At 39.4% G+C, this 57,671-nt stretch carries 46 protein-coding genes, 1 tRNA gene and 1 other RNA gene (2 of these 48 cut by a window edge); 44 read left to right on the plus strand and 4 right to left on the minus strand.

The window, feature by feature from the left end; translation table 11 throughout:
* The 3 genes from BLP54_RS10380 to BLP54_RS10390 form a co-directional block, all read left to right on the plus strand.
* Window positions 1-1,250, plus strand: the 3' portion of a protein-coding gene (locus BLP54_RS10380; protein WP_090169401.1) for a hypothetical protein. Its footprint begins 808 nt before the window's first position; only the last 1,250 of its 2,058 coding nucleotides appear in the window; its start codon lies beyond the left edge, outside the window; the stop codon is at window positions 1,248-1,250.
* A gap of 103 nt (window positions 1,251-1,353) precedes the next feature.
* Window positions 1,354-2,148: a Cof-type HAD-IIB family hydrolase gene (locus tag BLP54_RS10385; RefSeq protein WP_090169402.1), complete on the plus strand. Its 795-nt coding sequence runs from the start codon at window positions 1,354-1,356 to the stop codon at window positions 2,146-2,148.
* Between the two features lie 25 nt (window positions 2,149-2,173).
* The gene (locus tag BLP54_RS10390; protein ID WP_090169403.1) at window positions 2,174-2,920 is read left to right on the plus strand and encodes a metallophosphoesterase; all 747 of its coding nucleotides are present in this window, start codon (window positions 2,174-2,176) and stop codon (window positions 2,918-2,920) included.
* 162 nt (window positions 2,921-3,082) lie between these two features.
* On the opposite strand, the gene BLP54_RS10395 is transcribed toward BLP54_RS10390, so the two are convergent.
* Window positions 3,083-3,841, minus strand: coding sequence for a Uma2 family endonuclease (locus BLP54_RS10395; RefSeq protein WP_090169462.1), 759 nt, complete (start codon window positions 3,839-3,841; stop codon window positions 3,083-3,085).
* 151 nt (window positions 3,842-3,992) lie between these two features.
* Here BLP54_RS10395 and pgeF point away from each other — a divergent pair, with 151 nt between their 5' ends.
* From pgeF to BLP54_RS10520, 25 genes are all read left to right on the plus strand, one after another.
* A complete protein-coding gene (gene pgeF, locus BLP54_RS10400) occupies window positions 3,993-4,814 on the plus strand; it encodes a peptidoglycan editing factor PgeF (protein ID WP_090169404.1) in 822 nt (273 codons plus the stop codon).
* A 30-nt stretch (window positions 4,815-4,844) separates the two neighbouring features.
* Complete coding sequence (locus tag BLP54_RS10405) at window positions 4,845-5,672, plus strand: Cof-type HAD-IIB family hydrolase (RefSeq protein ID WP_090169405.1); 828 nt, start codon at window positions 4,845-4,847, stop codon at window positions 5,670-5,672.
* Between the two features lie 15 nt (window positions 5,673-5,687).
* On the plus strand, window positions 5,688-6,566 hold the full coding sequence (locus BLP54_RS10410) for an SPL family radical SAM protein (protein ID WP_090169406.1): 879 nt from the start codon (window positions 5,688-5,690) through the stop codon (window positions 6,564-6,566).
* A 66-nt stretch (window positions 6,567-6,632) separates the two neighbouring features.
* Entirely contained in the window at window positions 6,633-7,403 is a 771-nt protein-coding gene (locus BLP54_RS10415; protein ID WP_090169407.1) for a class I SAM-dependent methyltransferase, read from the plus strand.
* A 75-nt stretch (window positions 7,404-7,478) separates the two neighbouring features.
* Window positions 7,479-8,633 carry an NAD(P)H-dependent oxidoreductase gene (locus tag BLP54_RS10420; RefSeq protein ID WP_090169408.1) on the plus strand — a complete coding sequence of 385 codons (1,155 nt, stop codon included), beginning with the start codon at window positions 7,479-7,481 and terminating at the stop codon, window positions 8,631-8,633.
* Window positions 8,634-9,226: 593 nt separating this feature from the next.
* Window positions 9,227-10,294 (plus strand): haloacid dehalogenase-like hydrolase, encoded by a 1,068-nt coding sequence (locus tag BLP54_RS10425; RefSeq protein ID WP_176754529.1) that lies wholly within the window; start codon window positions 9,227-9,229, stop codon window positions 10,292-10,294.
* A 64-nt stretch (window positions 10,295-10,358) separates the two neighbouring features.
* Window positions 10,359-10,442, plus strand: a tRNA-Leu gene (locus tag BLP54_RS10430).
* A 118-nt stretch (window positions 10,443-10,560) separates the two neighbouring features.
* Window positions 10,561-11,577: a deoxyguanosinetriphosphate triphosphohydrolase gene (locus BLP54_RS10435; RefSeq protein ID WP_090169410.1), complete on the plus strand. Its 1,017-nt coding sequence runs from the start codon at window positions 10,561-10,563 to the stop codon at window positions 11,575-11,577.
* A 30-nt stretch (window positions 11,578-11,607) separates the two neighbouring features.
* Window positions 11,608-13,380 (plus strand): DNA primase, encoded by a 1,773-nt coding sequence (dnaG, locus tag BLP54_RS10440; RefSeq protein WP_090169411.1) that lies wholly within the window; start codon window positions 11,608-11,610, stop codon window positions 13,378-13,380.
* A gap of 288 nt (window positions 13,381-13,668) precedes the next feature.
* Window positions 13,669-14,796 (plus strand): RNA polymerase sigma factor RpoD, encoded by a 1,128-nt coding sequence (rpoD, locus tag BLP54_RS10445; protein ID WP_090169464.1) that lies wholly within the window; start codon window positions 13,669-13,671, stop codon window positions 14,794-14,796.
* Window positions 14,797-14,820: 24 nt separating this feature from the next.
* A complete protein-coding gene (locus BLP54_RS10450; protein ID WP_090169412.1) occupies window positions 14,821-15,528 on the plus strand; it encodes a tRNA (adenine(22)-N(1))-methyltransferase in 708 nt (235 codons plus the stop codon).
* Window positions 15,529-15,542: 14 nt separating this feature from the next.
* Window positions 15,543-17,207 carry a nucleoside kinase gene (locus tag BLP54_RS10455; RefSeq protein WP_090169413.1) on the plus strand — a complete coding sequence of 555 codons (1,665 nt, stop codon included), beginning with the start codon at window positions 15,543-15,545 and terminating at the stop codon, window positions 17,205-17,207.
* Window positions 17,208-17,230: 23 nt separating this feature from the next.
* Window positions 17,231-17,574: RNase P RNA component class A (gene rnpB, locus BLP54_RS10460), an RNA gene on the plus strand.
* A gap of 196 nt (window positions 17,575-17,770) precedes the next feature.
* Window positions 17,771-18,304: a CarD family transcriptional regulator gene (locus tag BLP54_RS10465; RefSeq protein WP_090169414.1), complete on the plus strand. Its 534-nt coding sequence runs from the start codon at window positions 17,771-17,773 to the stop codon at window positions 18,302-18,304.
* A 5-nt stretch (window positions 18,305-18,309) separates the two neighbouring features.
* The gene (locus BLP54_RS10470; RefSeq protein WP_090169415.1) at window positions 18,310-18,846 is read left to right on the plus strand and encodes a phosphatase PAP2 family protein; all 537 of its coding nucleotides are present in this window, start codon (window positions 18,310-18,312) and stop codon (window positions 18,844-18,846) included.
* Between the two features lie 26 nt (window positions 18,847-18,872).
* Window positions 18,873-19,133, plus strand: a complete 261-nt coding sequence (locus tag BLP54_RS10475) for a hypothetical protein (protein ID WP_090169416.1) — start codon at window positions 18,873-18,875, stop codon at window positions 19,131-19,133.
* Between the two features lie 102 nt (window positions 19,134-19,235).
* On the plus strand, window positions 19,236-20,480 hold the full coding sequence (locus BLP54_RS10480; protein WP_090169417.1) for a 6-phosphofructokinase: 1,245 nt from the start codon (window positions 19,236-19,238) through the stop codon (window positions 20,478-20,480).
* A 33-nt stretch (window positions 20,481-20,513) separates the two neighbouring features.
* A complete protein-coding gene (locus tag BLP54_RS10485; protein WP_090169418.1) occupies window positions 20,514-22,061 on the plus strand; it encodes an amidohydrolase in 1,548 nt (515 codons plus the stop codon).
* A gap of 141 nt (window positions 22,062-22,202) precedes the next feature.
* A complete protein-coding gene (locus BLP54_RS10490) occupies window positions 22,203-25,640 on the plus strand; it encodes a PD-(D/E)XK nuclease family protein (RefSeq protein WP_090169419.1) in 3,438 nt (1,145 codons plus the stop codon).
* A 6-nt stretch (window positions 25,641-25,646) separates the two neighbouring features.
* Entirely contained in the window at window positions 25,647-29,261 is a 3,615-nt protein-coding gene (addA, locus tag BLP54_RS10495; protein WP_090169420.1) for a helicase-exonuclease AddAB subunit AddA, read from the plus strand.
* Entirely contained in the window at window positions 29,246-29,500 is a 255-nt protein-coding gene (locus tag BLP54_RS10500; protein WP_072917419.1) for a glyoxalase, read from the plus strand. Before addA ends, BLP54_RS10500 begins: the two co-directional genes overlap by 16 nt.
* 2 nt (window positions 29,501-29,502) lie before the next feature.
* Entirely contained in the window at window positions 29,503-30,489 is a 987-nt protein-coding gene (locus tag BLP54_RS10505; RefSeq protein ID WP_090169421.1) for a peptidylprolyl isomerase, read from the plus strand.
* Between the two features lie 161 nt (window positions 30,490-30,650).
* On the plus strand, window positions 30,651-31,106 hold the full coding sequence (locus BLP54_RS10510) for a DUF6465 family protein (RefSeq protein ID WP_090169422.1): 456 nt from the start codon (window positions 30,651-30,653) through the stop codon (window positions 31,104-31,106).
* Between the two features lie 267 nt (window positions 31,107-31,373).
* The gene (htpG, locus tag BLP54_RS10515) at window positions 31,374-33,326 is read left to right on the plus strand and encodes a molecular chaperone HtpG (protein WP_090169423.1); all 1,953 of its coding nucleotides are present in this window, start codon (window positions 31,374-31,376) and stop codon (window positions 33,324-33,326) included.
* A 196-nt stretch (window positions 33,327-33,522) separates the two neighbouring features.
* Complete coding sequence (locus tag BLP54_RS10520; protein ID WP_176754530.1) at window positions 33,523-35,184, plus strand: glycoside hydrolase family 13 protein; 1,662 nt, start codon at window positions 33,523-33,525, stop codon at window positions 35,182-35,184.
* A gap of 37 nt (window positions 35,185-35,221) precedes the next feature.
* Here the strand turns inward: BLP54_RS10520 and BLP54_RS10525 are convergent, their stop codons facing one another.
* Entirely contained in the window at window positions 35,222-39,478 is a 4,257-nt protein-coding gene (locus BLP54_RS10525) for a 2-hydroxyacyl-CoA dehydratase (protein ID WP_090169466.1), read from the minus strand.
* A gap of 459 nt (window positions 39,479-39,937) precedes the next feature.
* Between BLP54_RS10525 and BLP54_RS10530 the strand changes: the two genes are divergently transcribed.
* Window positions 39,938-41,530, plus strand: a complete 1,593-nt coding sequence (locus BLP54_RS10530) for a CTP synthase (protein WP_090169426.1) — start codon at window positions 39,938-39,940, stop codon at window positions 41,528-41,530.
* 21 nt (window positions 41,531-41,551) lie between these two features.
* The gene (locus BLP54_RS10535; RefSeq protein ID WP_090169428.1) at window positions 41,552-42,979 is read left to right on the plus strand and encodes an NCS2 family permease; all 1,428 of its coding nucleotides are present in this window, start codon (window positions 41,552-41,554) and stop codon (window positions 42,977-42,979) included.
* Window positions 42,980-43,212: 233 nt separating this feature from the next.
* On the opposite strand, the gene BLP54_RS15855 is transcribed toward BLP54_RS10535, so the two are convergent.
* Window positions 43,213-43,389, minus strand: coding sequence for a YlcI/YnfO family protein (locus tag BLP54_RS15855; RefSeq protein WP_090169429.1), 177 nt, complete (start codon window positions 43,387-43,389; stop codon window positions 43,213-43,215).
* 158 nt (window positions 43,390-43,547) lie between these two features.
* Here BLP54_RS15855 and BLP54_RS10545 point away from each other — a divergent pair, with 158 nt between their 5' ends.
* From BLP54_RS10545 to BLP54_RS10570, 8 genes are all read left to right on the plus strand, one after another.
* Window positions 43,548-45,668: an Ig-like domain-containing protein gene (locus BLP54_RS10545; protein WP_090169430.1), complete on the plus strand. Its 2,121-nt coding sequence runs from the start codon at window positions 43,548-43,550 to the stop codon at window positions 45,666-45,668.
* Window positions 45,669-46,449: 781 nt separating this feature from the next.
* Window positions 46,450-46,803, plus strand: coding sequence for a type II toxin-antitoxin system RelE/ParE family toxin (locus BLP54_RS10550; protein WP_090169432.1), 354 nt, complete (start codon window positions 46,450-46,452; stop codon window positions 46,801-46,803).
* A 1-nt stretch (window position 46,804) separates the two neighbouring features.
* On the plus strand, window positions 46,805-47,098 hold the full coding sequence (locus BLP54_RS10555; RefSeq protein ID WP_090169435.1) for a helix-turn-helix domain-containing protein: 294 nt from the start codon (window positions 46,805-46,807) through the stop codon (window positions 47,096-47,098).
* A gap of 81 nt (window positions 47,099-47,179) precedes the next feature.
* Window positions 47,180-47,458, plus strand: a complete 279-nt coding sequence (locus tag BLP54_RS10560) for a hypothetical protein (protein WP_090169436.1) — start codon at window positions 47,180-47,182, stop codon at window positions 47,456-47,458.
* Window positions 47,459-47,465: 7 nt separating this feature from the next.
* On the plus strand, window positions 47,466-47,654 hold the full coding sequence (locus BLP54_RS15860; RefSeq protein ID WP_176754531.1) for a hypothetical protein: 189 nt from the start codon (window positions 47,466-47,468) through the stop codon (window positions 47,652-47,654).
* Window positions 47,655-47,657: 3 nt separating this feature from the next.
* Complete coding sequence (locus BLP54_RS15865; RefSeq protein WP_176754532.1) at window positions 47,658-47,807, plus strand: hypothetical protein; 150 nt, start codon at window positions 47,658-47,660, stop codon at window positions 47,805-47,807.
* Between the two features lie 244 nt (window positions 47,808-48,051).
* A complete protein-coding gene (locus tag BLP54_RS10565; protein WP_090169438.1) occupies window positions 48,052-48,879 on the plus strand; it encodes an Rpn family recombination-promoting nuclease/putative transposase in 828 nt (275 codons plus the stop codon).
* Window positions 48,880-49,053: 174 nt separating this feature from the next.
* Entirely contained in the window at window positions 49,054-49,887 is an 834-nt protein-coding gene (locus BLP54_RS10570; protein ID WP_090169440.1) for a hypothetical protein, read from the plus strand.
* Between the two features lie 44 nt (window positions 49,888-49,931).
* On the opposite strand, the gene BLP54_RS10575 is transcribed toward BLP54_RS10570, so the two are convergent.
* Window positions 49,932-50,801, minus strand: a complete 870-nt coding sequence (locus BLP54_RS10575; protein WP_090169442.1) for a hypothetical protein — start codon at window positions 50,799-50,801, stop codon at window positions 49,932-49,934.
* A 348-nt stretch (window positions 50,802-51,149) separates the two neighbouring features.
* Here BLP54_RS10575 and BLP54_RS10580 point away from each other — a divergent pair, with 348 nt between their 5' ends.
* The 6 genes from BLP54_RS10580 to radA form a co-directional block, all read left to right on the plus strand.
* Complete coding sequence (locus tag BLP54_RS10580; protein WP_176754533.1) at window positions 51,150-52,499, plus strand: right-handed parallel beta-helix repeat-containing protein; 1,350 nt, start codon at window positions 51,150-51,152, stop codon at window positions 52,497-52,499.
* A 170-nt stretch (window positions 52,500-52,669) separates the two neighbouring features.
* The gene (locus tag BLP54_RS10585) at window positions 52,670-52,861 is read left to right on the plus strand and encodes a hypothetical protein (protein ID WP_090169446.1); all 192 of its coding nucleotides are present in this window, start codon (window positions 52,670-52,672) and stop codon (window positions 52,859-52,861) included.
* A 115-nt stretch (window positions 52,862-52,976) separates the two neighbouring features.
* Complete coding sequence (locus BLP54_RS10590) at window positions 52,977-54,413, plus strand: hypothetical protein (RefSeq protein WP_090169449.1); 1,437 nt, start codon at window positions 52,977-52,979, stop codon at window positions 54,411-54,413.
* Between the two features lie 14 nt (window positions 54,414-54,427).
* Entirely contained in the window at window positions 54,428-56,866 is a 2,439-nt protein-coding gene (locus BLP54_RS10595) for an ATP-dependent Clp protease ATP-binding subunit (RefSeq protein ID WP_090169451.1), read from the plus strand.
* 97 nt (window positions 56,867-56,963) lie between these two features.
* A complete protein-coding gene (locus BLP54_RS10600; protein ID WP_090169453.1) occupies window positions 56,964-57,377 on the plus strand; it encodes an endosialidase in 414 nt (137 codons plus the stop codon).
* Between the two features lie 77 nt (window positions 57,378-57,454).
* Window positions 57,455-57,671, plus strand: partial view of a DNA repair protein RadA gene (gene radA, locus BLP54_RS10605; protein ID WP_090169454.1) — the 5' end (the start) only. It continues 1,169 nt past the right edge of the window; 217 of the gene's 1,386 nt are visible here — the first part of the coding sequence; the start codon lies at window positions 57,455-57,457; its stop codon lies beyond the right edge, outside the window.

Raw genomic sequence — 57,671 nt, forward strand, 5'->3', positions numbered from 1 at the left:
TTACAGATACAGAAAATCGTGTAGCTATCAGTAATGCAGTAGACTTCACAGTTTATGAGCTTAATGGAAAACTTGTTGAAGTACTTAATTATGATAATGCTACTCAGACTAGTGATGGCAAATATATTTACGATCAAAAGCCATGGTATATAAGAGATTTAGGTGCTGATGTTGTTACAGTTCCAAAGGATATTAAGGCATGGTATGGTAGCCATACCACAGGAACATATGCAGAACTTGGTTCGGTAATATCCCTTACAAATGGAGAGGTGCCACTACAAACTCTTGTTATTCCTAGAGGATGTAATCTTACAATGCTTAACACTCGCGTTCACAGTGGTGTGAAAATTGTTGTTGAGAATGGTGGTAAGTTATCTTTAAGACAGTCTACTATTGAAGGTATCTTAGAGGTTCGTAGAGGTGGAACACTTTCTGTAGATTATATTGACTATGGTGAGGATGCAGGATTCACTCATGGCTCGGTAATCAATGGTCAGATTAGAATGATGAACGGTTCAACATTGGAAAATGCCAGAATCGTTTCTCATACAAATTATTCAGCAAGAGATGATATCAATCGAAATAACAGCAATCCGGTTGTCGTTACGGATGGAACTGTTTACGTTAAAGGTAATGTATATATAAAAGGCGACGAAGCTGCTGACTATGGTGTTGGTCAGAAGGGATTGGCAGTTAAAGGAAAGCTTATTGTTCCGGATGGGTCTGTTTTAGCTGTTTTTGGCGGTGGAGAGTCTCAGCTTTCTTCTATGGGAGGAGATGCTATCACTCTCAACAATGGCACGATTTATGGCGATGGAAAGGTGATTGCTGTAGGTGGATTTGGAATGAATCTTACAGGCAATCGTGACATTCTCGGAGGTGGAGCAGCTGTTTCTGGAAGAGGAACAATCGACACAGACAGAGCATACCTTGAGGGCGGTTATAGTTTTGAAAAAGAGACCCAGCCAATCAATGGAAACATCACTTTGTCATATAGAACAGACCGTAACCTTGTTACTGGTAAATGCATTATGGGCACAGGAGAAACTACCAGTCCTAATTATTGGCATGGAACAGGTGATTCAGATGGAATCTGCCCAGACTTAAGTAAGTATGTTGTGGAGGATAATGCTCCAATAAGAAGACATTCATACCGCAATTCATACTGGTATCCAACATATGCCAGCAGCTATTACAATTGGTATTCGAACTATTTATTCAATACTATAATGTGGTATTGGTTCTTCTAAATTCTAATAAGTATAAAATGGGCGTGGTTACTAGATGTAGCCACGTCTTTTTTATGTTACTATATGATGTAGTTCAAGAAATGAGAAAAAAGAAGGTATTTATATGATTAAACTTATTGCAACAGATGTAGACGGAACCTTAGTAAAGGATGCGTCTCCTGATATTTATCCAGAGATTATCGAGATGGTAAAGGAGCTCAGAAAAAGAGATATTATTGTTTGTATTGCCAGTGGCAGACAGTATTCCAGCATTGAAAAATTATTCAAGGAAGTTAAGGATGATTTGATTTTCATTGCTGATAATGGTGCTCATGTTAAGTGCCGCGGCAAGGATTTAAATATCGTAAATATGAATCCAGAATATCTTGATGAGCTTATAAAAGAGCTTAGAACTTTTGAAGACTGTGAGATGATTTGCGAGGGACCAGGAATTACTTATATCGAGTCAGAAAATCCAGAGTTCATTAATTTCATCGAGACACAGTATAAGTGTGACTACAAGCAGGTAGATGACGTTTTGACAGAAGGTTCAAATATTATCAAAGCCTCTATTTTCAAAAGACCATCTATCAGATCAATCGGTGATGAGATTCTTATTCCAGAGTGGAAGGATCGCCTGAAGGTCACTATGGCTGGTGAAGACTGGGTAGATTTTATGGATAAGTCTGTGGATAAGGGAAATGCTCTTAAGTTTATCCAGAAGTTTTATGGTATTTCACCAGATGAAACTATGGTATTTGGTGACAACAATAATGATATTGGTATGCTTAAGTGCGCTACAGAAAGCTATGCTGTTGAGACAGCACCTGACGTGGTTAAGGATGTTGCAAATCACATTTGTCCTTCATGGAAAGAAAAGGGAGTATACCAGGTATTAGCTGCTAATTTTTCGGAATAGTTATCGTATATACGGAGAGATAGTCATGAGTTTGTTTGCTATCGGAGATTTACATTTACATTTTCAGTCAGAACTGAAAGCCAGAAATCAAATTGAAGATAAGATATGGCAGAATCACGAGGTGATTTTCCAAGAAAACTGCCTTAAGGCAATGAAACCAGATGACACCCTTGTACTTGTTGGTGATCACAGCTGGGGCAAGAATCTGGATGAATGTCAGATGGATTTGGAATATATCGAGAATCTTCCAGGAAGAAAAATTTTACTTCGCGGAAATCACGACATGTTTTGGGATGCCAAGAAAACTAATAAGTTAAATGAAATGTTTAAGGGCAGACTGGAATTTTTGCAGAACAATTATTTCACTTATGAAGATTATGCTCTGGTGGGCACAAAGGGCTACACTTTTGAAGGACCATTTTATGTGGATAGCTATGGAAATATTCAGGGCTGGGATGAAAAGGAAGCTGAGCATGCTGAGAAGCTAGTTAAGAGAGAGTCAGAAAGATTAGTGGCTTCTTTCGAGGCAGCAAAGGCAGATGGATACAAGAAATTCATTATGTTTTTACATTATCCACCTACCAACATTATACAGACAAACAGCATCTTCACTAAGCTTGCTGAGCAGTATGGTGTATCGCAGGTGATTTATGGACATTGTCATGGCGAAACCAGATTCCACGACAGTATCACGGGAAAGAAAAGAAGAATCAGATATTCACTTGTGTCCGGTGACGCTTTGAGATGGAAGCCACTTAAGGTTTTGGACTAGCCCATACAGCTAGTCTATATATGCAATTCAATAAAAGCAAATGCAAATGGAGTAGATTGGCACAGCAAATCCAGTTCCAATATCTCAGTTCAGCGGAATCTATGCAAAGAATTTGCCTGTTTGGCCAATTGTGGCTGCAACGTATTCGTTAACTAATTGATATTAATATCTCTGTATTTCAGATAAATCCAGTATTAAATCATCGTAGATTCCAACTGGAACTGGCTCAGAAAAGCCATAGATTTTAACTTCCATATTTTCAGAATCATCAAGGTGCGAGTACACAGTTACTCGCTCTTGTTTTCTGTCGATAATCCAATATTCCCTAACACCTGCATTCTGATATTTTCCAAGCTTAACTATGTAGTCTTTGGTCTTTGAACTAGGAGAGACAACCTCAAGAACCCAGTCTGGTGCACCATAAATAACCCTGTCTTTTACTTTATCAGGGTCACAGACTATAACTACATCTGGCTCCACAACAGTTTTGTCATCCTTGTCTAGCTGGACTCCAACTGGCGCGATTAGAGGCAGGCAATTTCCACCTTTTTCTCTGACATATTTAATGGCTTCAAAATAGACAAGACCTGCTACACGCTGGTGCCAAATAGTTGGCTCAGCCATATCATAGAAAACACCATCAATAAGCTCAGCCCTTCTATCATCGGGAAGGTTTAGCCAATCTTCTACAGTATTATATTTTTTCTTTGCAAAGACACTTAAATCCAATGCACCGGATTCATCATTTATAAAATCCCTAATGGCATTTTCGATGGCCAATAGTTTATCTGCACGAGGTCGTTTTGTGGCACCGCTGAAAATCTTAGTAATAGTACTATATGAGACGCCTGAAAGCTCGGAAAGCTTTTCATTTGTAATTTGTTTTTCTTCCTTTAATTTTTTTAATTCTAAAATTTCCATATATTTCCAAACGCCTTTCCATTTCTTTCTTGATTTTACCATCTGAATTTTGCTATGTCAATAAATCGTATAATCATATACAATATAAGTCATTAGTGTAAAATCGAAATAGGTAAGATATAAGAGAGTAAATGAAAAATGGAGAAATGCTATGAATAAAGAAGAAAAAAATGGTGTCACTTATATGACATTTAATTCACTTAAAAATGCTGGAGTTAAACATGCATTTTCTACTAGGCTAGGAGGTGTAAGCAAGGGCGTTTTTGAATCCCTTAACCTGCACACTAACAGTGAAGATAATGTTGATAATATACATGAGAATTATAAGATAATGTGCAAAGCAATTGATATGAATTATGATCGCATGTGTTTTTCAATGCAGACTCATACAGCAAATGTAATTGTGGTAGATGAAAAGGATGCAGGCAATGGAATTACAAAGCCTCTTCCATATAAGGATGTGGATGGAATTGTCACCAATGTTAAGGACATGCCATTAGTTACAGCCCATGCGGATTGCGTACCGCTGTTTTTTTATGACCCAGTTAAGCAGGTTGTGGGGCTGTCACATTCTGGCTGGAAAGGAACCGTTGGAAAAATCGGTAAAGTCACTGTAGAAAAAATGACAGAAGCTTTTGGCTCAAAGCCAGAGGATATCTTGTGCGGAATTGGACCAAGCATATGCAAAAACTGCTATGAAGTTAGTGCTGATGTGGCAGAGGCAATTGTTGGTGCATTTGGAGAAGCTCACAAGCCACAAATTCTTAGTAAGTCTTTATTTAATCCAACAGACAATAATAAATACATGCTTGATTTATGGGTAGCTTGCAAAATCGCACTTTTAGAGGCAGGTGTTATAGAGGAGCACATAGAAGTTACCGATTATTGCACCAGATGTCATCCAGATTTATTCTTTTCACACAGAGTGATGGGAGCAAACCGTGGAGGACAAGCAGCTTTTATTTCGTTGTAACTTTAATAATTTTTTTGGAGAATATTAATTATGAAAAAAGTTATTTTTATAGATGTTGATGGTACTTTGGTAGACTATGAAAATAATCTGCCAGAGAGTGCTGTTTCTGCCATAAGGAAAGCTAGAGAGAATGGGCACAAGGTATATATCTGCACAGGAAGAAGTGAGGCAGAGGTATATCAGAATATTTGGGATATTGGATTAGATGGAATGATTGGCGGAAATGGTTCCTATGTCAAAGATGGAAGCACAGTAGTTATGCATCAGCTGATAACAGCAGAACAGTGTAAACATATTGTTGACTGGTGTAATTCAAGAAATTTGGATTTTTATCTTGAAAGTAATAACGGACTTTTTGGCAGTGAGCATTTTGAAGAGAATTCCTTGCCAGTTTTACAGGAGTATTCATCACGTAAAGGAAGAGGTACAAACATAACTGTCCGTCAGATTTTTCCAGATATGATTTTTGATGGCGAGTTGTATCGCGGGGATGTAAATAAAGTATCTTTTGTTCTAAATAGTTATCAGGATCATTTAGATTCAATTGAAGAATTCCCTGATTTGACTGCAGGCACCTGGGGCGGTGCAGGTGAGAAAGCACTCTTTGGAGATTTAGGTGTAAAAGGAATATCTAAAAAGCACGCGGTAGATGTTTTGTTGGAGCATCTTGGTGTATCAAAAGAAGATACCATAGCCTTTGGCGATGCTAAGGTTGACATTCCAATGTTTGAGGCTTGCGGTTATTCTGTAGCCATGGGCTCAGGCGGAGAGGAATGTAAAGATGCCGCAGATTATATTACAGATGACGTGGATAAGGATGGATTGTATAAAGCCTTTGAATATTTGGGACTGATATAAATCGGGGAGGTAACTATGCACTTTGTGGATGCAAAAGGAATATTAACAAATAGTGGTGGACACTGCGGTATGAATATTTACCGTGGCTGTTCTCATGGTTGTATATATTGTGATAGTAGAAGCAAGTGCTATCAGTTTACTCATCCTTTTGAGGATATTGAGGTGAAGCAGAATGCACCTGAGCTTTTGGAGAAGGCACTAAAATCTAAAAGGCAAAAGTGCATGATAGGTACAGGCTCCATGTCAGATCCATATATGCACTGCGAGAAAGAACTGGAGCTGACAAAACGATGCCTGGATGTGATTCGTAAATACGAATTCGGAGTCACCATAATTACTAAGTCAGATTTAATTCTAAGAGATATAGATTTATTGGATGAAATAAATCAAACGGCGAAGTGTGTAGTTCAGATGACACTCACTACCTATGATGATGACCTATGCAAAATTCTTGAACCAAATGTTTGCAACACAAAACGCAGAATAGAAGTTCTGGAGGAAATGCAGAAGCGTGGAATTCCTACAGTTGTATGGCTTACTCCTATATTGCCATTTATAAATGATACTGAAGAAAACATCTCAGCTATCTTACAAGAATGTGCTCGAGTTGGAGTAAAGGGAATTATAGATTTTGGAATGGGACTTACTCTTAGAGAAGGTGACAGGGAATATTATTATGATGCTCTCGATAAGTATTTTCCAGGCTTAAAAGAGAGATACATTAAAACTTATGGAAATGCATACGAATTGCCAAGCGCTAATGCAAAGGTGCTGAGCAAGTACTTTAAAACTTTTTGCAAAGAACATGGAATAATGTCAAAATCAGATGAGTGCTTTGAATACTTGGGAGAATTCCCTGAAAAATATTCCCAGTTAAGTATATTTGATTTTTAATTGTCACATATACTGCGCCGAATCAATTAACTAGATTACAATTACTAAATACATAAGGAGCATAATATGAACACAGAAAGAATAAATGAATTAAGAAAAGAATGGGAAGCTGAGGAGAAGATAGCTCATATCCATGGATGGGATTTTTCACATATCCACGGTCGCTATGAAGAGGAGGAAGACCTCCCTTGGGATTATGAAAGAATAATCGCTGAGTACCGCACTGATGACAAAAAGATGCTTGATTTTGACACAGGCGGCGGTGAGTTTTTATTATCTCTTAAGCACCCATATGAAAATACAGCAGCTACAGAAGGTTTCCCACCAAATGTGGAATTGTGCAGGGAAACACTTTTACCACTTGGCATTGATTTCAGGGCGTGCGATGATGCTGCAAACATTCCATTTGAGGATGATTCTTTTGATTTAGTCATTAACCGACATGGTGATTTTGATCCAGAGGAGACACACAGAATCCTAAAGCAAGGTGGTTTGTTTATCACTGAGCAGGTTGGTGCAGATAATGACAGAGACTTGGCAGAGATGGTATTACCGGAAGTAGAAGCACCATTTCCTGAACTTAAATTATCTATCCAGAAGGAGAAATTTGAGAAGGCAGGATTTGAGATTGTCAGAGCCGAGGAAGCATATCGACCAATTCGTTTTTACGATATAGGTGCTTTTGTTTGGTTTGCACACATCATTGAATGGGAGTTCCCAGGCTTCTCTGTAGACAAATGTTTTGACAAGCTTTTAGAGATGCAGGAAATAATAGATAAAAATGGAGTTTTAGAAGGAACAATCCATAGATATCTTATTGTTGCTAAGAAGAAGTAATAATATATAATAGATATAAAAATACTAGGCAGGGCAATTAGCTCTGCCTAGACGTATATTAAGGGGGAATAATATATGAAGCTAGTAATCCATGATATGTCGGAAGAAGAATGGGAGAAGATATCAGACGACTATTTTCATTGGAAGGTATTATCACAAAGGAGAACTATACAGCCATGTGTAGGCTGTTTTGGTTGTTGGGTTAAGACTCCCGGGCAGTGTGTTCTTAATGATGATTATGCGAATATGGGCTCGCTTATTCATGAGGCAGAGGAGATTGTAGTTATCTCCAAATACACCTATGGCGGCTTTAGTAGCTATGTGAAAAATGTGTTTGATAGATGTATAGGCTGGCTGTTGCCATATTTTGAAGTGGTAAATGGCGAGACCCATCATAAGAAGCGCTACCCTGAGAAGAAGCCTATGACCTTCATTTTCAGAGGTAATGGTCTTACAGAAGAGGATAAGGAAAAAGCTAGAAGATATGTAGAGGCGGTTTGCCTTAATTTCCGTGGAATCATCAAAGATATTCGTTTTGAAGAATGTGAAGACGAAATAATCACAAAACAAAGCGAAAGCAATCCAGTCGCTCAAAGCCACAAGGTAATCTTACTTAATGGTAGTGTGAGAGGTAATGAAGCCAACTCTAAGAAATTTTTAGACAGAGTAGCCAAGGAGATAGAAGGGGCTGTGGAGTCTATAAACTTAGCTTCATACAACAACAATTATGATAAGCTTCTGGAAAAGCTGTCTACTGCAGATAGATTAGTCCTTGGTCTCCCAATGTATGTTGACGGAATCCCATCAGCCCTTCTTAGGGTGATGGAAAGGATAGAGAAGACTGATATAGGCTCGGGCAAAAAGATTTATGCTGTTGTAAACATGGGATTTTATGAAAGTTCGCAGATTAAAAATGTTCTTAGTTCAGTTAAAGACTGGAGCGATAAATGTGGCTTTGAATATTGTGGCGGTTTGGCAATCGGTGCAGGGGGAATGATGGGCACGATGTCAACAGTACCAAGTTACGTAAAATGTCCTGCGCAAAATGTTGTTAACGGTTTGGAAGCCATTGGAATGTTAGTTAACACCTCACAGAAAACAGATGATATTTATGCTGATGCTTTTAAGTACCCAAGATTTCTATATATTAAGGCTGCTAATGCAGGTTGGCATAAATATGCTGAACAGTACGGACTTAAAAAGAAGGATTTAAAGAAGCGCCTAGGGTAGATAAGCGCAAAAAACGGGCGACACCAACTCGAAATCTCTTGATTCCTAGCTGATGCCGCCCCTGAAATTCGATCCCAATGGACTGTACCTCTCATTCAGCTTTATTTTTCATTGTTGCTGTCCATTTGAAAACTTTTAATCATTGATGGACCTCATAATGAAATTGTCGCGTGTGTTAAATCTTAAATCTCTGGTGGACTTTACCCCCATTCTCTAGATTTTAACAAATAACTTTGGTTTTAAAATTAATCCTCTGGTGGACCATACCTCCAATCACTAGATTTTAATAAAACCATTTCAATAACTACTTAATGTTTTGGTGGACCGTACCTCCCTTTCTCTTTTTTTTCTATAACATCTTTTGTACTTATTATTATAACGCGCACTCTTTAAATTGCAAGATAAAAATAGTGTATACAAGAGAATTGTCAGATAGCTCAATGTTCGAGAGAATGTTTTGTGAAAATTAACGATTGCATTTTCTGAAATGCCCATATATCAAGTAATGTAGTTGTGTGACACTATTATGACACTTTGTGTCGTATAGTTTTCCGTAGGAACTAAAAACTACAATGGAAAATATGGGGGTAACTATGAGAGCTATTGAAAAAGGTTTTAAAGGTTTAAAAATTGCAATTCTTTGCACAGTGATTGCTATATCTACATTATTATCAGTAGTGCCAGTTAGTGCAGCGGAGGCAAATCCACTTTCACTTTGGACAGAGGGGGCTACCTCAAAGGCAGCACTTGTGAATTACATGAATGATATCACTAACGAAGCAAGTCCTAATTATATTCCAGTTCAGGACAGAGTAGCTGTTTTTGATTTGGATGGTACACTTTTCTGTGAGACAGATCCAGTATACTTCGACCACATGTTATTGCAACATCGTGTCCTTGAGGACCCAACCTATAAGAATAAGGCTACAGATTTTGAAAAGGAAGTAGCCAACAAGGTAATCGAGTTTGCCGAAACAGGAACATATCCAAAGGGTATGGATAACGACCATGGCAAAGCTGTGGCATCAGCCTTTTCAGGAATGACTGTAGATGAGTTTACTTCATATGTAATTAAATATAGAGAGACTCCAGCTAATGGCTACAATGGTATGACAAAGGGTGATGCCTTCTATAAGCCAATGGTAGAGGTTATTCAGTATCTTCAGGCAAATGGATTTACTACCTATATTGTTAGCGGCACAGACAGACTTATTGTTCGTGGCTTAGTTGCAGGTAAACTACCAATTCTTCCAAGAAACATTATTGGCTCAGATGAGACAATAGTTTCGAATAATCAGGCAGATGCAGATGGTCTCGAGTATGTATTTACAGAAAAGGATAAGCTTGTACTTGGTGGCAATTTTGTAATCAAGAATCTTAAGATGAATAAGGTGGCAGTCATTGCACAGGAAATCGGACAGCAGCCAGTGCTTTCCTTTGGAAATAGTACAGGGGATGCCAGCATGGCAGAGTATGTAACTAGCAACAATAAGTACAAGAGCCTAGCATTTATGCTTTGCTGTGATGATACTGTACGTGAAAATGGAAAGCTTTCTTCTGCTGAGAAGATGTATAAGCTTTGCGAAGAATTCGACTGGATTCCAATTTCCATGAAGAATGATTGGACTACAATTTATGGAGATGGAGTGACCAGAAAATAATCTTAATAAATGGCTTGAACTCACTTGACATAAGGGTGTCAATTCCTTAGAATACTAAATGTTCGCAGGAATGGCGGAATTGGCAGACGCGCAGGCTTCAGGTGCCTGTGGTAGCAATATCGTGTGGGTTCAAGTCCCATTTCCTGCACACATAACCTAGACACAAAAAAGTGCCTAGGTTTTTTTATGCAAAAAAAAGGATATCCTTTTTTTCTGTGTAATTTGTTTTATAGAAGTGTCGTGTAATGCATATTTGGGAGGCTAAAATGGGCACAATTCGAGAGATGATTGAGCAGATGGAAAGGGAGACTTTGAGCCCTTATGCCACACTCAATGAAAATTCACGTGGCCGCGAAAAAGATGAGCCACAATGTGATATCCGCCCTCTATTTCAGAGGGATCGAGACAGAATTCTTCATAGCAAGGCGTTTCGCCGTTTGAAGAACAAGACTCAGGTTTTTCTCACTCCTCAGGGAGATCATTACAGAACCAGATTATCTCACACATTGGAAGTTTCACAGAATGCCAGAACCATTGCAAAGGCTTTGAGACTTAACGAGGATTTGGTAGAGGCAATTGCTTTAGGGCACGATTTGGGTCACACCCCATTTGGACATGCAGGTGAGGCGCAGCTTAATGCTATGTGCTCCACTGGCTTTGTGCACTCTGAACAGAGTGTCCGCATTGTAGAAAAGCTTGAGAAGGGCGGTCAGGGCCTTAATCTTACATGGGAGGTTCGCGATGGTATTCGCAATCACCAGACAGAAGGTCATCCAGCCACTCCTGAGGGGCAGATTGTTCGCCTATCCGATAAGATTGCCTATGTAAACAGCGATGTGGATGATGCTATCCGCGCGCAGATTCTTACCGAGGAATCTATTCCTATGAGCGTAAGAAAGACTCTTGGAATGACTTCTGCAGTTCGTCTGGATACACTTATCCACGACGTTATCATCAGCAGTCAGAACAGCCCAGAGATTAAAATGTCACCTGAAATTGCCGAGGCCATGAAAGAACTCAGGGATTTCATGTTTGCAAATGTCTATAAGGATTCTATTGCAAAGGTGGAAGAGGTCAAGGCAAAGCGTATGATTCGTGAGCTTTTCGAGTATTATCAGGTTCACTTTGATGAGTTGCCTGACAGATATCGTGCCATGGAGGACGATGGAGAGACTCAGGAGCGTATTATCTGTGATTACATTTCAGGTATGACAGATCAATATTGCATCACAAAATTCAACGAATATTTTATGCCAAAGGCTTGGATTGTAGATGGATTTTAAAAATATAAATATAGTAAGTTAGGAAGAATAATGGCGATTTATCCAGAAGAAGTTGTTGAGGAGGTGCGTAATCGCACCAACATCGTTGATGTAATCTCACAATATGTTAACTTACAAAAAAAGGGCAGCCAGTATTTTGGTTTATGTCCCTTTCATAATGAAAAGACAGGTTCGTTTTCCGTAAGCCCTCAGAAGCAGATGTATTATTGTTTCGGTTGTGGCAAGGGAGGAAATGTTTTCAGCTTTTTGATGGATTATGAAAACATGACCTTCAAGGAAGCTGTGGAGGAGTTGGCACCGAAGTGTGGCGTCACCCTTCCTCAACGAGAAATGACTGCTCAGGATCGACAGCGAGCCGACAGGCGCAGCCGCCTATTTGAAATTAATAAGGAAGCGGCGGCCTACTATTATAAGATGCTTCGTTCAGATGCTGGAAAGCAGGCTATGGAGTATTTCACCAAGCGTGAGCTGACACCAGATACCATGCATAAGTTTGGTTTGGGTTGCACCAGCAAATATTCTGATTCCCTATATAAATATCTCAGGGACAAAGGCTACGATGACAATATTTTAAAGGACTGCGGTCTTATCACTATTGATGAGAAGCGAGGCGGTCATGATAAGTTTTGGAATCGAGCGATGTTTCCTATATTTGATGCCAACGGCAAAGTAGTTGCCTTCGGTGGTCGAGTAATGGGAGATGGAGAGCCTAAATATTTGAATTCTCCAGAGACGGAGATTTTCAACAAATCAAAGACACTTTTTGGATTGTATTTTGCCAGAAAGACAAGGCGCGAACAGTTTATACTGTGCGAAGGCTACATGGATGTCATTTCCCTGCATCAGGCAGGTTTTGATAACGCAGTTGCATCTCTTGGCACTGCCCTTACAGCAGGCCATGCCAGCATGCTCAAAAGATATGTTAAGGATGTTTACCTTAGCTACGATTCAGATGGCGCAGGTCAAAAGGCAGCACTTCGCGCAATACCAATTCTTAAGAATGCAGGTATTTCATGTCGCATCATCAACATGAGCCCTTACAAGGATCCTGATGAATTTATTAAGAATCTAGGGGCTGAAGAATATGAGAAGCGCATTCAGAATGCTGAAAACAGCTTCATGTATCAGGTGCGCATGCTTCAGAACAATTACGACATGACCGATCCGGAGAAGAAATCAGACTTCCAAAAGGAAGCGGCACGTATGATTGTCACAGAATTCCCTACTCAGCTTGAGCGGGAAAACTACACAGAGTCTGTAGCAGCTAAATTCAACATCCCTAAGGATGCCTTGGCTAAATATATATTGGAGCTTGGACAGTCAGGCATTACAGCCAGAAGAGACACAGGCTCAGGTGAGGACTATCAGAAAAAGTCCTTAAAGCCTAAGGATGATGGCATGAAAATGTCACAAAGGCTATTACTTACATGGCTTGTTGAGACCCCAGATGTTTACCCAAAGATTTCACTTTATGTGAATCCGGAGGATTTCGAATCTGGTGTATACCGGACAGTAGCAGAGGAAGTTTTCAAATACTGTGATGAAGGAAATCCAGTGGACACCGCAAGAATCGTGGATTTGTTCATGGAGGACGAGGAGCGCAAGACAGTTGCAGCCCTTTTCAATACCACAGTTGGAGAGCTTACCGATAACAGTGATCTTAGCAAGGCTCTTAAAGAGACCCTGCTTAGAATAAAGAAGAACTCCCTTGAGCTGGCTCAGAAAAATGGAGCCGATTTAAAAAGCCTCGTGGAGGGAAAAAAGACACTACAACGCCTTGAGCGTTTAGACATTTCACTTTAGAAAGGAATAAAAATGGCAAAGAAGAAAGTAGATGAGTTAATCGAAAACGGAGATTTAAATGCTGCTGCTGAGGCATTCTTAGCTGAAGCAGAGGCAGATGCTGAAGACGCAGAGGACATCGATGATGCTGAATCAGATGATAAAGATGTAGACTTTGGCGATCTCGAAGAAATTTCAGCTGAGGACCTTGAGTTCGATGAGCATGATTTCGACAACATCGATGAGACAGAGGATGACGATGATGTAGATGAGTTCCTTGCATCAGTAGGTGCAAAGACATCTATGGATATGGATGATGAGGACGAGGATGATGATATTGATTCCTTCGGTAACGATGAGCTTGACTCAAAGGTTACTGAGCTTATCAAAATCGCAAAGTCTCAGAAGAACATCCTTGAGGACTATGAGATTTCTGAGTTCTTAAAGGATTACAAAATTGACGCAAAGCAGATGGAGCGCATCCTTACTTACCTTGATAAGAAGGGTATCGATGTAAACTTCTCATCTGGCCCTTCAGATGCACTTTTACTTGCAAGTGATGATGAGGATTTAGAAGACATCGATATGTCAGTGCCTGATTCTGTCAGCATTGAGGATCCTGTACGTATGTACCTTAAGGAAATCGGTAAGGTACCACTTCTTTCAGCAGAGGAAGAGGTTGAGCTTGCTCAGCGTATGGAGGAAGGTGATCAGGAAGCAAAGAATAAGCTTGCTGAGGCAAACCTTCGTCTTGTAGTTTCTATCGCTAAGCGTTATGTAGGTCGTGGTATGCTTTTCCTTGATCTTATTCAGGAAGGTAACCTTGGTCTTATGAAGGCTGTAGAAAAGTTCGATTATCACAAGGGATACAAGTTCTCTACATATGCTACATGGTGGATTCGTCAGGCTATCACACGTGCTATCGCTGATCAGGCCCGTACAATTCGTATTCCTGTACATATGGTTGAGACTATCAACAAACTTATCAGAGTTTCTAGACAGTTACTCCAGGAGTACGGCCGTGAACCGACTCCAGAGGAAATCGCTGCAGCAATGGGTATTACTGTAGACAGAGTACACGAGATTCTTAAGATTTCTCAGGAGCCAGTTTCTCTTGAGACACCTATCGGTGAGGAGGAAGATAGCCACCTTGGAGATTTCCTTCCAGATGAGAACGTACCAGTTCCAGCTGAGGCAGCTACTTTCACACTTTTAAAGGAGCAGCTTCACGAGGTTCTCGATACACTTACAGAGCGTGAGCAGCGCGTACTTATCCTTAGATTCGGTCTTGAGGATGGCAAGGCTCGCACCCTTGAAGAGGTAGGTAAGGAGTTCAACGTTACACGTGAGCGTATCCGTCAGATTGAGGCAAAGGCACTTAGAAAGCTTCGTCACCCAAGCCGCAGCCGCAAGCTTAAGGATTATCTCGATCAGTAAAATAAACATTTTGGACATAGTTAAATGATAAAATTGTCACCAAGATTACAAATTGTATATGACATGATTCCTGCCTGTGACACTGTTGCAGATGTGGGCTGTGACCACGGATATCTCAGCATCGCACTCCTTGAAAACGGTGTTGCAAAAAAGGTGATTCCAATGGATGTAAACAAGGGGCCTCTCAGTAAGGCCTCAGAAAACCTTCAGGCAGCAGGCTTTATGGCTCAGGCAGACCTTAGATTGTCAGATGGTCTTGCAAAGCTTTCGCCAGAGGAAGCAGATGTCATATGCATTTGTGGCATGGGCGGCGCTCTTATCCAGAGAATAATAGGAGCGGGTATTACTGTTGCCAAATCAGCCAAGCTAATGATTATCGAGCCACAGTCAGAATACCTTGAGCTTAGAACCTTCCTTATGGAACATGGCTTTGTTATTGATGACGAAGACCTTACCTGTGAGGAAAACAAAATTTATCCTATTATTAAGCTTCATTATGAAGCTGATGAGAGCAAACGTATTGCCTATAACACCGCTCAGCTAGAATATGGACCTAAGGTTATTGAAAAAGCACCAGAGCTTTTAATTAAGCTTTTGGATAAAAACGAAAGTGAATATAGCTCAATTATTAACAAGCTTGAGCAAGGGGGCGCTTCTGAAGCTGCAGCTGCAAGATGTCGGGAGCTTAGAGCCGAGCTTGAAATAATAAACCAGATTAAAAATTCACTGTAGGAGGAGAAGGGACTATGGCGAAAGTAATCATAGGCGGTAAGGAAGAAACTTACGAGGAAGGCACACGCTTAGTTGACATTGCAGAAAAGCACCAGTCTGAATACAAGGATGATATTGTGCTTGCAAAGTACAAGGGCAGCCTTACTGAGCTTAGCAAAGCTGTTACAGGTGTAGCGGAGTTACAGTTCCTTACCACAGCTGATAAGGATGGACGCAGAGCCTATAGACGAAGTGTAGTATTTCTTCTTCAGCGTGCCCTTATGGATGTTTATCCATTGCCAGCAAATCCATATCTTAGAGTTGAACATTCTCTTGGACAGGGCGATTTCTGTACTTTAGAGGGTGTTGGCGAGATTACAGAAGAGGATTTGCAGGAGCTGAAAAAGGTAATGCTTGATTTGGTCGAGAAGGACGTACCTCTTAAGAAGTATTCCATCAAGACTACGCAGGCCAAGGAGATGTTCCACAGCTTCAATATGAAGGACAAGGAACAGCTTTTAAAGTACCGTACCAGCTCAAATATTAATGTATATGATTTAGATGGCTGTATAGACTATTTCTATGGATATATGGTCCCATCTACCAGATATCTTAAGTATTTTGATTTACTTAAATTCGAGCATGGCTTCATGCTTATGTATCCAGACGGAAGTCTTCCTGGCATAGACACCAGAGTAGTTGCAGAGTTTAAAAAGCCTATGAAGCTTTTCAGCGTTCAGCAGGCTGCCTCTGATTTTGGTCAGATAATGGGAGTGCCTACAGTGGGTGCTTTAAATGAGGTTATTGCCAAAGGAAAGATTAGGGATTTAGTTCTTTCCCAGGAGGCCATTTTTGAGAGAAATATCGGTGAGCTCGCTGGTATTATCGCTTCTAATAAGGATGTTAAGTTTGTTATGATGGCAGGTCCTTCATCATCAGGTAAGACCACATTTTCTCACAAGCTTTCAGCTCAGCTTAGAGCTTTAGGCTGCGTGCCTCATCCGCTTCCACTGGATGATTTCTATTTAAACAGAGATCAGATGCCAATTGATGAGTATGGCGAGAAGGATTTTGAGGCTATAGAAGGTCTTGATATTCCTTATTTCAATGAATGCATGGTCAAGCTCCTCAAGGGAGAGCGTGTTCTTTTACCAAATTTCAATTTCAAAATTGGTAAAAGAGAGTATAATGACCATTATATGCAGCTTGGCAAGAATGATATTCTTGTTATCGAGGGTATTCATGGTCTTAACGACAGAATGAGCTCATCGCTTCCAGCAGAATCTAAGTATAAGATTTATCTTTCAGCGTTGACACAGCTTTCTATTGATGAGCACAATCCACTGTCTACAGCAGACGGTAGATTGATTCGTCGAATTGTCAGAGATGCTAGAACCAGAGCCACAACAGCAGCTGAAACTATTGCTATGTGGGATTCAGTTCGCCGCGGAGAGGAGAAGAATATCTTCCCATTCCAGGAAAAGGCTGATTATATATTTAATACAGCTTTAATTTATGAGATGGCTGTGTTAAAATTGTATGTCGATCCGATGCTTTACGCTATTGAGCCTGATCATCCTATGTATGCTGAGGCAAAGCGTCTTATAAAGCTTTTGGATTATTTCCTTCCAATGGCACCAGATGTTATTCCTAACAATTCACTGGTTCGCGAGTTTATTGGAGGTTCATGTATTCTATAAGAGTACACCTAAAAAAGTTCATAAAGGTCCGATGAGTAGTCGCTGCATAGTCGTAATAGCTATGGAGAGGAAAGTCCGGGCTTCACAGGGCAAGGATGCCGGCTAACGGCCGGTGGAGGTAACTCCAAGGATAGTGCAACAGAGATATACCGCCCGCTTTTGCGGGTAAGGGTGGAAAGGCGGTGTAAGAGACCACCGTGCTGCTGGTAACAGCGGTAGCCATGTAAACCCCATCCGAAGCAAGTTCTAAACGGTGCGTACGCGGCCCGCCAGCACCAGGTTGAACGCTTGAGGCTGTTGGCAACAGCAGTCCTAGATAGATGACTACTTTAAATGACATAACCCGGCTCACAGTCGGGCCTTTTTTTATCCGAATGAATTGTCTGACTATAGTTCATTTCTACCAATAGAGTATAGAGTTTCGTTAGTTTTCGTGTGAATTATTAACGAATGTGAATTTTCTGTGTCCTGATGACTAAAATCGTGCTATAATTACATTAAGTAATGGGAGAAAACGAGTTATGGAGGTACATATTGTTTATGCTTTAGAAGGATGGTGAAAAATGAATTATCAGGTAGGCGATTTTTTAGTTCATGAGGGAAGTGGTGTTTGTAAAATTGAGGACATCGATGATATGGAGCTTATGGGCAAGGGTTCAAAAAAGACCTACTACTGCATGGCACCTGTATTCAAAGCTGGAGCAAAAGTATTCACTCCAATTACTGGTTCTACAATCAGATTACGTCCGGTAGCAGAGGAAACTACATTTACTAAAATTCTTGATAATATTGATGATATCGAATGTATCAATGAGCCAAACGACAGAATGCTTCAGGAGAAGTTCAAAGAGGTTATGGCTGAGTTTACACCAGAGTCTCTTGCACGTGTGGTAAAGACGGTTCTTATCAGAAAATGGCAGCGTATTGAGTCAGGCAAGAAGGTTATGGCCTTAGATGAGAAGATTCTCAGTGTGGCAGGTCGTAAGCTTTACGAGGAAATGGCTTTTTCAATGGGAAAGGATATCCCTTATGCACAGCATTTGTTTGAAGATGCCGTTAAGATACATTTCTCAAATAAATTACTCATAGGTGCATAAATTTAATGAAGATTTCATATTCTGATTTATCAGCTTCAATAAAAAATAATAGTGGTCTTGTTACAGCGCTAAATGTGCTGGACAAGGCCATTACTTATATTACGATTTTATTTTATCTTGGGCTGCTAGTATACGCAGCTATCTCTATTCCTAAAATGGGGGCTACCCTTTTGTACAGAAGTATTGTCATTCCAGGTGTTTCCTTTATTATCGTGAGCCTTTTTAGAAAGGTTGCCAGCACACCTCGCCCATACGAGGTTTATGGCTTCACACCAGCTCTCAATAAGGACACTAAAGGGAAAAGCTTTCCAAGCAGACATGTTTTCTCTATTTTCATGGTAGCAATCACATTTTTCCAGGTTTCCATTCCCGTAGGAGTATTTTTATTAGTGCTTGGCGTAGTTCTTGCAGTAATAAGAGTGGTAGGAGGAGTTCATTTTATAAGGGATGTCATAGCCGGAGCCATCATAGCCATAATAATTGGTGTGACCTGCTTTTGGTTTTTTTGTGGCGTTTTTGGACTCATTATGCTACCATTTTAATAGATACAATTTTACGGAGATTATATATGAAGAAGAATGCAAAGAGGGCGTTAGCTGTGCTGTTTAGCATTCTTGGCACAGTTTTAGGGTTGTACATAGGCGGATATCTTTTATTCGTACGCTCTGTTTATTGGCTTATTATTGGATTTACAGGAGGCACTCTCACAGCGGGGATGATTCTTGTAAATGTTATTAAGATTTTTATAGCATCGACAGTTGGAGGAGCTATTTGGTGCTTGTGCGACATCATTGCAGGACATTTTCGCGATATTCCAGAGGATGATTAGCATATCAGCGGGTCTTTATCCTTTAATGGGGATTTGGGATAAGGGCATATGATTATTGGTCTTAATATTTTATGACAATAAATGATTGGGAGGTAATATGTAATGACTGGAAACGTAATTGTGGGACAATCAGGCGGACCGACCGCCGCAATTAACTCTTCTTTAGCAGGAGTTTACAGGACAGCAAAGGACCGTGGCGCTGGAAAAGTTTACGGTATGCTGCATGGTATCAAGGGCTTGATGGATGAGCAATACATCGACCTTTCTGATTACATCAAGAACGACTTGGATGTAGAGCTCTTGAAACGTACCCCAGCAGCTTATTTAGGTTCTTGCCGTTTCAAGCTTCCAGAAATCCACGAGGATATGGAAACTTACGAGAAAATCTTCGCTATTCTCAAAAAGCTGGAAATCGAAGCTTTGATCTACATTGGTGGAAATGATTCCATGGACACCATCAAAAAGCTTTCCGACTATGCTATTCTTACAGGTTCTGACATCAGGTTCATTGGTTGTCCAAAGACAATCGACAACGACCTGGCTCTTACAGATCACACACCAGGCTATGGCAGTGCCGCTAAATACATCGGTACATCTGTCAAGGAAATCATCCGTGATAGCTATTGCTTAGAGTATGACAAGGGACTTGTTACAATCGTTGAGATTATGGGACGTAACGCAGGTTGGCTTACCGGAGCTTCCATCCTTGCAAAGGGAGAAGATTGTGAAGGTCCTGATTTGATTTATTTGCCAGAGGTTCCATTTGATATTGAAAAATTCAAAGAGAGAGTTCTCAAGCTTTTAAAGACACAGTCATCTGTTGTAATTTGTATTTCTGAAGGTATCCATACAAAGGACGGAAAATATGTATGCGAGCTCGGAAATAACGTAGAGTTTGTCGATGCTTTTAATCATAAGCAGCTTACAGGTACAGCAGCATATCTTTGCAATTACATTGCAGCTGAGGTTGGCTGTAAGACCAGAGCTATCGAGCTTTCTACCTTACAGCGTGCAGGCTCACACCTTGCATCACGTGTAGATATCCTTGAGGCTTATCAGGTTGGTGGTGCCGCAGTTCTTGCCGCAGACGAAGGCGATACAGGTAAGATGGTTACACTTACCCGTCATTCAGATGATCCTTATCAGTGTGGAACAGAGGTTAAGGATGTACACAAGATTGCTAACGACGAGAAGCTCGTACCTCGTAACTGGATCACACATGATGGCACATATGTCACAGAGGCATTTATTACATATGTAAGACCACTCATTCAGGGTGATGTTTCACCAATTATGGTTGATGGTATTCCACGTCACATCTACAGACCAACAACCACAAAGAAATAATTTTTTAGATTTATTATTTTTTGGAGGGGACAAATGCAGGTATTTCATGGAACAATTTTAACTTGTGATGAAAACAATACCATTGCTAATTATTTGGTAGAGCGCGAGGGTCGTATTGCATACATAGGAACAAAGCTTCCTACTCAGTACGAGGTGGTTCCACCTATCGAGTTGGGAAATAGTGTTTTGGTTCCTGCCTTCGCTGATACCCACATGCATTATTCGGGCTTTTCCGTTTTGCATAAAATGTTTCCTATCAACGATACGGATTCCAACGCTAAGATTTTGGATCAGCTGAGAGAATACGCTACTCGTACCAGAGAAAATATAATTGTCGGCTTTGGCGCTACAGAGTTTGCCGTATCTGAAGGGCACCTTATTTTAAAGGAGCAGATGGATGTGGCATGCCCTGATAAGCCAGCCTTCATTATCAAGCATGACGCTCATTCTGGCGTAGCCAATAGCCTGTTTCTTGATGCAATCAAATCCAAGGTTTCAAATCTCAGAGGCTACAATGCCACCACAGGTGAGTTAAAGCAGGAGGCTTTCTTAGCAGCCTGTGAATTTATTACTCATGGTATGTCTACAAAGAAGGTAATCGATTCCATGGTTGAGACTTCTGATTTTCTTGCCAGCAAAGGTATTGGCTTGATTTGTTCTGCCAGTGGAATGGGATTTATTCGTGATTATGATTTCGATATGGAGCGTTCAGTTGCCAAAGGTCTTGATAATGGAATGCAGGTAAGGGTTGCTTATCAGTGTTCTAATATCGACAAGCTTGCCAAGAAGGATATGACCAGAGTCGTATTCGGCAACCTTGATGGAACCCTCGCTAATAAGGATGCAGCATTAAATGACAACTATGTAACTATAAATAATAAGGGTGTTTCCTACTTCAGCGATGCTGATGTGCAGGAGTTCTGTATCAATGCCAACAGAGCAGGCTATCAAATTGCTCTTCATGCAGTTGGTGATGCTGCATTTGAACAGGCTGTCAATGCTATTTCAATGGCCTTGGAGGATTATCCAAGATACGACCATAGACACATAATTCTTCATGGTACGTTGCCTACTGAAAAGGCATTGAGAATTTGCGCTAAATACAACATTATGATTTCTGTACAGCCATCGTTGCTTTCGCATATTGATGGCGTTAAGGAATTTGTTGATGGAATACTTTCGGAGGATAGAGCAAAGGGAATTAATCCTCTGAAGACTATCACTGATATGGGTATCAAGGTTTGCTTCAATTCTGATGCACCAGCCTCTGATCCAGACCCAATCATGTGGATTCATGACGCATGTAATAATCCAAATCCAGAGGAGTCAGTATCCGTCTATGAGGCTCTTAGAATGGCCACCATTAACGGTGCGCTTTCTTGCTTCGATGAAAAGGAGCGTGGTACTCTCGAAATGGGAAAGAGCTGCGATTTGGCAGTTCTTGATAAGAATCCATATGAGATTCCGGTAGATGAGCTAAAGACTATAAATGTGTCCGAGCTTTATCTTAAAGGAAAACCATATAAACGTTCTCGAACCGGCTCAATGGCCACAATGCTTCGAGGAATGTTTCCACAATAGCGTAAATACGCACTAATTACAAATAAGAGAGCACCCGTAGCTATCAAGCTCTAAGTGTTGCTGAAAGGAACATCTAGTGACTGAAAGCAATATCTTAGGCTTGAGAGCGTGACGAGGTGCTTTTGTGTTTAGGAGAATTAAATGTCATTATCTTTAATAGTCGGTAGCTCCGGCAGTGGCAAATCTACAAATATATACAGCAGGATAATTCAGGAATCCATGGAGCATAAGGATAAGAATTATCTTGTTATTGTTCCGGAGCAGTACACCATGTCCACACAGCGTCTGCTTGTATCCATGCATCCCAACAAATGCATTATGAATATAGATGTCCTTTCCTTCAATCGTCTGGCCTACAGAGTTTTTGAGGAGCTTGGCACTGCGGTGCAGTCTGTTTTGGATGATACGGGAAAGTCCCTTGTAATCCGTAAGTTGGTAAATAATAAGCTAAACGATATCAAGGCCCTTAGGAACAATATCACCAGAGTCAGCTATATCACTCAGATAAAATCTCTTATATCAGAAATGACTCAGTATAATATCACCCCTGAAAAGCTTCAGGAGATGATGAGCTCGCCGGTGATGTCAGAAAGCTTCAGAAGAAAAGCCTCCGATTTGCTGGTAATCTATCAGGCATTTCTGGATTTTATCGAGGGCAGATATGTCACCACAGAATCCATTTTATCTACTTTAAATGAGATGCTGGACAGCTCTGATATTGTCACAGGCTCTACCGTAGTTTTAGATGGATTTACAGGTTTTACACCTATCCAGTATCAGCTTGTGGAGCACTTGCTTCAGATTTGCGATGAGGTAGCAGTGACAATTACTGCAGATGAACATACTGCGTTATTCGAGATGAAGTCTGAGGATGATGTTTTTGCCATGTCTTCAGAATTTGCTGTAAAGCTAAATCAGATTGCTAAAAGAATTGGAAAAGAGATTAATGAGCCAGTTTTCATTTCAGATGAAAATGGGTGGCTTTCTCAAAATCCTGCACTCCAGTTTTTAGAGAGAAATATTTTTAGAAATGACCTTCAGTTTCAGGGTGATAATGCTCCTGAAGCTATTAAGCTCACCAGTCTTCGCAGTCCAAGAGATGAGCTGAAATTTGTGGCAATCACCATCAACAAACTTGTCCGAAACGGAATGCGTTACAAGGACATTGCCGTGGTTGCACCTAACATGGAAAATTACAGATATCTATTGCCAGGAATTTGGTCTGATTACCAGATACCTTTCTTTATTGACGCCAAAACCGAGATTTTATTCCACCCTATGTCTGAGGCAATAGATTCTTTATTTGATATTTTCGACAATGATTTTAGAAAAGAAGATGTCTTTAGATTTTTAAGAACAGATCTTACAGTTTTAGAAACCGATGAAATCGATTATCTTGAAAACTATATTCTTGCAACGGGCATCCGTGGAAAAAAGAAATATTTTCATCCTTTTGCCATTCGTTCAAATCAGTTCAAAAGCGATGAAGATTTAATTCGTGTAAACGAAATCAGAAGTAAATTCATTCAGCCATTTATCGATTTTGATAATGCCGTAGGCAAGACAGATACTGTTCGAAACATTGCCACAGCCCTTTATAAATTTCTTCTATATTTTGATGTGGAAGGAAAGATTAATGAACGTGGAAATCGCTATCAGGATAGTAATGCGGTAAAGGCTAAGGAATACAGTCAGATTTATCCAATCATCATGGATATTTTGGACAAGATGGTTAACATTCTTGATCAGGAGACTATGAAGCTGGATGAGTTCCACGACATCTATGAGGCGGGGCTTTCAGCTGCATCCATAGGTGTTATTCCGCCTGCAAATGACAGCGTAATTTTAGGAGACATTGAGCGAACCAGACTTTCAAATATCAAGGTTCTTTTCTGCCTTGGAGCATCAGATGACGCCATCCCAAAGAAGGTGGAAAATGGTGGTATTCTTTCTCAGCTGGAGAGAGAACAGCTATTGGAGCAGGGCTTCGAGTTGGCACCTTCTGACAGACAAAAATCCTTCAGACAGCGATTTTATTTATATTTGATGCTGACAAAGCCAAATCAGAAATTGTATATTACAATGCCACGAGTGGATGGAACTGGAAAATCTGTAAATCCTTCTTATCTTGTGGAGGTAATCACAAAGCTGTTTCCTCAGGTGGCGCTTACTGAAATAGAAGAGTTTGAAACCTCTGACAGACTTTTGTCTAAAAAGAGTGCTTTGAATTATCTTATAGAGTTGATTAATCAGGCTTCGGCGGAAGGTGTTGAGTGCCTGTCTCCTGAGGAATTAAATACCTTTAAGGGGCTTATTGAGTGGGCAAAGGCAGAGGACAGTCTGTCCCTTGATACTATCCTTTCTGGAGCATTCTATCAGCATCAGCCAGAGTCAGTTTCAAAGGATATCATGTTGGCAGTTAATGAGGCCTTTAATTCAGATGAAACGGTATCTGGCTCAGTATCTCGTTTTGAGCTTTACAACGAGTGTGCTTATAAGTATTTCCTTACGTATATTATGAGGCTTCAGGAAAGAGAAAAATTCGAGTTATCCAGCATGGATATGGGTAACTTTTACCATGAGGCTATCCAGCGTTATTCTGATAATCTAAAAGCAGATGGAAAGAAATGGAAGAATGTATCAAAGGAAGAAAGAGATGCATATTTAGATACTGCTTTCAATCAGACCTTTGAGGCAATGTCAAAGGTTTCTACCCTGGAGGATTACACTCAGAAATATATTGTGGAATCCATGAGAGAGACCTTGCGTCATACTGTGGAAATCATTACCACACAGGTTTCCAGAGGTGAATTTGAACCTGCATTTTTCGAGGAAAAAATATCCGCTGAAATTAGAGATAGAGAAAGTGATGAGCTGGTTGCAAACCTAAAAGGTAAGGTAGATAGAATTGACCTGACAGACTCAGCTGACATGGCAGTTCGTATCATAGATTATAAATCCAGCGGTCATAAGCTGGATTTGGAGGAGTGTTATTACGGTCTTTCTATGCAGCTTCCTATCTACATGAGTGTAGTTCTTGATAAGCTGAAAGAGAAATATCCAAATGCTACACTTCATCCATCCGCCATGCTTTACTATGAAATGGCAAATAAATATGTTGAACGTACAGGCACCCTTGCAGGCACGAATGAAGAGCGCTTAAAGCTCAGTCGAATGGAAGGTCTGCTGTCCGCAGAAGAGAGCGATTTACTTGCTAATGATTCCACAGTTGGTACTGAGGATGGACAGACATCTAAATCATCTATCGTACCTTACGGTGTGAAAAAAGATGGTGAGGTAGATGCAAATACCAATGCCGTCAGTCTTGAGGGCATTAATACTGTTTTAGAGTATTCTAAATATTCGGCAGCTGAAACTGCCAAGCACATAATTGATGGTGATTTTGATTGTGCACCAGCCAGATTAGGTAATATCGATGCATGTCAATATTGTAGCTTTAAGAGCGTCTGTCATTTCAATGAAAATGAGGAAGGCTTTAAGGCTCGCAACCTTGAAAAGCTTGGTAAAAAAGATGCAGTAATAGAACTTATGAAAGAATCAATGGATTCAAAGGAGTAAATTAACGTGGGTCTTACTAAAGAACAGGAAAAGGTAAGGGATACCAGAAATAAAAATATGTTGGTCAGCGCTGCCGCAGGTAGTGGTAAAACCTTCGTCCTTGTACAGCGAATTATTTCAGAAATTTTGGACGAGAAAAATCCTATCGATGTAGACAGGATTTTGGTGGTTACCTTCACCAACGCTGCCGCAGCAGAGATGAAGGACAGAATTCGTCAGGCCATCGATAAGGCTGTTTCTGAAAAGGGTGTGGATAAGCGAATCAAAGCTCAGGCCACACTGATTCATAGCGCCCATATTCGTACCATAGACAGTTTTTGTAGCTGGATTGTTAAGAATTATTTCTATGAAATTGACCAGGAGCCATCCTTCAGAATTGGCACCACAGGAGAGCTGAAAATGCTTTCTGATGAGGTGTTTGATGACCTTCTTAGCAAGTATCTTCAATCAGATGATAAGGAGTTCAGACTTCTGGCAGATGCATATATAACAGGTCGCAGAACAGATGAATTAAAGAAGATGGTATTTGAGCTTCATGCGAAGGCAGCAAGCTATCCATGGCCTCATGAATGGTATCAGGAGGCACTTCGTTTATACGATATTAATTCTGTGGATGAGCTGGAAGAAAGCGAATTTGTTCAAAGTATAATCAGAGTCACTGATTTGGTTTTGGCAGATTTATTAAAGCGTTTAGAACCTTTAATGAAGTTATATAATGGCGATTATTCTACAAAGGATGGAACAATTATTTCTGAGGAATATTCCTATATTCAGGCAATTATAAATGCAAAAACTTATCGTGAAAAAGTTGTCTTATATGCTGGCTTTGCACCAGTAAGATGGGATGCAAAAAAGACACCTTTAAATCCTGATGAGATACAGCGAGTAAAATCTCTTAGAGATTTATATAAGGATGTTATTTCAGGCTATGCAGAAAAGTTTTTTGCAATGAATCCAGAGGAATTATTTGACTGTATTTCCTTTGTCAAAAAGCAGGCTACAGCTTTGATTCGATTCACTCAGGATTACACTGATACGCTCTTAAAAATGAAGTCGAAGAAAAATATTTATGACTTCAACGACATAGAACACATGGCCCTTGAAATCCTCAGGAACAAGGATTCAAAAGAGCATGAAAGACGACCAGTTGCTATCGAGCTTGCCAACCATTTTAAGGAAGTAATGGTGGATGAGTATCAGGATTCCAATGAGCTTCAGGAGCAGATTCTTACAGCCATCACATCGGGAAATAATTACTTCACAGTAGGAGATGTAAAGCAATCTATTTATGCATTCAGACAGGCCAACCCAAAGCTTTTTATTGAAAAGCTTGATTCTTATCCTATGGATGACACGGCAGATTCTATACGAATAGATCTTGATTATAATTTCCGAAGCCGTGGTCAGGTTCTGAATTTCTGCAACTACATTTTTGCACCACTCATGCAGGCTGATATGGGAGGTGTAATTTACGATGAAAGAGCAGCTCTTAAGGTGGGAGATAAGACCTTTAAGGGTGATACGAGCGCCTACGAGTCCGAAATAATTGTAGCCTCTCAGGATAGCGAGGCTATGAAAGAGCTTGATATTGAGGATGGAGATTCTCTTGAGGCTCTTGTGGTTGCAAAGCGAATTAAGGAGCTTAAGGAAGAAGATTTTCAGGTAAGTTACAAGGATGGAGACGAGCGTGCTCTTCGTCCTATGAAATATTCTGACGTAGTGATTCTTATGTCAGCTGTAAGTGGTCACGCTGAAAAGTTCATTAGCGTTTTGAAAGAAAAAGGAATTCCTGCCTATGTTTCTGAGGAGACAGGATTCTTTGAACGCGAGGAAATAGAGACGGTTTTATCAATGCTTACCTGTATTGATAATCCCTTCAATGACATCCCATTGGCGGCAGTTTTACATTCGCCAATGTTTGGTTTTTCCTCAAACAGACTTGCTCAGATTCGTGCAACAGACGGTGATGGCTTTTTATATAATTGCTTGCTTTCATATCAGGAAAAACATCCTTCTAAGGATATAGAAAAGTTTTTAGATATGTTAAATCGCTTCCGTGATATAGCAATCGACACACCTATCCATGAGGTTATTGAAATGCTTTTGGAGGAGACTGGTTACGGTTTATATGTACGTTCTCTTCCTATGGGAAAGATGGCTTATGCTAATCTTGAAAAGCTTGTGGATGAGGCTGTAAGCTTTGAAGGAACTAGCTTTAAGGGCTTGTCGCGCTTCGTAGAATACATTGAGGGACTTCGTACTTACGAAGAAGACTTGGGTCTTGCAAAGTCCGTGGGAGAGAATGACGATGCAGTAAAAATTATGACCATTCATAAAAGTAAAGGTTTGGAATTCCCAGTTGTTTTTGTCAGTGGATGTGGTCGTGGCGCAAGAGATGAGGGTGGAAAATTCTGCTATGATGACACCCTTGGTCTCGCTCTTAATTATCGCAATCCAGAAACAAGAATCAGCTGCACCACACCTTTTTACTCTATCGTAAAAACGAAGCTAAATGACAGTGCAAAGGGCGAGTTCTTTAGAAAGTATTATGTAGCACTTACCCGTCCTGTTGATAAGCTTATTATCACTGCCACAATCAAGCCTACCAAGGATAAATCTGTAGCAGATATTATAGAGGGATATACAGCCTCATCATCGGTAATTGACTATCTTACTAAGGCACGTGCTCAGTCTGCAATTGAGCTTATGATTCGAGGTTTAAATGCCTCCGCAGTGCCTTATAAAAAAAGAATTGTTGATTGCGGTGAGCTTTTTGTGGATGAGGTTGAACGAGCAGTTCTTCGAGAGGATGCAAAAAAGGTAATTGAGAAATTAGTGGATGAGGCTACGCTGTCATCAGATAACGAAATCGTAAATACGTTGTCCTTTAAATATGACGAAATCGAAGACAGCAAATATAAAAGTAAGTATTCTGTTTCTGAGATTAAGCATAATGCAATGGAGTCTATTTACGAGCAAAATTTAGATGCAGCACCAGCCTTCATCCACCATGAAGAGGAAAGATATATTCCTGAATTCATGCGCACAGAAATCTCTGAGGAACAGGATGAAAAATCTGGTTCAGCTATTCCAACAGGTGCTCTTTATGGAACAGCCATGCACCGCTTTATGGAATGTTTTGATTTCGCCAGAAGTGATTTTGAACAGTCCTTTGATGAGCAGCTTTCTTACATGAAAAATGTTCATATGCTTTCAGATGATGAGCAGTCCAGAATCAGTCCATATAAGCTTAAAAAATTCCTGTCAGATGACATAGCAAAGCGTATGTCTCTTGCCGCAGAAAAGGGTCTGTTATTCAAAGAAAAACCATTTGTTTTCGGAAGCAATGGAAGAGATTTATTTGATGATAAAGATGCCTCTGACGAGCTGATTTTAGTTCAGGGAATCATCGACGTTTTCTTCCAGGAGGAAGACGGAATTGTACTTTTAGATTATAAGACGGATAGAGTAGACTCGGATGAAGCTTTAGTGGTAAGATATGAAAAGCAGTTACAGTTATATAAGTCTGCTATCGAAAAAGCATACAACACCCCAGTGAAGGAAACTTTGCTATATTCCTTCGCGCTAGAGAAAGGAGTTACCATATGTACGACAAATTAACAATCAAGGCTTTCCTTGACAACCAATTAAAGTTATTCCCAGAAAAGGTAGCTGAAGATGAGCAGGAGGCTGCAGAGTTTTTAGAGGACGTTTGTGCCACTGTTTGCAAAAATAAAAAAGAAGTAATGGAATATCTCGAAGATGCAATGGATATCTCAGGAATGTCTGAGGAGGAGATTCTTTCCTCTGAGGAAGTTTTTGCCATTGGCGATGGAAGATATCTTATTGTAGAGGGATAGAAATGAAGTTTATAAAAAGAATCTGCGCAGCATGTCTTGTGGCATCACTTTCTTTGTCATTTTCGGCATGCACCTTTCAGGATAAGACAGTGTATTTTGACACCTCCAGCAGACGAAATACAGTGTTCAAAATTGGTGATATGAAGTGCTCAAAAAAGGAGGCGCTTCTTTACCTTTTAAATGAAAAAAATATCTATGGTTCAGTTGATGGAGTTAACCTTTGGACAGATGATTTTGACACCGACACCATGACTGGTTCAATTAAGGATCTGACCATAGAACATCTCACTCGTGTATACGTTTTAAATTTATATGCTGAGGAGCAGGAAATCACTCTTACTGAAAAAGAAGAAAAGGCATGTGAAGATGCAGCAAAGGAATATTATTCTTCACTTAATTCTGCTGAGAAATCTTTCACAGGTGCGAAGAAAAAAGATGTGCTTAAAGCATACAAAAAATATGCTTTAGCAACAAAGGTTTATGACGAGCTTATGAACTCAGTTGATGAAGAAGTTTCTGAGGATGAAGCACGTGTTATGGAAGCATTCGTTTTGTTTGTTTCTGACAAAGCAAAGGCAGATGAAATCCAGGGAATGATTGATTATGGATATACCTTTGAGCGTCTTGCATCCACATATACAGAGCTTGATTCATATCAGGTTACCTTTGCTCGTGGAGAGTATTCAAAAGAGATTGATGAAGTCGTTTTTAATCTTGATACAGATGAAGTTTCTACTGCGATTTCTGCTGATGGTGGCTATTATTTTTTCCAGTGCTTGGATAAGTACAATGAGGAATTATCAGAGGCAAATAAAGAGGTCATTATTGAGAAAAGAAGACAGCAAGTTTTGGAAGATATTGTGAAAGATTTAGAGGAGAAAAATTTCTCAAATATGAATACAAATCTTTGGGACAATATCGTATTTACGGATGACGTTTCTGAACTTACAAGTGCAACTTTTTTTGAAACATTAAATAAATATTTATAAATTATAAGTGCAATTTGTATTAAATCCATTTTATAATTTGTTTTTTATTGTTAAATTGGTAGAAAATTTTCATAATAGACTAGCATTTAAATAGAAGAATGACTATAATACTAACTAAATAAAAAACAAAAACTTTTATTGCTCAAATAGGAGGGTGAAAAATGGTAACAAATGCAAAGGTTACAGTTGATGATGTAAAGAAGTCTGCAGCATCTGCAGCTACAACTGTTAAGACTGCAGTAGCTAGTGCACCAGCGACAACAAAGAAGGTCGTTGACGAAGTTAAGAAAGAAGTAGCAACAAAGAAAGCAGCAGCCGCTAAGAAGGCTCCTGCAAAGAAGACAGCTGCAAAGAAAACAACAGCTAAAAAGACAACCGCAAAAAAGGCAACAGCTAAGAAAGCTACAACAAAGAAAAAAGCAGTTGCAACAACAGCAGTTGTTCAGTATCAGGATCGTGAGTTTACAGAGGCTGAGTGCTTAAAGAAAGCACAGGCACAGTTCAAGAAGGATTACAAGGGTAAGACTCTTGAAGAGTTAAACATTTATATCAAACCAGAAGAGCGCAAAATTTATTACGTAGCTAATAAAGATAGCGTGGGATCAGTAGAGCTTTAAGATTTTGTTTTATTTATTTGTGACGTAGCGTAGAGCTGTATCGTATATACGATACAGCTCTTTTTTTACGCGTTGCACACGTTATTAGCACTCTTATCCGTAGAGTGCTAATTTTTTATTGACTTCTCGTATACGTAGTATTATCATAATTTCTAGCGAATAGCTGTAGCGAACAAGCTCTTAGGTTTTTGAATGAGACATGTTAGTCGAATGAAAAAACACTAAGGCTTGTTGGCGTAACAGCGGATTAGAGAAGGAGTGAGGATAATGAGTAATAAAAAAGGTAGTTTATCAATTACAAGTGAGAATATTTTTCCAGTAATTAAGAAGTGGTTATACTCAGATCACGACATTTTTTATAGAGAGCTTATTTCAAATGGCTGTGATGCAATCACAAAATTAAAGAAGTTAGATATGATGGGAGAGTATTCTCTTCCACTTGATTACAAAGCAAAGATTCAGGTCATCGTTAGCCCTGAGGACAAGACACTTACCTTCATCGATAATGGTCTTGGTATGACATCAGAAGAGGTAGATGAGTACATCAATCAGATTGCATTTTCAGGTGCTACAGACTTCCTTGAGAAGTACAAAGATAAGGCAGATTCAGATCAGATTATTGGTCACTTTGGTCTCGGTTTTTATTCTGCATTTATGGTTGCTGATGAGGTTCACATCGATACACTTTCATACAAGGAAGGTGCTACTCCAGTTCACTGGGAATGTGATGGCGGCACAGAGTTCGAGATGGGCGATGGTGAATGGGATCAGGTAGGAACAAAGATTACTTTATTCTTAAATGAAGATTGCCTCGAGTTTGCAAATGAATACAGAGCAAGAGAAGTTATCACAAAGTACTGTTCATTCATGCCTACAGAGATTTATCTTTCAAAGAAGGGCGAGGAGCCAAAGAAGGATGATGACGGAAATGTAATCGAGCCTACACCTCTTAACGAGACACAGCCACTTTGGACAAAGTCTCCATCAGAGTGTACAGATGATGATTACAAGGCATTCTATAGAGACGTCTTCCATGACTATAAGGAGCCACTTTTCTGGATTCACCTTAACATGGATTATCCATTCAATCTCAAGGGTATTTTATACTTCCCTAAGATTAATACAGAGTACGATTCTATCGAAGGAACAATCAAGCTTTACAACAATCAGGTATTCATCGCTGATAACATTAAGGAAGTTATTCCAGAGTTCTTAATGCTTCTTAAGGGTGTTATCGATTGTCCAGATCTTCCACTTAACGTATCACGTTCTGCTCTTCAGAATGATGGTTTCGTTACAAAGATTTCTGAGTACATCACAAAGAAGGTTGCAGACAAGCTCACAGGTATGTGCAAGACTGATAAGGAATCTTATGAGAAGTATTGGGACGATATCGCTCCATTCATTAAGTTTGGTTGCTTAAAGGATACAAAGTTCTGCGATAAGATGAACGACTACATCTTATTCAAGGACATCAACGATAAATACACTACACTTCCAGAGCTTCTAGTTAAGGAAGATGAAGAGAAGGCTACAGATGAAAATGGTGAGACTGTAGAGGCAGAAGTTGTAGAGGATAATAAAGACGCAGACGAGACTAAGGAGCCAGAGGATACAAGAAAGACTGTTTATTATGTAACTGATCTTCAGCAGCAGTCTCAGTATGTAAATATGTTCAAGGAGCAGGGAATGAATGCAGTCATTCTCGACCACGCTATTGATACCTCATTCATCACACAGCTTGAGCAGCGCAATGAGAACTACAAGTTCTGTCGTATCGATGCTGATGTTACTGACACTATGGTTGAGGAGACATCAGAGGACGAACTTAAGACTGAGACAGAGACACTTACAGATGTATTCCGCAAGGCACTTAACAATGAAGGTCTCGAGGTTAAGGTTGAGAAGTTTAAGAACAAGGATCTTTCTTCTATGCTTACAGTATCAGAGGAGAGTCGTCGTATGCAGGATATGATGAGAATGTACGCTATGGGTGGCATGGATATGAACATGTTCGGTTCTGCATCAGAGACACTTGTACTTAATGCAAACAACGACCTTGTTCAGTACATTCTTAATAACAAGGATTCTGAGAATGTTCCTACCTTTGCAGCTCAGCTTTATGATCTTGCTAAGCTTGCTAACGCACCTCTTTCACCAGAGGCTATGACAGAGTTTGTAGCTCGTTCTAATAAGATTATGATGCTACTCACAAAGTAAAAAACGTTACAAAAATTAGAGATTTTGCACTTGCAAAAAACTATAACGGCAGACGGATATGTCTGCCGTTTTTTTACTATTATTACGAAAACACGCTATTTGTCGCAATAATTAATCACTAATGTGATGATTGTGTGATGAAATTGTTGAAAAACTATGTACTTTACTTTATTATAAATCTATGGGGAGAGCGCAGATGGGATTTATACTGCGCATGAGTATATGGGGGAACGATATGGCCGCAGCTGGTACAAAAAAATGGTGGAAGAACGCCATCGTATATCAAATATATCCGCGTTCATTCTGCGACAGCAATGGTGATGGTATTGGCGATATACCAGGCATCATTTCTAAACTTAATTATCTAAAGAATTTGGGAGTTGACGTCATATGGCTCAGCCCTGTCTATCCAAGCCCAGGCTATGATAATGGCTACGATATTTCTGAATATAAGGGCATAAATCCAGAATTTGGTACAATGGAAGATATGGAACGACTCATTAGTCGTGCTAAGCGTCTAGGCATAAGAATTATTATGGACCTTGTTATAAACCATACCAGTGATGAGCACGAATGGTTTAAGAAGGCCCTTGCGGGAGACCCTAAGTATAGGAAGTACTATTTATTCAGCGACAAGCCTAACAACTGGGGTTCTTTCTTCGGTAATCGCACATGGACTAAAACAGAAAATGGAGATTATTATCTACATCTGTTTAGCGAAAAACAGCCAGATTTAAATTGGCAGAATCCAGATGTTTATGATGAGATTGCAGATGTGATGCGCTTCTGGCTTGATAAAGGAATATCTGGGTTCAGATGTGATGTAATTAACATCATATATAAGAATTCTCTTAGTAACGGTAGGCGAAGATTAATTCTCACAGGTCGAGAGCATTATCTTAATACAGAAGGCTGTCACGAACTGCTACAGAGATTTAATAAGGAAATATGGTCAAATTACAAGACCTTTATAGTTGGGGAGACAATCCTTGTTACTCCAAATGAAGCAAAGCTTCTCTGTGATGAAAACAGAGGAGAGCTGGATGCTATCTTTTTCTTTGAACACATGGATGTTGATAGCAGGGGCGGTGTTAAGTGGCTCAAGAAACGATATAAACCTGATAAACTGATAAGGATTTTAGATAAATGGCAGAACGCTCTTGAGATTCCTGCCAACTATTTAGAGAACCATGATCAGGTTCGTTCTGTAAATCACTTCGGAAATACGAAGGAATATTGGGAGAAGAGTGCAAAGCTATTATGTGGTTTGAACCTTTCTCTAAAGGGAATACCATTTATTTTTGAAGGGGAAGAAATCGGAATGACCAACGGTGATTTCCGAGGACTTAGAGATATAAAGGATATTGAATCCTATAACATTAATCAGGCCATGAAGCGTATGCTTCTGACCCATAAGCTTAGAAGAAAGTTAATCCTTAGAACCTCAAGGGATAATGCCAGAACTCCGGTACAGTGGGATTCCTCTGAAAATGCGGGATTCACTTCAGGAGAACCTTGGCTTAGGATTAATGAAAATAAGTCATATATCAATGTGGAAACTGAGACTGAAGATGAGAACAGTATCCTGAATTTCTACAAACAGATGATAGACTTCAGAAAGAATTCCAAGGCGTTGAGCGAGGGTACCTATAGAAAGGTTGCAGCCCCAAGTGATGTGTATATTTTCACCAGAGAAGCAAAGGATGAACGCTTATACATTTACTGTAATCTTTCATCTTCGAACCGTTCTGTAGAATTCTACGGAGACAGAATAATCTTTGGAAACTATCCATCCGTTGAAAGAGATAATCAGTATCTCAAACCATACGAGTTCCGTATAATAGCATCGAACATATAACGAAAAAGCCAGCTCATGATGAGCTGGCTTTTACTATTTATGCCTCTTTTTTATCTAAGTTTTTATTTGCTGTAGAAAGCATAAGCTTAATTCTATTGAGCTGATTTACCTCTGATGCACCTGGATCGTAATCGATGGCTACAATATTTGCATCTGGATGCTCATGACGAATTCTCTTGATTACACCCTTACCTACAACGTGGTTTGGTAAGCATCCGAATGGCTGAATACATACGATATTGCTTGCACCATTTTCAATGAGCTCAAGCATCTCACCTGTAAGGAACCATCCCTCACCAGTCTGATTTCCGATTGATACAATATCCTTAGCCTGATCTGCAGTATCTTTAATGTAAGCTGGAGCTGTAAATCTCTTTGATTTATTAAACTCATCTCTAGCAGCACTTCTGAGCCACTCGAAGAATTTAATTCCAAGGTTTCCAATGTGCTTTGACATCTTGCTTGCTCCAAGATTATCAGCCTTGAAGGTTGAATCGTAGAAGCAGTAGAGTAAGAAGTCTGTAAGATCAGGTACAACTGCCTCAGCACCTTCCTGCTCAAGTAAGTCAGCAAGATGATTGTTTGCTGCTGGAAGGAACTTAACAAGAATCTCACCTACGATACCAACTCTTGGCTTAACAAGTCCTTCTATAATAGGAAGATTATCGAAATCACGAATTATCTCACGGCACATCTTCTTGTACTTTCTATGAGAAAGCATCTTTGGAGTACCAACGAATTCTACAATCTTCTTTTTCCACTTTTCATGAAGCTCATCTGTTGAACCAGGAACTGCTTCGTATGGGCGAACTCTGTAAACACAACGAAGAAGAATATCTCCGAAGGTAAGAGCGTAAAGACCATGCTGGATAAGGCTTGGTGTAAGCTTAAATCCAGGGTTTGGCTCAAGTCCGCTAAGGTTAAGTGAAATAACTGGTACATCTGGATATCCAGCCTTAGCAAGTGCACGGCGAATAAATCCGATGTAGTTTGAAGCACGACATCCACCGCCAGTCTGAGAAATCAAAAGAGCTGTACGGCTCATATCAAACTCACCTGTGTCGATGGCAGCCATAAGCTGACCAATAACCATAAGTGAAGGATAGCAAGCATCGTTGTTTACATATTTAAGACCAACATCTACACATGTACGTGTAGGGATGTCTGGTACCACAAGATTGTAGCCGGCAGCATTAAAGGCAGGCTCAATCAAATCAAAGTGGATAGGTGACATCTGAGGACAAAGAATTGTGTAATTCTTCTTCATATCCTCTGTAAACATTACACGGTTATAGTTAGCTGGAACGATAGTGCGCTCCTGCTTCTTCTTTTTCTTTACACGAAGTGCTGCAAGTAATGAACGAACACGGATACGTGCAGCACCAAGGTTATTAACCTCATCAATCTTAAGGCATGTATAAATCTTGCCAGAATGAGTAAGGATATCAGCAACCTGATCTGTAGTAACAGCATCAAGACCGCAACCAAATGAGTTAAGCTGAATCAAATCAAGGTTATCATGCTTCTTAACATAGTTTGCAGCTGCGTACATACGAGAGTGGAACATCCACTGATCCATAACGATAAGAGGACGCTCAACCTCACCGAGGTTTGAAATAGAATCCTCTGTAAGAACTGCAATACCGTAGCTGTTAATAAGCTCTGGAATACCGTGGTTAATCTCAGGGTCTACGTGGTAAGGACGACCTGCAAGAACGATACCGTGCTTTCCAGTCTCCTCCAAATACTTAAGAATCTCGGCACCCTTAGCATACATATCATTTCTGAAATGCTCCTGCTCAAGCCAAGCAGCATGGGCAGCGGCACGAACTTCACCTTCAGAAATATCAAACTCTTCCTTAAATACCTTTGCAAGCTGAGAAGCTAAAATCTCTTCGCTTGTAAATGCCATGAATGGATTAAGGAAGCGAACCTTTCCACTTGTAATCTCGTCTACATTATTCTTAATGTTTTCTGCATAAGAAGTAACGATAGGGCAGTTGTAGTGGTTATTTGAATCTGGGAACTCGTTTCTTTCATATGGAATACATGGATAGTAAATGAAGTCAACATTTCCCTCGTTGATAAGCCACTGTACATGTCCGTGAGCAAGCTTTGCTGGGTAGCATTCTGACTCTGATGGAATTGATTCAATACCAAGCTCGTAAACCTTACGGTTAGAACGTGGTGATAAAACAACTCTGAACTTCAAAGCCTTGAAGAATGTAGCCCAGAAAGGATAATTTTCATATAAGTTAAGTACTCTAGGAATACCAACTGTTCCACGAGTAGCTTCCTCCTCTGAAAGAGGCTCGTAATCAAATAATCTGTTGTATTTATAATCGTAAAGGTTAGGGATGTTTTCCTTATTCTTAACACCGCCTGCACCCTTTTCACATCTGTTTCCTGTGATGAAAGAACGTCCGCCAGAGAAACGATTGATTGTAAGGAGACAGTGGTTTACACATCCCTGACAACGTGTAAGCTTTGTATCAAATGTAAGATTGTTAATCTCATCAATGCCAAGAGTAGTGGTAGTAGGATTTTCCTCGTAGCGCTCCTTAGCAATAAGGGCACAACCAAAGGCACCCATGATACCTGCAATATCAGGACGAACTACATTTACACCAGCTGTCTTCTCAAGTGAACGAAGAACAGCATCGTTGTAGAAGGTGCCACCCTGAACTACGATATTCTTTCCAAGCTCTGAAGCATCAGAAAGCTTAATAACCTTAAATAAAGCATTCTTAATTACTGAGTAAGCAAGACCTGAAGAAATATCTGCTACTGAAGCACCTTCCTTCTGTGCCTGCTTAACCTTTGAGTTCATGAATACTGTACAACGTGTTCCAAGGTCGATTGGATTAAGAGCAAATAAAGCTTCTTCTGCAAAATCCTGTACGCTGAAATCAAGTGACTTAGCGAAAGTCTCGATGAAGGAACCGCAACCTGAAGAACATGCTTCGTTGAGCTGTACGCTGTCAACAACACCATTCTTAATGCGGATGCACTTCATATCCTGTCCACCGATATCAAGGATACAGTCTACCTCAGGATTGAAGAATGCTGCAGCATAGTAGTGAGCGATTGTCTCTACCTCACCATCATCAAGCTGGAGAGCTGCCTTTAAAAGTGCCTCACCATAACCTGTAGAGCATGAATGTACGATATGTGTATCCTCAGGCATGATAGAATAAATCTCTTTTAATGCCTTAAGGGATGTAGCAAGTGGGCTACCATTGTTGCTTGAGTAGAAAGAATAAAGAAGTGTTCCATCATCACCTACAACAGCAAGCTTTGTAGTAGTAGAACCAGCATCAATACCAAGGTAAACATTTCCATGGTAATTTGCCAAATCTCCCTTCTTTACTTCTGCTAGGGCATGTCTGTCCTTGAACTCACGGAAGTCTTCCTCTGACTCAAAGAGAGGCTCAAGTCTCGCAACCTCAAAGTCCATCTTGATCCCTTCTGAGAGCTTATCAATGAGCTCATCCATAGGAACATGATTTTCTTCCTTAGAATTAAGAGCAGAACCGATAGCTGCAAAAAGGTGTGAATTATCTAAATCGATAGTGTGCTCCTCATCTAGCTTCAATGTACGAATGAAAGCTTCTTTGAGCTGATCCAGGAAGTGAAGTGGACCACCAAGGAAAGCAACGTGTCCGCGGATTGGCTTACCACATGCAAGACCAGAGATAGTCTGATTAACAACTGCCTGGAAAATAGAAGCTGAAAGATCTTCTTTAGAAGCACCTTCATTAATAAGAGGCTGAATATCTGTCTTTGCAAAAACACCACAACGGGCAGCAATAGGATAGATAGCCTTGTAATCTTTTGCATATGTATTAAGACCAGTAGCATCTGTCTGTAAAAGTGAAGCCATCTGATCGATAAAAGAACCTGTACCACCGGCACAGATACCATTCATACGCTGCTCAACATTTCCGTTTTCAAAATAAATGATTTTGGCATCCTCACCACCAAGCTCGATAGCAACATCTGTCTGTGGAGCGTAGTGAGTAAGTGATGTGGAAACAGCAATTACTTCCTGTACAAATTCAACACCAAGATGCTTTGCGAGAGTGAGACCGCCAGAACCTGTAATCATAGGTCTTACTTCAATCTGTCCAAGCATAGACTTGGCCTGTGTTAATAAATCTGTGAGAGTCTGCTGGATATTAGCAAAATGTCTCTGATAATCTGAAAATAAAAGATTGTTTTCATCATCTAACACGGCGATTTTTACTGTAGTAGAGCCGATGTCGATGCCGAGTTTAAACTGTTTGTTTTCCATAATCAATATTATTCTTTCTTATTATATGTAATAAATTCTAACCTTAGGTATTATAAATGTAGACGGAAAAAATGACAATAAACAAAACACAAATTTTGTCCTAAGGCTTCCCATTGAGGGTTGCTAGGCTCCAGTGGAGCCTGTTTAGCAACGACCGAGCCGGGAGGCGAGACAATCTGTCAAGTTTTATTTTCCCTCTTTACAAAAATTAAACCTTGTTGTATATTCTTTAAGTACAGGGCGTACATTTTTACGAGGAAGAAATTTCTTGTAAAAAAAAACGCTTTTTTTTATTTTTAGGAGGAAATATGTGGCAGCTATACCATTGTGCAATAGTTGGATTTCATATTTGAATAGTTAGGAGTTGAAAGCACCTTAGTCTAAGGGTGTACGTTTCGACTCCTTTTTTAGTTGAATAAAAAGGGCGTAGAAGTAAAAAAGATTATAAAGGAGTATATGATGACAAAACACGTATTTGTTACTGGTGGTGTAGTATCAGGTTTAGGAAAAGGTATTACAGCAGCGTCATTAGGACGTCTACTTAAAATGAGGGGATATAAGGTGGCTTCACAGAAGCTTGATCCTTACATGAACGTAGACCCAGGCACCATGAGTCCATATCAGCATGGTGAGGTTTTCGTTACAGATGATGGAGCAGAGACAGACCTTGACCTTGGTCACTATGAGCGTTTCATCGACGAGAGTCTTAACAAATATTCTAATCTTACTTCAGGTAGAGTTTACTGGAATGTCCTTAATCGTGAGAGAAAGGGTGAGTACCTTGGACAGACTGTTCAGGTTATCCCTCATATCACAGAAGAGATTAAGAGATTCATCTACATGGGTGCTGAGACTTCTGATTGTGATGTTCTTATCACAGAGATTGGTGGTACAACAGGTGATATCGAGTCACAGCCATTCCTTGAGGCTATTCGTCAGGTTTCTCTTGAGAAGGGGCGTGAGAATTGCTTATTCATCCATGTTACTTTAGTTCCTTGGCTTTCAGGCTCAGAGGAGCATAAGTCAAAGCCAACACAGCACTCTGTTAAGGAGCTTCAGTCACTTGGTATCGCACCAAATATTATTGTTTGCCGTGTTGATCATCCACTTGAGCAGTCTATTAAGGATAAGATTTCTCTTTTCTGTAATGTTAAGAAGGACTGCGTAATCGAGAATGATACTCTTGATTGCTTATATGAAGCACCACTTATGATGCATAAGTATGGTCTTGATGATGTTGTTTGCCGTGAGCTTGGTCTCGAGAATCGTGAGCCAAAGATTCAGGAATGGGAAGACATGGTTAAGACTATCAAGGGTCTTAAGAAGACTACAAAGATTGCTATCGTTGGAAAGTATGTTGCTCTTCACGATGCATATCTTTCAGTTCGTGAGGCTCTTTATCATGGTGGTTATGCAAATAACGCTCACGTTGAGGTTGAGTGGGTTGATTCAGAAGAAATCACAAAGAAGAATGTTAAAGAGAAGCTTGGAATGTGCGATGGTATCTTAGTTCCAGGTGGTTTCGGTGATAGAGGTATCGAGGGTAAGATTATTGCTTGTCAGTATGCTCGTGAGAATGATATTCCTTACCTTGGTATCTGTCTTGGTATGCAGGTTGCAGCTATCGAGTTCGCAAGAAATGTTTGTGGTCTTGAGGATGCAAACTCTAGAGAGTTCAACAGCACAGGAAAGAACTGCGTAATCGACCTTATGGAAGAGCAGATGGCAGTACTTCGTAAAGGCGGTACAATGCGTCTTGGTGCTTACCCATGTGCAATTCGTCCAGATACAAAGCTTCACGAGGCTTATGGAGAGGATAATATTTCAGAGCGTCATAGACATAGATTCGAGTTCAACAATTCATATAGAGAGATAATGACATCTAAGGGACTTACTATTTCAGGTACATCACCTAATGATGAGGTAGTAGAGGCAGTAGAGGTTTCTACAAACAAGTTCCATGTTGGTGTTCAGTTCCATCCAGAATTTAAGAGCCGTCCAAACAAGCCACATCCATTATTTAGTGCATTTGTTAAAGCTAGTATTAAATAATTAACATAAAAGGAGGAAAATATGTTAGAGAAAAAATTCAAGCTTAGTGCGAACAACACTACAGTGAAGACTGAGGTACTTGCCGGTCTCACAACATTCATGACAATGGCTTATATCATTGCCTTGAATCCAAACATCCTTACAAACTACAAGGCAGGCGGATCTGAGCTCTGGAATGGTGTATTCCTTGCTACATGTATTTCATCTGCAGTTGCTATGTTTGTAATGGCATTCCTTGCTAACAAGCCATTCTGTCTTGCTCCAGGTATGGGTCTCAACTCATTCATGGCAATCGTTATTGGTCAGCTTGTTGCTACTACAGGAATGGGTTATGTGCAATCATTCCAGTCAATGCTTTGCATTATCCTTATTGAAGGTATTGTATTCCTTATCCTTTCACTTCTTAATGTACGTGAAAAGATTGTAGATGCAATCCCACTTGGTATCAGACTTGGTATCTCACCAGCTATCGGTCTTATGCTTCTTAATATTGGCTTTGGTTCAAATGTTTATATTGCTGATTCAAATTACAATCAGTTCTTTGTAATGAAGGATTTCTTTGGAGCTCTTACAGCTTCACATGCTAGAGACGTAATGACAGATGCTTATCCAGTAATGGTTCTTTCAGCTGTCACAATGTTCGTTGGTCTTTTCATTATTGTAGTTCTTGCTACAAAGGGATTTAAGGGTGCTGTTATCACTGGTATGCTTGCAGCTTCAGTTCTTTACTGGGTGTGCGATGCTGTTTTCCTTGGAAATAACCCATTTGCTTCACTTGAGACAGCTTCATTCGTACCAGCTTTTGGCGATATGGCAGCTACTACACTTTTCAAGTTTAATTTTGCAGGACTCGCTCAGATGGGCTGGTTCACAGCAATCACACTTGTTATCACATTCTGTATCATCGATATGTTCGATACAATCGGAACACTTGTAGGTACAGCTTCACGTGCAGGTATGGTTGACCGTGAAGGTAACATGCCAAACATGAAGGAAGCACTTCTTTCTGATTCAGTTGGTACAATCGTTGGTTCATGCACAGGTACTTCTACAGTTACAACATTTATTGAGTCAGCTTCAGGTGTAGAGGCAGGCGGACGTACAGGACTTACAGCACTTACATGCGGTATCGCTTTCCTTCTTTGCATCTTCCTTGCACCAATCGCTGCAATCATTCCAGCAGCAGCTACATCAGCAGCACTTATTTATGTTGGTGTACTTATGATGACAGGTCTTAAGAAGGTAAACTTTGATGATCTTTCAGTTTGTGTACCAGTTACTATCATGCTTATCGGTATGCCAATCTCAGGTTCAATCGGACATGGTATCGGTCTTGCAATGATTTCTTACACATTCATTAAGGTATTTACAGGCAAGGCTAAGGAAGTATCAGGACTTACTTATGTAATTTCAGTTCTTTTCCTTATCAAGTTCTTCTTAGCAGTTTAGTCTCATGCCTCCCGGCACCGAAGGTGACTGATGAGGTGTTAAAAAGCCAGTGGTTTTCATACCGCTGGCTTTTTTGATTTTAAAATAGAGAAATGATATTAAATGCAAAAATCACAAACCATCACAAACAATCACAAAATAAAAAAATAATCACAAACCATCACAAACAATCACAAGATGTTAATCTATGGCGCTGATAAAAAATAAAGCGTATTGCATTTTGCAATACGCTTTTATTTTTTGTCTTTCTCCATATTATCTAAAGCATATTCACAGGCTTGTATTACAAATCCTGAGAAGGTAACTTCATTTCCTGTAATAGCTTTCTCGATTCTATTTATCAAATCTAGTGGAAATCTTATTGTTTTGTTCTCAGTTTCTTTTTTGTCTGATTTTAGTATAAATGCCATAAATTTCTCCTTTCTTCATACTTTCATATTAATTGTGTGAAAAAATTATGAAACAACGCAAATTGCATGGCAACTGCATTGCAAATAGCAATGCATAGAGTTACAATACATAACAGACACGGGTTCATACCCGAAAATTGTAGAAAGGGGACTTTTACATGAAGAACAGAAAGTTTTTGGCAACTTTTTCGCTCTCTCTCGTAGTTGCTGCAGCAACAGTATTCTGTACAATGCCTGTACAGGCTGCAGAACTTTCAATGGCGAAAAGTGCCGCACAGGTTAGCTATGGAAATGTTTCAGCTTCTGAAAGAGCAGTACTTAAGAGTTTATTCGATTATGAGTACTACAAGAAGATGAATCCAGACGTAGTTGCTAAGTTTGGAGACAACAAAGATGCGTTGTTCAATCATTTCGTAAGATGCGGATTGTATGAGGGACGTTCTTTAAGTGCTAATTTCAATGTTAGTGCTTACGCTAGTGCTTATTCTGATTTAAAGGGAAAATTTGGATCAGATATTATTAAGTACTATATCCACTACGCAGCAATCGGTTCTAAGGAGAATCGTCCTGTTACTACATTAGCAGCAGCTGCTAAGGCTGGTGTTACAGTAACATCTATCGCAGATTCAACTGTAGTTCTTACTCCTGCAGCTATTACTTATGCTGAGGCAAATGGAATTACAGATCCTGCAGCAGCTATGGCAGCAGCTCCAAAGGCATCTAGTTCAAGCTCAAGCAGCTCATCTGGCGGATCTTCAGGTGGAAGCAGTAGTTCAAGTAGCTCAAGTAGCTCATCATCTAGTTCAAGTTCATCATCTGGTTCTGAATCGTCAGGTTCAGGTGGTAGTTCTGAATCAGGCTCAGGTGAAAGTGGTGAGATTTCAACAGATCCAACATTAGCAGCTACAGCAACAGTATATGTAGGAGAAACTACAACATTAACAATTGCGAATCTTCCAGCAGAAGCAACAGTAGTTTGGGCATCTAGTCCTGAAATCGTTGCAACAGTAGAAGACGGAGTAGTAACTGGTAAATCAGCAGGAACAGCTACTGTTACTGCAACAATTAATGATGGAGAATTAACATTAACATGTACAGTAACAGTAACAGAGCCTGAAACACCTGAGCAGATTGCAGCAAAAGTGTCAGCAGACAAGTTAGCAATCGAAGACGCTACTTATACAGCATTTAATGCTACAGTAGGAGATGATGATACAGCATTTAGAACAGCTGTATTGACAACTGCAAATGATGCAGCTACTAATTATGATTGGACTATTTCAAATGTAAGTGGATTTGTAACAACAGATGCCACAGCTGAAGCGATTGAAGTAACAGTAACATTTGCAACAACAGCAAGCGAAACTGTAACAGCAACAGCAACAGTTGAATTAAATGTAGCAGAGCCAGTAGCAGTAACAGCAATTGCAGTTACAGGAGCTGAGAGCGCTACAACAGTAGCAGCAGGTAGTTCATTGCAGATGAGCGCAGCTGTTACACCTGATAATGCAACTGATAGTTCGGTAGTATGGTCAGCAGTAGATTCATCTGATGCTGCAATTACTGGAGTTTCAATTAGTACTTCAGGATTATTATCTGTAGAAAGCACTGTAGCAGCTGGAACAGAAATCAAAGTAAAGGCAACGAATACAGCAAGTGGTGTTGTGGGTCAGACAACAATCACAACAACAGCTGCCGCTGATCCAGGAACACCAGATCCAGACCCAGATCCAGATCCAGTATCTTATATAATTACATATGATTATGCTGGAGGAACAGTAGAAACAGCTAACCCAACAAGTTATACAGTTGGTTCTGATGCTATCAGCCTAAATGTACCAACAAAGAGTGGATTTACATTTGCAGGTTGGACAATTACAATTGGTGGAAATACAACTGCTGCAAGTACAACAGTTCAGTTATCAGATGAGACAATCACAGGACCTGCAACTGTAACAGCAACATGGACAGCAAATTCAATACCTGCATCTATTCAAGTTACTGGAGTTACTGATGATGCACTCACTATAACAAAATCTGGTGACACAGCGACAGCTGATATTACGGTTACCGTAGATCCAGGAACAGAAGAGGTAACAACGTTTACTGTTGTATCAGAAAATGCCGCTGTAACAGTAGCAGATTCAACATTTACAATTAATGCACAAGGCAATATAGTTACATTAACAGGAACAGCAAATACAACAGATGCTGTTAATGTTGCAATTACTTGTGGAACAGCATCAAAGACTATTGCTGTTACTGTAGAAGGATTTTAGGATAACCCATAATATAGAATAAATTGTGCTGAATTAGCATTAAGTATTAAAAAATGGTTGGGTAAAGTCCTTACAAAAACATTATTTAAGGCACAAAGTGCTAAAACTCTTTCAATATTTTTCATGGGGTAGGGCAAATCGGTACTGTGATTTGCTATACCACAAAAAAATAGCTTTTTATATCTTCAACCAGGTATAAAAAATACATTCCTACACAAATGGGGGACCCGTCGTAATCCGCGGGTCTCCCGTGTTGTTTATATTCTAAAGTAACACCTTATCACAGAAAATCAGTTCTGTAAAAATCCTTGCTTTATCACAAAACATCCTATAAATCCTATAAATAATTTTATCTGCGATAATCTAGCCTCATTTTGCACAGCATTTATCGCAAACATTCCCAGAAATCTTAATATTAAATATCCCTGCGATAAAAGTAGCCACAAATCTCCGCATCTTTATCGCAAATAAACGAAGAATTCTCGTATGTAGACATCTCTGCGATAAACCTATCCACCCCCCCATGCAAATAAAACTCACCTCACATAAAGAGGAAGAGATATCATCTCAAACATGTCTTGACTTCTATTATCTATGATAGTAATATCCTTCCTGTGATACTGACAATTTCTATATGGTTCATTGACTTGCAAAATTGCAGGTCTCTTTTGTGGTATTCAGCCACGCAATAATCCTATTTTTAATGGAAAAATAAAGAATAAATAAGAATTGGAGGTTTATTGACGATATGATATATATATCATATAATTAAAAATATTAAATGAACGAATTTAAGGTAGAATTATATCAAAAGGCTAATTTAGAGTGCCCAGTTGAAGAATTTTTGGATGCATGCACAAAAGAAATGAGAGCTAAGATTACTGGAGATATTTTGGTTCTACAAGAAAAGGGAAATGCAATGCGTGCACCATATACAAAGTATTTGGAAGATGGAATATTTGAATTGAGAACTAAACAAGGCTCAAACATTTCTCGGGTGTTATTTTTCTTTTATTATGGTGGAAAAATAATACTTACGAATGGATTTATAAAGAAATCACAGAAAACTCCTAGAAGAGAAATTGATTTAGCAAAGAAGTATCGTTCGGACTATTTAGAAAGGAATAGCAAGTGATATGAAGAGTTTTGACAGTTATTTAGATGAACAACTTAAAGATCCTGAGTTTAAAAAAGAATGGGATGCTATACAGCCTGAGCTTGATATTAAGCGTGCAATAATTGATGCTAGGATTCAAAGAAATCTCACACAGAAGGAATTGGCCGAAATTACCGGAATAGGACAGGCTGATATAAGTAGACTTGAAAATGGAACTAGAAATCCATCTGTTAATCTTTTGAAAAGGTTAGCTGATGGGTTGGGTATGGATTTAAAAATAGAATTTGTTCCTAGGCAAGCTAAAATGAGATAGTAAAGGCGCCTTGAGTACTTGAAATGTTAATAAGATTAGTTTCATATACTTACAAACAATATCTGAAGGAGGATGTTAGAAATGGAAGAAAATATTAAAAAGCCAAAAGCAAAGGAGCCATATGCATTCTCTGTAAACATATCTGAAGAAGAGCGTGCGGCTACAGCTAGAAGAGAGGCTAGGGCAGATGAACTTGGTATAAAACTATATTTGTTGGATGCTAATGATAAAATTGATGCAGAGCTACAACAACTCGAAGATTATATCCTAGAAAATTTTATTGATTTGGATTTAGATGTTCCAGAAGATTTAAAGGAAAAATATATTAAGTTAAAGAAAATTCTTGAAGATAATAGGTGATATTTTTATGGGGCGCCCCCACACGGGCGCCTTTGATTTTTACATGAGAACAAAGAAGATTTTTTCTGTTGCTTTATGTGCAATGCTCTCTTTTGCTATGTTCTTAAGCTTTGCTCCAACAGCAAAGGCTGACGAGCTTACACAGGCAAAAGATTCAAGTCAGGTTCATTACGGAACAGTTTCTGCCGAGGACTAGGCAATGCTTGCTACACTTTTCAATGCTGATAATTACAAATATCTGAATCCAGATGTAGTTGCAGCATATCGTCATTATTCAACAACAGGTATTGCAGAAAAGAGAGACATTACCACTCTTCAAAAGGCGGCAGCGGAGAATAATATTGTTTAAATTTTTAGGATTATAGTTATAATAGGGCTCAGTGCATAGGCACTGGGCCCTGATTATGTACAAACTTTTTTAACAACTTATTGCATATCTAAAATTATTATGTTAATATTCTCATGCTCATATCTTTGAGTTTCGTTTTTTTATCTAAAGTTATATTGTTGACAGAGATTTCCCAAAGAAATTCTTAAAATTAATAGTTAAGTCATTTGTTATTTGTGTTGAGAATAGGGCAGGAGGTAATGATTTGAAGACCCTACAGGAATTAACACTACTGGACAAATTTTTATTTGATGAAGCAATGGAGGACAGCGAAACCTATGAAGCATTGCTCAGAATTATTTTAGGAGATGAGGAGCTGAATCTTCTTACGCAATCTCAGACTGAAAAGGAATTTAGAACAGCGCCATGGCTCAGATCTATAAGGGTTGATGTATTTGCCATGGATGAAAATTCCACCATTTATAATACAGAGATGCAAAAGGAAAAGAGAGATGATCTGATTAAGAGGTCAAGGTATTATCAGGCATTGATAGACTCATCTTTACTGGCGCCTGGAGAGGTAGATTTTAACAATATTAAAAACACCACAATTATAATGATTACTCCATTTGATATGTTTGGCTTGGGAAAATACGTATATGCTTTCGAATATGGATGTACAGATTTTCCAGAACTTAAACTTGAGGATGGTGCCAGACGAATATTCATTAATACTCATGGAAAGAATCATGAAGATGTTTCTTCGGAATTCCTTGCGCTCATGAAATTCATTGAATATAATGAAAATGAAGAAACTATCATTGAATCTTCGCCAAATCTGGACAAAATCAAAGCCAGAGTTTCACAGGTGAAGGCTAGTGAGGAAGTGGGTGTAAAGTTTATGCAAAGATGGGAAGAAGAAGCTATCATCAGGCACGATGCTGAAGAAAAAGGCATAGAAAAAGGGACAGATAATACCAGAATTGAATCCATCAGAAACCTCATGAAGAATCTAAAGCTCACCGCCGAAAAAGCGATGGAAGCTCTGGATATTCCTAAAACTGATTATGAAAAATATAAATCTATGCTTTAAGCTGACTTAAGAATCATAGGACTTGACGCTATCCGTCAGGTCCTTTTTGTATTTAGTAACTTGGTTCTTTCATAGAAATATGCATATGATTATTCTGCAATTATTGACGACATAAAACACTATATATAAAATAATACTCAGATATACAAAAATATGGCAAAGGGGGATTAATGTATGAATGTTGTTAGTTGGTTTGTTAAAAACTATGGTGCCATTTCAGCCGTCGTTGGCCCACTTATCATTATGGGATGGAGCCTGTGGCATGCCACGCAGATGAATGAGATAGAGGTGCTGATGGCTGGCAATGAGTGGCAGAAGAAAAAAGACATAGGAAGGGCGCTGGTAGTTTTCTTGACTATGTATTTTTGTAACTGGAGCATGGGGTTGTCTATGTCAGAAAACGTAGCCATGGTATTGTTGCTTATAGCTACATTGTTTTTAATAGTGTTTGTAGTGTGTTTGATTATTAATGCTATCAATAAAAGTAAAAAAGTTATGGGTGTAGGCAATGCTTTTTTACTTGTTAGTATTTTCTTTACAGGATGGCTTTTCTCTTGGTATGGCTACAGATATGTAAGTGATGAGAAAAACACTCTTCCTAGTGGTAAGTATGTGGTATATCTAGTGTTTATACTTGCGGTAACATTGATGGTAGGGCTTTGCACACTGTTGTTTATATCTACTATTAAAAAGCACAGCCGTATTCTCTTGCGTTTACGTGATTTTAAGCCTGAGGATAAAGAGCTCTACGTGTACTCTAGAGTAGGAGAGGATTTGATCTGTGGTACTGATTCTGATATTTATAAAGCAAAGGATATAATCATAGTACCTGCTGAACGTGTTAAGGAAAAAGGTTATTCCTACTGTTTTACCAATATCACTTCAGATGAATCTGGAGAGGATAAAAAGCAAAATAAAAAATCTACAATAATCAATATTGAAGCAGATAGTGTTATAGTGACAAAATCTGAAAAAAGTTCAGACGAGAAAGAAGATAGCGAGGCATAATATTAGGGGCGCCCATAACGGACGCCCCATATTTTATGTTTGGATTAAAGCATTTTTAAAAGACTTGCTCGCTCGTTCTCAGGAATTTCTAATATATCCATAGCCTGCTCAGTACTTATATTCATATTTTTTATAATTTTCTTTAGAGACTCAAGCTTACCTTCAAGCTTGCCTTCAAGCTTACCTTCAAGCTTACCTTTTAGCTCTTTTTCCTCCAATTCATCTTTAAACAATTCTCTTAATGCTTCACACATACCATCTTCCTCCTTTACTGAACTAAAAGATGCTCTGTTAATAGGGAAACACACATCCAATATGGCATCAATATTATTTATATCACCTTGAGTTCTATATTTTTTTGTTTCAGAAACAAATCTTTTAATATCATTGATTTTAGCTTGCTTCTTTAAAATCTTCAAAGCACAGCATGAATCATCTTTTATTTGGCTAGTTACAACTACTTGAACAGGTATTGTAAAAATCCCTTCTACAAAATAGATCCCAGGTGCAGGTTTAGAGATAGTTGCACCATCTATCTTCAGCTGCTGAAACATTTCCCTTGGATAACTATCCCTGAAAATTGAAACAGTTATGTCACATAAAGGTATTTCATTAACCTTCTTGCCAAGTCCTTTATAAATCAATGCATAGCCAACAGATTTGTAGAAATCATCTACAGATAATTCATCTTCTGGACTTTTATATTCGATTATGTTGTATCTTCTGAATATGCTTGCAAAAGAAGAGGAGATTATCTCATCTGTGTTCTTCTTTATAATAAGCATATCCATTCTTAGCGGTTTTCTTGATAGCTCGAATTCAGTGATAAATTCAAGGTTATCTCTGTAATCTCTAAGCTCCAGCTCGATACCACTATAAAAAGCTGGATGCCATTGAATTTTCTTTTTCTTCAATTAAGTTCTCCTTCATTATAATTTAAAAATTTGTACATTCAAAGGAAAACTTTATCTAGGTTTTCATATTGGTTAATGCCTCCCTTCGACAGGAAAAAATGGATATAAAAAACAGACAAACCTTTCTAGAAGTTTGTCTGCCCAATAATCAAAGCCAACCAAATATAAAATGCACCTAGCGATAAATTGTATTACGAAATCGTACTTAATGCTATACAAAAATACACTGCTTTTGTTATTAAACTATTGTTGATGATGCTATCATCTATAATAATTACAAAAAAGTTACAAAAATATTTAAAATATGTTATAATCGACAGGAACACAACTTTGTTGAAAGGAGAATTGATGAAGAAAAGATTATTATTGCTTTCCTCGGTTCTGGTAGCACTTGTTGCTTTGGGAAGTACCTCTATCACTACGGAAGCAAAGAATAGTCCAAAAGTTATCGAGGTAGGCAAGGACACTAAAACAATTACTCAGGCCATTGAAGCTGCTGAATCGGGGGATACCATTTTAGTTCCTGCCAGAGTGTATAAGGAACAGCTTTATATTGATCAGGAGAAAAGTGGAATCACTATTAAAGGTGAGAACGGTACAATTTTAGATGGTTCAGGTATCAAGCCCGGCAGAAACACTGGCACCATGGTTTACATTAATGCATCAAATGTCACTATAGAGAATCTGGAAATCACTGGTCTCTACATAAACAAGCCATCTGCGAAGGTTGCTCCTATTGGTATTGAGGTTGGTGAGTCTTCTTGTAATGTCACAATCTCCAGATGCAAAATCCATGATATGGGTTGCAAATATGTAGATGATTCCGAGAATTACAATGCTCACGGAATACTGGTTTCAAGTGATCCTGATGATAACAGGCACCCGATTTCTAATATTGATATATTAAATTGTGAACTATACAATCTTAACCTTGGCCAGAGCGAGACCATTGCCATTAATGGATATGTCAAAGGCTTTGAGATTTCAGGTAATTACATACATGACTGTGACAATATTGGAATTGACGCTATAGGTTATGAGCATTCCACTAAAAATAAAAACGATACCGCCAAAAGAGGTAGTATTCATGATAATACCGTTGTAAATATTTCTTCTGACCCAGCTACAAATGTTACTTATGATTGTAAGTGCGCCGGTGGGATTTATGTTGATGGAGGACAGGATATCGATATCTATGATAATTTTGTTATGAATTGTGATATTGGTATAGAAGTGTCCTGTGAGCACAAAGGAAAAAACACCCGTGATATTAATGTCACAAATAATACACTGGTCAATAATGATGGCTACGCTGGAATTAGTATTGGAGGTAGTGACAGAAGAAACGGAACTGCCGTTGATTGCAGATTTTCACGTAACACTGTGCTGAATTCTGAGAACAGCTGCATGGTGGTGCAGAATGCCAGCGATGCCACCAATGTCGTTGAAAACAATCTGTTTATTGCAGCCAATGATGCAAAGGTTTATTCAGAGACCCTTGGTAGAAAAAGTCATGGGAACACTATAAAGGATAATTTGGCTAATAAAAATATCCAGTCAGGCTCCAACAATCAGGTGATAAATATTGACAGCGTTGTTGTTGATGATAAGAATCAGCTTGTCACCGTAGAAACTGATGCATTCATTACTAATAACTCTTCTGATAGTACAGTTCTTCCTGGAGGAGTAGAAGATTAAACTACCTATATGATATGAAAGGATGTTGCTTTGGCGACATCCTTTTTTGTGTTCCAACACAATCAGCTGATATAACAAAAAGGAACATATATTCGTACATAAATAAGGACACTCGAAAGAATTATACTCTTATCATCCTAAAGATAGCTTATGAACGGAGGTACTTATTTATGAGAAAAAGATTAGACAAAGAACTGATAGTTTCTTTTGCTGTTTTGGCATTATCCTTTGCTTTAGGAATAATATTTCTTATTCTATTCATTTTTGGTATAGATTTGTCTGAACATACCGCTGGAATAGTAGGTTCTTATTCGGGATTATCAGGTGGTATATGGCTCTTTTTACTTTGCCGGAACTGTTGACTATGAATTGACGTTTATCTATAATTAAATTATCTATATATAGTGTGATATAAGGGGCTCAGTAGCAATCTCTAGTGTTGTTGCACCTGTCACAGGAAATGGAAGGTAATTTGTTATGAATAAATTGATGAGAAGAACAATTAGTGTTTTAGCTATAGTTATGCTCGTTTTTGCTATGAATATTGTGGTATTCGCTCAGGGCACCACTATGATTGCAGTTTCTAAGAATTCTCCTGCCGTTGGAGATAAGGTTACAGTGTCTGTTACAGCTTCAGAGTCAGGCACTATCACTGTCAAATATACATCAGCTATGCTTACCTTTGTTAGCTGCACAGGCTCTGGATACACCACCTCTGGTAATTCAGTTTCTTTCTCTGGAAAGTCAGGTGATGTTGTTTTCACAGCTGCAGCATCAGGCACAGCATCTATCATAGTTTCATCTACTTCATGCTCAGGTAGCAGTACTACACTTTCAATAGGTGGTGGTGCCGCACCAGCAGAGCCAGCAGCACAGGAAACAACAGCAGCACAGGAGACTACAGAGGTAGCAGTAGAAGAAGAGCCAGTAGCAGAGGCGGCACCAGCGGAGGAGGCTCCAGCAGAAGTTGCTGCAACACCAGCAGAAGGTGCAGTTGGTACGCTTAATGGTAGCGGCGGCTTCGATATTAATGGTGTTTCATACGTTGTATCAGAACGTTACTCAGATTCAGAAATGCCATCAGGCTTTTCAAAGACTACAGTTACAATTGGCTCTAGCACCTACAGCGAGCCTACAAATGGAAACATCACACTTCTTTATTTAAAGCCAGCTGATAATACTGCAGGTTCAGGTGTTTTCTATTTATATAATGCAGAAGCTGGTACAGTTTCAGAATTTTTAATGCTTGGTTCATCTAAGAATTATGTTATTGTTTCATCTTCAAACGAAGGTCCTTCAGCTGACTTCACACCTACTTCACTTGAGGTTACAGGTGGCACAGCTACAGCCTATACACTTGGCGGTTCAGATTTCTACTATGTATATGGTACAAATAACGCAGGCGCCACAGGTTGGTTTGTATACGATAGCGCTAATCAGACAGTTTCAAGAATGGACGAAGCGCTCCTTTCTTTAGCAGGTTCTGGAAGCAGTGCAGATGTAGACGATACAGCAGCTGCTGTAAATGATAATGTAGATATTTATGTTAGTAAGCTTGATACCTATCGCAAGGTAATCATGGGACTTATTATTTTCTGTGTCATCCTTGTATTCTTACTAATCAATTCTTTTGTTAAGTCTCGCGACAAAGAAGATGATTTCGATGGAGATGTATTTGCAGAAGCTCCAGAGAAGACAAAAACACCACGCAGATTACCTCGTTCAATTGTATTCAATCGTCATTCAAGGGAAGAGGATGAAGAGGAGGATTACGATGAAGAGGAATACGAAGATGAGAAAGAATATGATGATGAGTACGAGGATGCTCGTTCTACAACATATATTGAGTCAGCTTCAAACTATGATTCTCGTAGAAACTCAAGCTTAAATATGATGGATCTTAATGATCTTTAATAAAGGAGAAGATAATGGAATATTCAAAGCAGGCGAAACGAGCTATTTCAGGTGCATCAAAACTTTCAAAATCACTGCAGCATAGCTATGTCGGTACAGAACACCTCCTTATCTCTATCATAGAACAGGAGAATTCTCTTGCTGCCAAGGTTTTGAATTCTAATGGTGTAGACAAACAGGCTCTTCTTAAGTTAGTGGAGGAGCTTATCTCTCCAGGTGGAGATGTGGTAATCAGGGAAAGAGATGGCTACACTCCAAAGATGGAGCAGCTTTTAGACCATGCAGCTGATGAGGCTGAAAAGTGCAATTCTAAAACTATAGGTACAGAGCACCTTCTTCTTGCAATGATTCGTATGCAGGATTGTTCTGGTGCAAGACTTCTCAATTCATTGGATGTTAACCCACACAAGCTTTTCTCAGAGCTTGTAGCAGGAATGGGTGCAGAAGGCACTGTATATAAGGAAGAAATGCAGGCTATTAACAGTGGCCGTGCAAGACGTAATGAAGTATCATATTTGGATCAGTTTTCTCGTGATCTTACAGCTATGGCTGAAGAGGGCGAGTTGGATCCTATAGTTGGACGTGATACAGAGATTCAGCGTGTTATTCAGATTTTATCTAGACGAGGAAAGAACAATCCTTGTCTTATCGGTGAGCCAGGTGTTGGTAAGACAGCCATCGTTGAAGGCTTGGCTCAGCGTATAGTTGAAGGAAATGTTCCTGATTCTGTTAGCGACCTTCGAGTGCTTTCACTGGATTTATCAGGTATGGTTGCAGGATCAAAATACCGTGGTGAATTCGAAGAGCGAATCAAAAAGGTTATCGCAGAAGTTGTTGAAGAGGGGAATATCCTTCTCTTTATCGACGAGATTCATACACTTATCGGTGCTGGTGGAGCAGAAGGTGCTATTGATGCCTCTAATATTTTAAAGCCAGCAATGGCTCGTGGCGAGATTCAGATTCTCGGTGCTACTACCATTACAGAATATCGTAAATACGTAGAAAAGGATGCGGCTCTCGAGAGACGTTTCCAGCCAGTTATGATTGAAGAGCCTTCTGAGGAGGAGACTATCGAAATCCTTAAGGGCGTTAGATATCTTTACGAAGAACATCACGGAGTTGTCATCCCAGACGAGGCTGTTGAAGCATGTGTTACTTTATCAGAAAGATACATTGCTGATAGATTCCTTCCTGATAAAGCTATTGATTTAATGGATGAAGCAGCAGCTTCATTGAAGCTTTCTTTTGTAAAGCGCGTACCTAAGGATGACACTCTGATTACTCAGATTCAGCAGTTGGCTGATGACATGGAGCAGGCTATCATTGATGGTGACATAGCTCAGGCTAGTATCATCAAAAAGCAAAAGGACGAGCTCGTTGCAAAGAAGGAAGCAGAGGACAAGAAGGCTGCTAAAAAGCGTAAAGCAAAACCTGCTGTTCTTACAGAAAATGATGTTGCTACAGTTGTAGCTCTTTGGACAAAGATTCCAGTTGCAAAGCTTACAGAGCAGGAGTCTGTGCGCCTTAGAAAAATAGAAAGCATTTTACATAAGAGAGTAATTGGTCAGGAGGAAGCTGTTTCTGCGGTTGCAAGAGCAGTCCGCCGTGGTCGTGTTGGATTAAAAGAAAAGGGACGTCCTATTGGTTCGTTCTTATTCTTAGGACCTACAGGTGTAGGTAAAACAGAGATTTCCAAAGCTTTGGCTGAGGCTGTCTTTGGAACAGAATCTTCTATGATTCGTGTTGATATGAGTGAGTACATGGAGAAACACTCTGTGTCAAAGATGATTGGATCACCTCCAGGATATGTTGGTTACGATGAGGGCGGTCAGCTTTCTGAAAAGGTTCGCCGAAATCCATATTCGGTAATCCTTTTTGATGAGATTGAAAAGGCACACCCTGATGTATTCAATGTCCTTCTTCAGATTTTGGATGACGGTCACGTTACAGATTCTCAGGGACGTAAAGTAGACTTTAAAAATACTATCATTATCATGACATCTAATGCTGGTGCCCAGGCTATTATTGAGCCAAAGAAGCTTGGCTTTGCATCAAAGGAGGATGCCAACAAAGATTACGAATTCATGAAAAATGGCGTTATGGAAGAGGTGAAGCGTATCTTCAAGCCAGAATTCCTGAATCGTATTGATGAGACTATCGTATTCCGTGCTCTTACCAAGGACGATATGAAGCAGATTGCCGGACTTCAGGTTAAGCAGTTTGTTGCACGTTGCAAGGAGCAGATGGATATCGATGTATCTATCCCTGTTGCTGTAAAGACATGGATTGTAGAAAAAGCATATGATCCTAAATATGGTGCCAGACCTATCCGCCGCAAGATTCAGACTTCCCTCGAGGATGTTATGGCAGAAGAGATTCTTGCAGGCAAATTCAAGTCTGGTGATTCCGTAAAGGCTAAGGTTAAAGCGGACACTGTTGTTTTTGAAAAATAATAATTTTCACGCAGTCATTTATTGTTAAAACCAAATTCCTTTGCTATAATTTGCATAAGACAATCTGCAATTAAGCAGTGGCATAGGAGGAGTAAGGATGGCTGTTATTAGCGAGTTAATTCGCACTGAAGCAGATGGAAGTATCAGCTTTGGCGATTACACCTTGGCTGACAAGAAAAAGCTTGAGGATTTTAAACACGAAGGGGATTTGTACAAGGTAAAGACTTTTTCAGACATTACCAAGCTCGAGAAAAACGGAATGTTTGTATACGAGTCAGTGCCAGGCACAGCAGTTGAAAAGTTCAATTGCACATCAGATGCTGTTTCCTTTACAGTAGAGGGTAAAGGCGATGCGATGATTACCTTGGAGCTGGAACCAGAAACAGAGTACGCTATTACTGTTGGTGGTTCTGATGCCGGACAAATGAAGACTAATCTTGGAGGAAAGCTTAATTTATCAGTAGAGCTTGATCCAGGGGTTGCTGTTGAAGTACAGGTAAAGAGAATTTAATAAACTATAAAATCAATTAATCAATCTTCCCATTTATATAATAAGTGGGAAGATTTTTTGTAAAGGAGAGAATAATTATGGCAAAGAAAAATGTTTCAGTTTTTTTCTGTCAGGAATGTGGTAACGAAACTTCAAAGTGGTCTGGTCAGTGCCCAGCATGTGGGGCGTGGAACAGTCTTGTTGAGGAAATAGTAGATAAGACAAAAGTTAAGGCTAGAGCGAAAGTGGCAGACGTTGCACCTACAAAGCTTATTGATGTTACTGCCTCAAACGAGCATCGTATATCTACTAATA

This window comes from Pseudobutyrivibrio sp. 49, assembly GCF_900100545.1.
Classification (GTDB): Bacteria; Bacillota; Clostridia; order Lachnospirales; family Lachnospiraceae; genus Pseudobutyrivibrio.

Coding starts and splice junctions, on each gene's coding strand:
- BLP54_RS10585 (WP_090169446.1), top strand. CDS start 52,670: ATGAGAAAAAGATTAGACAAAGAACTGATAGTTTCTTTTGCTGTTTTG.
- BLP54_RS10410 (WP_090169406.1), top strand. CDS start 5,688: ATGCACTTTGTGGATGCAAAAGGAATATTAACAAATAGTGGTGGACAC.
- BLP54_RS10475 (WP_090169416.1), top strand. CDS start 18,873: ATGAAGAAGAATGCAAAGAGGGCGTTAGCTGTGCTGTTTAGCATTCTT.
- BLP54_RS10420 (WP_090169408.1), top strand. CDS start 7,479: ATGAAGCTAGTAATCCATGATATGTCGGAAGAAGAATGGGAGAAGATA.
- BLP54_RS10600 (WP_090169453.1), top strand. CDS start 56,964: ATGGCTGTTATTAGCGAGTTAATTCGCACTGAAGCAGATGGAAGTATC.
- BLP54_RS10535 (WP_090169428.1), top strand. CDS start 41,552: ATGTTAGAGAAAAAATTCAAGCTTAGTGCGAACAACACTACAGTGAAG.
- htpG (WP_090169423.1), top strand. CDS start 31,374: ATGAGTAATAAAAAAGGTAGTTTATCAATTACAAGTGAGAATATTTTT.
- BLP54_RS10505 (WP_090169421.1), top strand. CDS start 29,503: ATGAAGTTTATAAAAAGAATCTGCGCAGCATGTCTTGTGGCATCACTT.
- BLP54_RS15865 (WP_176754532.1), top strand. CDS start 47,658: ATGCTTGCTACACTTTTCAATGCTGATAATTACAAATATCTGAATCCA.
- BLP54_RS10480 (WP_090169417.1), top strand. CDS start 19,236: ATGACTGGAAACGTAATTGTGGGACAATCAGGCGGACCGACCGCCGCA.
- BLP54_RS10455 (WP_090169413.1), top strand. CDS start 15,543: ATGGCGAAAGTAATCATAGGCGGTAAGGAAGAAACTTACGAGGAAGGC.
- BLP54_RS10530 (WP_090169426.1), top strand. CDS start 39,938: ATGACAAAACACGTATTTGTTACTGGTGGTGTAGTATCAGGTTTAGGA.
- BLP54_RS10385 (WP_090169402.1), top strand. CDS start 1,354: ATGATTAAACTTATTGCAACAGATGTAGACGGAACCTTAGTAAAGGAT.
- BLP54_RS10415 (WP_090169407.1), top strand. CDS start 6,633: ATGAACACAGAAAGAATAAATGAATTAAGAAAAGAATGGGAAGCTGAG.
- BLP54_RS10490 (WP_090169419.1), top strand. CDS start 22,203: ATGTCATTATCTTTAATAGTCGGTAGCTCCGGCAGTGGCAAATCTACA.
- BLP54_RS10485 (WP_090169418.1), top strand. CDS start 20,514: ATGCAGGTATTTCATGGAACAATTTTAACTTGTGATGAAAACAATACC.
- BLP54_RS10520 (WP_176754530.1), top strand. CDS start 33,523: ATGGGATTTATACTGCGCATGAGTATATGGGGGAACGATATGGCCGCA.
- BLP54_RS10560 (WP_090169436.1), top strand. CDS start 47,180: ATGGAAGAAAATATTAAAAAGCCAAAAGCAAAGGAGCCATATGCATTC.
- BLP54_RS10405 (WP_090169405.1), top strand. CDS start 4,845: ATGAAAAAAGTTATTTTTATAGATGTTGATGGTACTTTGGTAGACTAT.
- BLP54_RS10425 (WP_176754529.1), top strand. CDS start 9,227: ATGAGAGCTATTGAAAAAGGTTTTAAAGGTTTAAAAATTGCAATTCTT.
- BLP54_RS10580 (WP_176754533.1), top strand. CDS start 51,150: ATGAAGAAAAGATTATTATTGCTTTCCTCGGTTCTGGTAGCACTTGTT.
- rpoD (WP_090169464.1), top strand. CDS start 13,669: ATGGATGATGAGGACGAGGATGATGATATTGATTCCTTCGGTAACGAT.
- BLP54_RS15860 (WP_176754531.1), top strand. CDS start 47,466: ATGGGGCGCCCCCACACGGGCGCCTTTGATTTTTACATGAGAACAAAG.
- BLP54_RS10395 (WP_090169462.1), bottom strand. CDS start 3,841: ATGGAAATTTTAGAATTAAAAAAATTAAAGGAAGAAAAACAAATTACA.
- dnaG (WP_090169411.1), top strand. CDS start 11,608: ATGGCGATTTATCCAGAAGAAGTTGTTGAGGAGGTGCGTAATCGCACC.
- BLP54_RS10525 (WP_090169466.1), bottom strand. CDS start 39,478: ATGGAAAACAAACAGTTTAAACTCGGCATCGACATCGGCTCTACTACA.
- BLP54_RS10435 (WP_090169410.1), top strand. CDS start 10,561: ATGGGCACAATTCGAGAGATGATTGAGCAGATGGAAAGGGAGACTTTG.
- BLP54_RS10550 (WP_090169432.1), top strand. CDS start 46,450: ATGAACGAATTTAAGGTAGAATTATATCAAAAGGCTAATTTAGAGTGC.
- BLP54_RS10555 (WP_090169435.1), top strand. CDS start 46,805: ATGAAGAGTTTTGACAGTTATTTAGATGAACAACTTAAAGATCCTGAG.
- BLP54_RS10595 (WP_090169451.1), top strand. CDS start 54,428: ATGGAATATTCAAAGCAGGCGAAACGAGCTATTTCAGGTGCATCAAAA.
- BLP54_RS10390 (WP_090169403.1), top strand. CDS start 2,174: ATGAGTTTGTTTGCTATCGGAGATTTACATTTACATTTTCAGTCAGAA.
- BLP54_RS10450 (WP_090169412.1), top strand. CDS start 14,821: ATGATAAAATTGTCACCAAGATTACAAATTGTATATGACATGATTCCT.
- BLP54_RS10570 (WP_090169440.1), top strand. CDS start 49,054: ATGAATGTTGTTAGTTGGTTTGTTAAAAACTATGGTGCCATTTCAGCC.
- BLP54_RS10465 (WP_090169414.1), top strand. CDS start 17,771: ATGAATTATCAGGTAGGCGATTTTTTAGTTCATGAGGGAAGTGGTGTT.
- BLP54_RS15855 (WP_090169429.1), bottom strand. CDS start 43,389: ATGGCATTTATACTAAAATCAGACAAAAAAGAAACTGAGAACAAAACA.
- BLP54_RS10500 (WP_072917419.1), top strand. CDS start 29,246: ATGTACGACAAATTAACAATCAAGGCTTTCCTTGACAACCAATTAAAG.
- BLP54_RS10470 (WP_090169415.1), top strand. CDS start 18,310: ATGAAGATTTCATATTCTGATTTATCAGCTTCAATAAAAAATAATAGT.
- BLP54_RS10545 (WP_090169430.1), top strand. CDS start 43,548: ATGAAGAACAGAAAGTTTTTGGCAACTTTTTCGCTCTCTCTCGTAGTT.
- pgeF (WP_090169404.1), top strand. CDS start 3,993: ATGAATAAAGAAGAAAAAAATGGTGTCACTTATATGACATTTAATTCA.
- BLP54_RS10510 (WP_090169422.1), top strand. CDS start 30,651: ATGGTAACAAATGCAAAGGTTACAGTTGATGATGTAAAGAAGTCTGCA.
- BLP54_RS10590 (WP_090169449.1), top strand. CDS start 52,977: ATGAATAAATTGATGAGAAGAACAATTAGTGTTTTAGCTATAGTTATG.